The following is a 40,995-nucleotide window of genomic DNA, read 5'->3' on the forward strand; positions in this document are numbered from 1 at the left end:
GGCTCAGTTCCAGCAAGGCCAGTTTCGGTCCACGACCATCGCCCATACCACACCCTAACAACCTGACAATGAATCAACGACTCACGACACTAGGGCTGAGTTTTCTGGATTACTCGGGTCCAACCCTGTAGATGTGGCGAAGACCACTGCATGAGTCGTCGGCAAGCTCGGTGATCCGCCTAGATGCGTCAAGTGCATTTGCGGCGTGACCAGGCAAAACGTGCTTGCTTAGGGTGGACATTATCCACATTGGGGCTGACCTGCCCGTTTGAAGCGCTTCGCCTCGGGGCTTGCGTCTCCGCAGGATCAGGGAGTACAGCCCAGACTCGTTGATCACATACGTCTGCTGTTCACGACCCACGTTGTCGATGACGCCCACAGTACGGGCCTCATCCTCATCCAAGCTGGTCACAGCGTTGCGGGGCTTGGCGATCCCCAGTGCTGCGCATGATCAGCCGGTACAGACCGGGCTCGTTGATCACGGTCAGGTTGGAGTTGGGGCCGCCACTGTCGCGTTTCACGATCGTGGACTGACCAGGCAAAACGTGTTCGCGCACCGCCTCGTTAGGGTTCTTGAACCCCAGTACCTTAGTAACGTCCTTACCGACGAACCACGGCTCGCTGTCGATCGGTGAAACCCTAGGGATTCAGCTGTACATCTGGGTACACAGAGATAGCCATTCCTGGCCCTCAGGCGGCCGTACAGCGACTTTTAGCCGTTTCGGGCAGTTGGGGGGGGACCCCAGAGAAGGGAAGGCCCCCGGTTTCGGCCGGGGGCTGATCAGCGGAAAGGGCTTACCGCTGATTTCTCTCCGCTGCGCAGGAGTGCGGGACGTCTGGGCACTCCGCGTACAACTCGAACACCACGGTTCGGGCGGAACCGAACATCATGTCAGGATCCGGGCAGAAGTCGCCGTCCAGTCGGCGGAAGCACGAGTTGGCCAGGAATCCGATAGCTTCCATCCACAACTCGTCCGTTTCCTGGACTAGCTCGCTGTGGTAAACGACTAGTTGACACCCGTCCGGGCTGACTGCTGCATTGATGAAACACTCGCTATCTACGAGAGTCAGCCAATCTTCCGTGTTCATTTGGTGCTCTCCCCCAGGGCGGCCCGTGCTTCGATGTCTTTATTGTTGTCGTCCAGCGATTCACCCGCGCGCAGTCTGCGCCGGATCTCTTCCCGCTGGGCCTTCTGCTCAGGAGTAGAACGAGGGATCTCGCCTTTGTCGCCGAACGTTGCGCCGTCTCGCTTAAGCTCGGCGACGTGCGCGACTGCCTTAGCCGCTGTATCCGCGTCGAACTGTTTCGGGGTGATCTCAGGGTCGATCAGACCTAGCAACGCTTCCAGGTGCGTAAAGCCGAAAGCGGACTCGGAGTCTGAATTCATCTCGAACCGAACCTTGGCGTTCCGCAGGAACGAGTTACGAGAGTCAGCATCAAGGCCGTTCCAGTGCTCTGAGAACGTCTCTCCGGTCAGTTCCAGCCGATACCCTGCCTGTCGCACCGGCTGAGCTTCCAACTCAGTCCTACGAGCGTCCAGAGCCTCAAGACGGTTAGCGAGCTTTTCCTTGGTCTTACCTCGGAAAGCAGGCGAGGTAATAACATCAGCGATCGAGTTAATCTCAGCCTCGATGCTCGCTAGTTCGTTCGCGTTGTTAGTAGCAGGAACGTACACCCGTTTCTGCATCGGCAGGTCGCCGAAAGAGTCCAGCATGCCGTCTTCGAAAATCGACTCGGCGAGTTCCTTACGAATGGCCTTGTGTCCGCAAGGCTTGCCCTTCTGAGAACTGGCGCACCTGTAGTAGGTACGGGAACCATTCGAAACCGTGTACCGAGGTTCGCCGCACGGGCAGTAGAACACCCGCAGCAACAGATCCGTCTCAGTCTTCCGGCGCTTAGGCGCGGACTTCACCCGCTTACCGAGAGCTTCCTGAAGTTCATCGAACCGAGTACGGGTGATGATTTCCTCGGCACGCTGAACAGGTGCTCCGGTTTCATCCCGCACCACGTACGGCTCACCGAATTTCTTCTTACCCTTGGCATCGCGGATCGGTTTACCGTCCACGCCGAGCACAGGATCACGACGAATCGCGTAGCCGAGCAGGGTCTCAGACTCAAGAATCCGGTTAATCGTCTGGTGAGACCACGCAGCGCCCTTGGATTTATTCCCCGTGTTCAACCGCTGCCGATCACGCGGCGACGGTACACCACGGTCGTTTAGATCGATGATGATTTTCCGGACGGATTCACCATCGATCACACGGCCGACGATTTCAAGGATCACTGCCTTGGCCTCGTGGTCCACCACGTATTCGTTACCATCGGCTTTGTAGCCGTAGGGGGTCATACGACCCGTGTACATGCCTTTGGAGTACGTGTAATCGAATGCGTTGGTGTTCCGTTCCCGGATAGCTTCGAGCTCGCCTGCGGCGACTTCAGCGAGGATGAATGCAACCATCCGGCCAGGACCCGAATTCAGGTCGAAAGTTTCAGACGTCGAGACAATCGACTTGCCGTGTTCCTGGCACCAGGTCATCACCTTGGAGAGATAGATGGACCCCGTAGCTAACCGGTCCAGCTTCCACGTGGCGATGATGTCCCACGAATCGATCAACTCAGGTTCGGTAAACCACGGCTTGAGGTTGTCCGCCACGAACGGGTCAACGGACCGACCAAGGTCCATATCCTCAGCCCAACCAACGATGGTGTGTCCGTTGGCTTCCGCCCAACGCTCGATAGCTAGCCGCTGACGCTCAGGGCTGGTCGTGGTGTCCTCACGCCCCTGAAACCGGCTCAACCGGATACGACCCAGCACCCGTAGCCCCGCGTGAGGGGCTGCCGCCTGCTCAACCCTGCGGTTGGTGGTCCGCCGCGCCACTGTCATGCTCCCTTACCTGCCATGATCAGATCGGTAGCGGCTGGTCATGCGTTACCGTCTGGTCGGTGCGGGCTCACACGGACCGATCGGGCGTGATGGCTTGGGAATCTAGGTTCCCGTGCTGGCCTGGTGACGTCGGGTCGGGGTTATTGCCGCTGGTAACGGGCTGCCCGGTGGTCCGGCGCTGGTCTGTGTGAACTTGGTAAGTAAGAGCGCGAAATCGCCACCTCTCAGGCGTGGCGAGCGGCGATTTCGCGCGAAATCGCCGCAAAGAACAAGTACCCGAAAGGCTCACGTGAAGGCTCGTTGCAGCCCGTCGAAGGCCTGCTCGGCGAGGGGTTCGATCGCCGCCGCGATCTCCTCGTGGTCCGCGCCGTCGAGCGTTCGACGGAAGATCTCCTCCAGCAGCACGCGGTACGCCGTCGTCGCTTGTGCCGCCAGCAGCTTCGCGGTGAACTCGTCGAGCTCCGGCGCCAGCGCATCGGTCAGCGCCCGTTCCCGCTGCTCGTGGATCTCCCGCAGCCGGGCCTGCAGCGTCGGGCTCCCGCTGATCACGCGGACGAACTCCGCTCCGGAGAAACCGATCAGCGCGTCGCGCCGGGCCAGCGCCTCGAAGTAGGCGCGCCGCAGCGCAGCCGGCGCCGACTCGCCCGGCTCACGCTCCAAGACCGTCTGCGCCGGCCCGGCGACCAGTTCCTCGTGCATGTCGAGGAGCAGGTCCTCCTTGCGCGGGAAGTGGTTGGTGACGGTCATCTTCGCCACCCCGGTCGCGGCCGCCACCTGCGCGATCGTCACGTTCTCGAAGCCGTGCTCGATGAACAGCCGCGTCGCGACGTGCGAGATCTCCTGCCTCGTCTGCCGCTTGCGCCGTTCCCGCAGTCCCTCCGTGCTCATGACTGGTCCGCCTCTCCGCGATCCGCAGTGGTGGTCGCGTTCAGCCCGATCTCCCGTTGCGTGGTTTCTCGTGGCTGGTTCGCGTCACGGCCCCCTGGGGTGCGGTTGAGGAGGGCTGTGGTTGACACAGGGCTCATGCGGCCCAGCCTAGTCATCGAGCTAGGTCACACCCAAATAATGTACTTGACCTAATAATTGGGCTCAACCTAAGTTAACCTCCGTTGCTCGATGCGAGGAGGTGCGATGACGGTTGCGAAAGACGCCCCGGCGGCGCGATCGGATGACGAGGTTCCAGCCCAGCTGTGGCGGATGGCCGGAGTCCTGCTGCTCGGCGCGGTGCTGGGCGGGCTGGACGCCACAATCGTCAACGTCGGGATCGACGCGATCGCCGGCGAGCTGCGCAGCCCGCTGAGCACGATCCAGTGGGTGTCGACCGGATACCTGCTGGCCGTGTCGCTGGTGATGCCGATCTCCGGCTGGGCGTCCGAGCGGTTCGGCGCCAAGCGGATGTGGCTGGTCTCCGTGGCCCTGTTCGTCGGCGGGTCCGCGCTCTGCGGCATCGCCTGGTCGGCCCCGGCGCTGGTCGCGTTCCGCGTCCTGCAGGGCATCGGCGGCGGGATGATGCAGCCGATCGGCCAATCGATGGTCGCCCAGGCCGCCGGATCCAAGATCGGCCGCGTGATGGGCGTGACGTCGATCCCGGTGATGCTCGCGCCGGTGGTCGGCCCGATCCTCGGCGGCGCGATCGTGCAGAGCCTGGACTGGCGCTGGATGTTCCTGATCAACCTGCCGATCGGGCTCATCGCGCTGTGGCTCGCGGTGCGGGTGCTGCCGTCCGAGCCGGGCACCGCGAGCGGCAACCGGCTGGACGCCGTCGGCCTGCTGCTGCTCTCGCCCGGGCTGGCCGCCGTGGTGTACGGGTTCACCGCGGCCGGGGCTGCCGGCGGTTTCGGTTCGATGTGGACGGTGGCTTCGCTGGCCGCAGGCGCGGCTTTGCTGATCGGCTACGGTGTGCACGCGCTGCGGGGCCGGGGCACGCCGCTGATCGACCTGCGCCTGTTCGCGCGCCGGGGATTTGCCGCCGCCACCGGCAATTCGTTCCTGCTCGGCGCCTCGCTCTACAGCTCGATGCTGCTGATTCCGCTTTACTACCAACAGGTCCAGCACGTCGGCGCCCGAACCGGCGGCCGCGTTCGGCGACACCTTCTGGTGGGCGTTCGGCATCACCGCGTTGAGCCTGATCCCCGCATTCCTGCTGCCCGCCGCGAAGGAGGAGCCGAAATGACCTTGCGCCTGATGAGCGTGCACGCCCACCCCGACGACGAGTCCAGCAAGGGCGCCGCCACCCTGGCCCGCTACGCGGCCGCAGGTGCGGAAGTGCTGGTCGTGACCTGCACCGGCGGGGAGCGCGGCGACGTGCTGAACAAGCGGCTGGACCGCCCCGAGGTGCGGGCGGACCTGGCCGGGATCCGCCGGCGGGAAATGGCCGCCGCCGCGGAGATCCTCGGCGTGCGGCAGCGGTTCCTCGGGTTCGTCGACTCCGGGCTGCCCGCCGACGGCGAGCCGCTGCCGGACGACTGCTTCGCCGTCCAGCCGCTCGACGTCGCGGCCCGGCCGCTGGTCGCCGCGATCCGCGAGTTCCGGCCGCACGTGGTCATCACCTACGACGAGACCGGCGGCTACCCGCATCCCGATCACATCAAGACCCACGAGGTGACCGCCGCCGCCTTCGAGGCGGCCGCCGACCCGGCGCGCTACCCCGGCGACGGGCGGCCGTGGCAGCCGCTGAAGCTGTACTACCAGGCCGCGCTGTCCCGGGCGTGGTTCGAGGCGCTGGACGAGGCGATGACGGCGCGCGGCCTGGAGTCGCTGTTCGCGCCGGTGCTCGCCGACTGGCCGGACAGCGCGCCGAACCTGGCCGTCACCACCCGGATCCGGTGCGCGGAGCACTTCGAGACCCGGGACCGGGCGGCGCTCGCGCACGCCACGCAGCTGGACCCGGACCACCCGTTCTTCGCGCACCCGCGCGAAGTCGAGCGGGAGGTGTGGCCGACCGAGGACTACCACCTGGCCCGCAGCATGGTCGACACGACGTTCCCGGAGGACGACCTGTTCGCCGGGATCACAGCTGTCCAGGCCAGGTCTCGTGCGCACTTCGGATCGCCATAGCACTCCAAAGTGCGCACGAGCGGTGCGTCCGGGCCGGTCGGGGCCGCAATTTCAATGGAAATCAGAGCTCTGATTTCCATTGAAATTGCGGTGGGTGGACCCGGCGAGGGGATCTTCAGCCGGATTCACCTGCCGTCGGTTGCCGTCAGAGGATGTCGGCGGGGGCGTAGGCCGCCGCATCCGGGTGGCGGGTCGTGATCTTCTCGACCTGGTCGACGATGGCGCCGACCTGGGCCGCCGCCGCTCCCGTGAAGGCGAGGCGGTCCGCCAGGAGGGCGTCCAGCTCCGCCCGGTCCAGCGGGAGGCGGTCATCGGCCGCCAGCCGGTCCAGGAGGTCGTTGCGCTCCGCGCCCTGCTCGCGCATCGCCAGCGCGACCGCCACCGCGTTCTCCTTGATCGCCTCGTGCGCGGTCTCGCGGCCGACACCGGACCGCACCGCCGCCATCAGCACCTTCGTGGTGGCCAGGAACGGCAGGTAGCGGTCGAGCTCGCGGGCGACCACGGCGGGGAACGCGCCGAACTCGTCGAGCACCGTCAGGAACGTCTCCAGCAGGCCGTCGAAGGCGAAGAACGCGTCCGGCAGCGCCACCCGGCGCACCACGGAGCAGGACACGTCGCCCTCGTTCCACTGGTCGCCGGCCAGCTCGCCGACCATCGACACGAAGCCGCGCAGCACCACCGCGAGGCCGTTGACCCGCTCGCAGGACCGGGTGTTCATCTTGTGCGGCATCGCGCTGGAGCCGACCTGGCCCGGCTTGAAGCCCTCGGTCACCAGCTCGTGCCCGGCCATCAGCCGGATCGTGGTCGCCACGTTGGACGGCGCGGCGGCGAGCTGGGCCAGCGCGGTGAGCACCTCGAAGTCCAGCGAGCGCGGGTAGACCTGGCCGACGCTGGTCAGCGTGCTGCCGAAGCCGAGGTGGCCGGCCACCCGGCGCTCCAGCTCGGTGAGCTTCGCCGGGTCGCCGCCGAGCAGGTCGAGCATGTCCTGCGCCGTGCCGACCGGGCCCTTGATGCCGCGCAGCGGGTAGCGCGCGAGCAGCTCCTCCAGCCGGTGGAAGCCGACGAGCAGCTCGTCGGCGGCGGTGGCGAAGCGCTTGCCGAGCGTGGTCGCCTGGGCGGCGACGTTGTGCGAGCGACCGGCCATGACCAGCTCGCCGTACTCGCCGGCGAGCTTGCCGAGCCGCGCCAGGACGGCGACCGAGCGGTCGCGGACCAGCTCCAGGCTGAGCCGGACCTGCAGCTGCTCGACGTTCTCGGTGAGATCCCGGGAGGTCATGCCCTTGTGGATCTGCTCGTGGCCGGCGAGGGCGTTGAACTCCTCGATGCGGGCCTTGACGTCGTGGCGGGTGACGCGCTCGCGGGCGGCGATGGAGTCGAGGTCGACCTGCTCCAGCACCCGCTCGTAGTCGGCGACCGCGTTCTCGGGGACCTCGATGCCGAGGTCGGCCTGGGCGCGCAGCACCGCGAGCCACAGCTTGCGCTCCAGGATGATCTTCTGCTGCGGGGACCACAGCTCGACCAGCTCGGGCGAGGCGTAGCGGGCGGCGAGGACGTTCGGAATGCTGGGCTTGACCGTCACGAACAGCCAGGATACCGGCGACCCACCGCCGTTCGGCCCACCCGGTCACGCCACGCCGGAAGCCGCGCCCGACCGCGACTCGTGGGACTCCTGGGACGAGGCGGAGGGCACCTCAGGGGGCCGCAGTTTCAATTGAAACTGCGGTCCCCTGGCCCCCGGTGCTGGTTTCAATGAGCGTTTTCATCCTGGTCGGCCCGCAGCCGCGGGCCGCAAAGCTGCACGTCGATGGGCTGTCGCATGCGCCGCAAACGCATAACCCATCTACGACACCCGCACCGCCGCGGGTTCTCAGAGGCTTCCTGGCGAGGACAGCCCTGACGCCGTGTCGCCACCCGCACCGCCACGCAAAACGAGGTTGGAAAAACCTCATTGACACTGCGGGCCCTTCGGGCGAGGGGGTCAGTGCAGGGCGAGCTCGGGGTCGGCGGCGAGCACGTCGAGCTGCTCGTAGGGCACCGCGACCTCCGGGCGCTTCGTCGGGTCCTGCTGGTCGTCGATGATCGGGTCGTAGTTGTAGCTGCTGACCATCGTCACGCTGCCGTCGAGCATGTAGTGGTCCGCCGTCGCGACCACGTAGCCGTCGCTCTCCAGGCGCCGGTGCACCAGCACCGAACCGTCTTCGAGCAGCCGGCCTTCGCAGAAGGTCACCGGCGTTCCGCCCGGGTTCTCGCACGACTCCTTCGGCGACTTCTGCACCACGCCCGGCGCGTTGTACTGCATGGTCACCCCGGCGCGGCCGATGGAGTCGCGGAAGACCGTCGTGCCGTGCAGGAACTGCGTGTCGCTGAGCTGCTGAGGCTTCGGCGTCACCGGGTCCACGGCGTGCGGGACGGCCGCCGGGAAGGCCGCCTCCATCCGCTGCTGCAGGGCGGTGGCGTGCTTGTCCATCTCCTCCGGCGGGTAGTTCGGCGGGGTCGTCCCGGCCGGGGGCCACTGGATGTCCGGGACGTCCGCGGCGCCTTCGGCGGTCGCCGACAGCGGCAGCGCCAGCAGCGAGGTGGCGGCCAGGGTGACGGCGGCGGCCACCCGGCCGAGCCGGGAACCGCGGTGAGTCGTGGTGCGCATTCCTGCATTTCCCTTCGTTTTTCGGACAAAATCCAACGGATTGGACATTTCCGCCAAGGACGATTCGAATGGGAAAGGGCTTCGGCGGGCGTCAGCCCTTCAACGCGATTTCCCGATCGGTCGCGATCAGGTCGAGGCGATCCACGTGCAGCTGCCGGTAGGCCCCCAGGCCTGCGGCCTCCGGGCCGGCGGTGTGCGACGCGGTGGCCGAGACAACGGTGCCGTCGGTCCGGAAGTGCCGGACGATGTGCGTCGTCGGCCCGTCCTTACCCAGGGAGGCGAGGCCGGTCGCGCCTTCCAGGACGATCGATCCGTCATCGAGCACGCGCGTGGTGCAGCCGAGCAACACCTGCGTCGGCTCGCCGTCTCCGCACGACTGCGCGAGCTGGACCGGCGCCGCGCCCGGTCCCTGCACCACCACCGTCAGCTGCATCGGCAGTCGGACCTCCTTTCCCTTCGACACCAGCGCGTACTCGAAGCCGGCCCGCACGACGACGGTCGCGGGCGCCTCGGTACCGAGGCCCGGCCCGAGGCCGTGCGGCTGGGTGGTCGTGACGTTGAAGGCCGCGGTGTCGACCACGGGGATGATTTCGGCCAGGTGGCCGCGGATCCGCTCGCCCTCGGCGATCAGCTGCGATTCGGGCAGGCTCATCGGCGCAATGCCCTTCGGCGGCCACTCGATCGGCTTGACCGCACTGACCTGCGGTGCCGCCGGGACGATCGGCGTCGGGCCGGTCATCATGCCCGGCACGGCGGCCGCGCCGGCCAGGACGACGAGGGTCGCCGCCACGGCGCCGATCGTGGCGCGCCGCCTGCGCTGCCGGCGCTTGCCCTCGGCGACCAGGTCGTCCGGCGAGAAGCCCAGCGGCGGCTCGTCGTCGACGGCGGCCCGCATTCCCTCGCGCAGCAGTTCTTCCTGCATCACTCGCTCCTCCTCGCGGCCGTCGAGGCCAGGTCGGGATCGGATGTGGCGATGGCCGCGCGCAGGTTCTCCAGTCCACGCGACGCCTGGCTCTTGACCGTGCCTTCGGAGCACCCGAGGGCCGCGGCGACTTCGGCGATGGGCAGGTCCTCCCAGTAGCGCAGGACGAGCACCGCCCGCTGCTTCGGCGGGACCTCGGACAACGCGCGCAGCAGCAACTCTCTGCTCCACGAGCGCAGTCCCTCTTCAGCCGGATCGACCGTGTCATCACCGGTTTCCGGCAGCGAGCCGTCGCGCCGCTCCGCGCGCCGCCACGGCCGGCGGCTCTCGTCGAGCCACGCCCGGAACAGCACCTTCCGCACATATGCGTCCACTGTGGACATGTCGACCCGTTGCCACGCCCGGTAGAGCTTGAGGAGCGTGTTCTGGGCGAGGTCTTCGGCGAGGTGCCAGTCCCCGCACAGCAGGTACGCCGAGCGGCGCAGCCACAGCGCACGCGCCGCGGCGAACTCGCGGAACTCCTGTTCCCGTTCGGCCCGCATGGAATCGGTCCCCTTTCGCGCTACCGCCGTTGTCTACGGAGCCCGGCCGCGCGGGGTTGCACGAACGCGCAACTCGTTATCGATCCCGAAGATCACCGCCATCCGATCGGTCCAGCACGCGCACGCATTCCGGCAGGTAAATCCCGTGGCGCGGCACGAAATTCGCGATCGATAACCGATCGGTGCATTAATTTGGCCCTAAATGGCCCGGCCCTCGCTGGACGGCGGCAAATCCCGACCATATCGTTGGTGCACCACAGGGTTGATGCGAACAAAGGAACTACGAACGGATGGCCATCGACGTGTTCCGCGATGAGCGGCAGGACGTGTTCTGGATCGTCGGCATGGGCCTCACCCTGAGACACGCCACCACGTTTCGACCCGGCGCGGTGTACGCGGGGCAGTCGATACCGGCCCTGTGCGGCGCCGCGCTGAAGGTTCCGCAGCCCACGCCGAGCGGGCGCGAACCGAACTCGAAACCGGTCACCGACAAATGCCAGGAATGCTCGCGGGAAGCCGCCGAGGGCGATTTCGCGGAAACCACCTGGGACTTCTGACCACCCCGCGGCCCGGCGGAAAATCGGTCGACCGGGACGCATGGTGCGAACTACCGTCGATGTCACCATGGCTTCCAGCGGTTCGAGTGCATCCCGGTTCCTGTGGTCCCTGCTGGCGCAACGGCCGGGACTGCTGACGCTTGCGACCATTTCCGGCGCATTGTGGATGCTGCCGACGGCGCTGATGCCGCTGGTGGTCGGCCGGGCGATCGACGAGGGGATCCGCGACGGCGTCGACGGCGCGCTGCTGGGCTGGGTGCTGGTCGTGGTGGCGCTCGGCCTCACGCTGATGGTCACCGCCGGCACGCTGAACTGGGCCTCGCACACGCTTTGGCTGCACGGCGCGGCGGGATCCCAGCGGCTCGTGCTGGGCCACGTGATCGGGCTCGGCGGCACGCTGACCCGCAAGGTCCGGGCGGGCGAGGTGGTCACGGTCGGCGCGACGGACATCTACCGCATCGGCGGGGTGTTCGAGGTGATCGGGCGGGCCACCGGATCGCTGGTCTCCTTCGCGGTCGCCGCCGCCGCGGTGCTGTGGATCTCGCCGGTGATGGGCGTCATCGTGCTGATCGGCGTGCCGCTGGCGACCGTGGGCATCGGGCCGCTGCTGGCCCCGCTGCGCCGCCGCGAGGAAGCGCAGCGGGAGGAGTTGTCGCAGGTCAGCGCGCAGGCCGCGGACATCGTGTCCGGGCTGCGGATCCTGCGCGGCGTCGGCGGCGAGTCCCGCTTCCACGCGCGGTTCGTCGACGCCTCCCAGCGGGTCCGGGTCGCCGGGGTGGCCGCCGGGCGGATCGAGGCGCTGCTGGCCGCCGCGGAGATCCTGCTGCCCGGCCTGGTCACGGTGCTGGTCACCTGGATCGGCGCGCGGCTGGCGCTGGACGGCGACATCAGCGTCGGCGAGCTCGTCGCGTTCTACGGCGTGTCGGCGTACCTGGTCATCCCCGTTCGCACCGCCACCGAAGCGGCCTACGCGTTCGCGTCCGCGCAGGTCGCGGCCGGTCGGATGGGCTCGCTGCTGCGGCTGGAGCCCGAGCCCGCGCCGCCGGAGCACCCGAGGCCGCTGCCGCCGGGCCCGCTGGACCTGTTCGACGAGGCGAGCGGCCTGCGCATCCCGGCGGGCGAGCTGACCGTGATCGACGCCGGCGAACACGCGGAAGCCCTCGCAGAACGTCTCGCCGGTGCGGCGATCGCCGGCGGCGTGCCGCTGCGCGACGTCGAGCCGGCCGAGGTGCGCCGCCGAATCGTGTTGGCGCACAACCAGGACCAGCTGTTCTCCGGACCGGCCCGCACCGAGATCGACCTGGAGTCCGATGTGGACGTCGAAAGCGCGTTGCACGCGTCCGATGCGCACGACGTGATGTCGGCCCTGCCCGCCGACGGGCTGCTCGACGAGCGCGCCCGCTCGCTCTCCGGCGGTCAGCGGCAGCGCCTGCTGCTCGCCCGCGCGCTGTGCTCGGACGCCGACGTGCTGATCCTGGACGAACCGACCTCGGCGGTCGACGCGCACACCGAGGCGAGGATCGCGGAGCGGGTCGGCGAGTTGCGCCGCGGACGCACCACCGTGGTGCTGAGTCAAAGTCCGTTGTGGATGGCCGTGGCGGATCAGGTGCGGCACGTGGGAGCCGACGCATGAGCACGAAACTGCCGCTGGCGGGCGGAACCGCGGTGCGCCGCTGGATGTGGCGCACGCTCCTGGTGCACCGCCGTCGCTTCGCCGCGATGATGCTGCTGTTCGGCCTGACGACGCTGGTCGGGCTGATCGGGCCGCAGATCCTCGGTTCCCTCGTCGACTCGGTGGTCACCGGCACCACCACCGGATACGTCGACCTGCTCGCCGCGGTGTTCCTCGTGGTGCTGGTGGTGCAGGCGCTGCTGGCTCGTTCGGCCAGGATGCGCGCGACGATGCTCGGCGAGCACCTGCTGGCGGAATCGCGCGAGAGCATGGTCGGCCACGCGCTGCGGCTGCCGCTGGGCACCGTCGAGGCGGCCGGCACCGGCGACCTGCTCAGCCGCGCGACCACGGACGTCGACCGGCTCGACTACACGATCCGCAACGCCGCGCCCGAGATCGCCACGGCTCTGATCACCATCGTGCTGACCGGCACGGCGATGATCATCACCTCGCCGCTGCTCGCCTGCGGGATGCTGGTCGCGGTGCCGCTGATGGTCTTCAGCACCCGCTGGTACTTCCCGCGTTCGCTGCCGAACATCGAGCAGGTCGCGGCGAACTGGTCGGAAGCCCAGTCGAGCACGCACGAATCCGTCGAGGGCGCGCGGGCCATCGCGGCCCTGCGCCTGGGCGCGCGCCGCCGGGCGCACAACGAGCAGGTGCTCGGCCGGGCCGCCGCGGCGGAGAAGCGGCACCGGAACATGCTCACGGTGTGGCTGCCGTTCCTGGAGCTGTCGTACGTGCTGCCGATCGGCGCGATCCTGCTCATCGGCGGCTGGGCGTACCAGGCGGAACTCGTCGAGCTCGGCACCATCATCACCGTCGTGCTCTACGCGCAGGCGATGTCGAACCCGTTCGACGAGCTGTTCATGTGGCTCGAAGAGCTGCAGACCGGGCACACGGCGCTGCAACGCATCCTCGGCGTCCGCGAGGTCCCGGTGGCCGACGACGACGCGTCCCGCCCCGGGGAGGAGCCGGGTCGCGACCTGGTGATCCGCGACGTGCGCTTCTCCTACCGGGAGGACCGGGAGATCCTGCACGGCATCGACCTGGCCGTCCCGGCCGGTCAGCGGCTGGTGATCGTCGGCCCGTCCGGCGCGGGCAAGTCGACGCTCGGCAGGCTGATCGCCGGCATCAGCCGGCCGGACTCCGGATCGGTCGCCTTCGGCAGCACGGAGATCACCGACCTGCCCGCCGCGCGGCTGCGCCGCGAGGTGGTGCTGCTGACCCAGGAGCACCACGTCTTCGCCTGCTCGCTGCGGGAGAACCTCGCGCTGGCCGACGGCGACCCGAACGACGACCAGCTGACCGACGCGCTCAAGGCGGTCGGGCTGCAGGACTGGGTGTCGGCGCTACCGGACGGGCTGGACACGGTCCTCGGTGCGGGCGGGCACCCGGTCCCGGCGGCCCGCGCGCAGCAGCTCGCGCTGGCCCGTGTGCTGCTGGCCGACCCGCACACGGTGGTCCTCGACGAGGCGACATCGCTGCTGGACAACGTCACGTCGCGGGAGCTCGAACGGGCGCTTTCGACGCTGCTGGCGGGGCGCACGGTGATCGCTATCGCGCACCGCCTGCACACCGCGCGCAACGCCGACCAGGTGGCCGTGATGTCCGACGGGCGCATCGTCGAGCTGGGCAGCCACGAGGAGCTGCTCGCCGCCGACGGCTCGTACGCGCGGCTGTACCGGGTGGCTCAGCCGAGCTGAGAGCGCAGCATCCGGCGCGCCGCGCCGCGGGGATCCGGGTCGCTTTCGATCAGCGCGTTCACCACCGCGCCGTCCACCAGCGCGATCAGTTCGAGCAGCCGTTCGCGGCCGACCTCCATGCCGCTGCGGGCGAAGATCTCCGCGAGCAGGTCGTGCAGTTCGGCGCTGAGCTCGCGCATCAGCGGCGCCAGGTAAGGACGGCGCGGCGAGCCGACCAGCCGCTCGTAGCGCAGCAGCACCGGCTCCGCGCCGCCGTCGCGCGATCCGGTGCCCAGCAGGAGGTCCAGCAGCAGCTCGATCACCGCGTCGGTGCCGCGCGGGCGCTCGGCGAGCTCGTCGAGTCGGGCCCGGCCGGTGGCGAGCTCCTGCCGCGACTCGTACTCGACGGCGGCGCTGACCAGATCGTCCAGCGACGAGAAGTAGTAGGTGGTGGAGGCCAGTGGCAAGCCGGCACGCTCGGCGACCGCACGATGCCGCACGGCTTCGAAGCCGCCCTCGGCCAGCAGCTGCGCGGCAGCCACGACCAAGGCCTGCCGCCGCCGCTCGCCCTTCGGAGTACTGGCCGCTGTCATGTCTGCCGATCCTATTCGTCAGCGAGCACGGCGTGGTCACGCGAACGGTCGTGAGCGGCGGTGGCCACCTGGGCGACCACCACCACTCACGACCACCGGCGCGATTCCGCGAGAAATGCCCCGTCCGCGGGTCAGTGGCCGGCGCCCGCGAGGTTCAGGCCGATCACGCCGGCGACGATCAGCACGATCGAGACCAGCTTCAGCGCGGAGACGCCGTCGCCCAGCCAGACCATGCCGATGATCGCCGTCAGCGCGGCGCCGATGCCGGTCCACACCGCGTACGCGGGGCCCGCGGGCAACGTCCGCATCGCGTACGCCAGGCCCGCGAAGCTGATGGCGGCCAGCACGAAGAACGACACCGTCGGGATCAGCCGGCTGAAGCCGTGCGAGAGCTTGAGCGAGATCGCCCAACCCGCCTCGAAGATTCCCGAAACCATCAGAATGATCCAGGCCATCATTGCTGGTCGCCCTTCCCTCGATCCGGCAGCCGGGCCGCTCACCCGCTGTCTGGTACTAACGTACCAATAATCTGGTACGGCAGTACCGTTCTGGTGAGCGATGCCACCACATACCGGACACGAGGGACGCGCGGAGAACCGTTTCCGCAGTTCAGAGCTCGTGAGCGGTTTGGAGTGCCATAGCGATCCAAAGCACTCACGAGCGAAGCGAACCGAACTACCGCGCCGCGGAGATCAGAACTGGTCGGCCAGGCCGCCCGCGATCGACGCGATCCGCGCGCCGTACGGCGCCGCCGGAGAGCCGGCGTCCGGATCGCTGAGCACGACGACCAGCTTGCCGCTGCGGGCCTTGCGCACCGACTGCTCGGTGCCGTCCGGGCGCCGCACGTCGCCGGGCGTCGCCTGCTCCGGCGACACCGCGCCAACCGGGCTCACGATCACCGTGACGCTGCCCGACGAAGACCCGTCGCGCAGCACGAACGAAGCCGTCTTCGCGCCGGACGGGCACGGGTCCGGGGCGACCGGCGCCATCCCGGCGGCCTCCGGCAGCTGCTTGGTCACCGCCGCCGCGAGCTGCGCGTCCGGCCCGCACCGGCCCGAGCGGTCACCCAGGACGACCGGCCCGTCGACGCGCGGGGAGATCGACGCGGTCTCCGGCCGGCTCGCGACGTCGCTGCTCGACGACGACCCGAACATGCCGGTCCCCAAGCCGACGCCGCCCACCAGCACGGCGGCCGCGACCACCGTGCCGCCCAACGCCGCCATCCGGCGGCGCGCCGTGATCCGCCGCGATGCCTGCGCCACGTCGCTCTCGTCGAACGACGCCGGAGGCACGGACTGCACCGAATCGCGGAACAGCTCCTCGAGCTTGCGTTCGTCCACCTACCCGCACCTCCTCACGCCGACCGCAGGTCGCCGAGCTCATCACCCAGCGCTTCCCGCAACGCCGCCAGCCCCCGGGCGGACTGGCTCTTCACGTTGCCTTCGCTGCACTTCATGACTGCCGCCACCCCCGCGACGTCCAATCCCTCCAGGAATCGGAGCACCAACACCGCCCGCTGCTTCGGCGGCACCTTCTGCAAGCCCGCGAGCAGGGTCTGCTTGGTCGCCACCGAGTTGTCCACGTCCGGCGAGTCCACCGGCCGGTCCGGCAGCACCTCCGCGGCGCGCTCCCGCCGCCACGGCCGCCGGGACTCGTCGATCACCGCGCGGGTCAGGGTGCGCCGCACGTACGCGTCCAGTGCGCCCTTGTCGCGGACTTTGCGCCAATGCCGGTGCAACGCGATGAACGCGGTCTGGGCGAGATCGTCCGCGCGGTGCCAATCGCCGCACATCATGTACGCCATTCGACGCACCGCCTCCCGCCGAGCCGCGAAGTACTCCGCGAACTCCTGCTCTTCGCGCTGGTCCACGCGGAACTCTCCGCTCGTTGTGCCTGCACCTGTACGGACGGAATCGCCGACCCCGGCCGTTGCACGGCACCGGCGATCCACCTGTGATTGATACCGCAGCCGCCGCAGCGGTGTCAGCAGGGTTGCTGCCCGAACCCGGTGCCGATGTGGTGTGATCTGTTCGTGACCAACACGGCGCCGATCGACCTCCGTTCCGACACGGTCACGCGTCCCGACGAGCAGATGTCCGCGGCCATGGCCGCGGCCGAAGTCGGCGACGACGTGCTCGACCACGACCCGACGATGCGTGCGCTGGAAGAACGCGTCGCGCAGCTGCTCGGCACCGCTGCCGCCCTGTGGGTGCCCAGCGGCACGATGGGCAACCTGATCGCCCTGATGCTGCACCTGAAACGCGGGGACCGGTTCCTCGCGCCGCGCGGCGCTCACGTGCTGAACCACGAGCTCGGCTCCGCCGCCTGGCTGGCCGGCGGCATGCCGGAGCCGCTGGACTGGAGCGCCGGGCCGGGACGTCCGACGGCCGAGGCGGTGCGGGCCCAGCTGGGCGGCGCAGCCGCCTACGACATGCTGCACACCACGCTGTTGTGCCTGGAGAACACGCACAACGGCGCGGGCGGCTCGGTCATCCCGCCGGACGAGCACGTCAGGCTCGCGGCGGCCGCGCGCGAAGGCGGCCTGAAGGTCCACCTCGACGGCGCCCGGCTCTGGAACGCCTCGGTCGCGCTCGGCGTCCCGCCGGCCGCGCTGACCGTCGGCGTCGACACCGTGCAGGCCTGCCTGAGCAAGGGGCTCGGCGCGCCGGTCGGCTCCGTCGTCGCGGGCAGCGAGGAATTCATCGGCGAGGCCCGCCGGGTGCGCAAGATGCTCGGCGGCGGCGTCCGGCAGGGCGGCGTGCTCGCCGCGGCCGGGCTCGTCGCGCTGGACCGGATCGACGCGCTCGCCGAGGACCACGACAACGCCCGCGCGCTCGCCGATGGGCTCACCGAGCTCGGCTGGGACGTCACCCCACCGCAGACCAACATCGTTCTCGCGGCGGTTCCGGACGTCCAGCTGACCCTGCGACGCTTGCAGGCGATCGGGGTGCGGGCGGTGCCGATGAGCGGGCAGGTCCGGTTCGTGACGCACCGCGACGTGTCCAAGACCGACATCGAGGAAGCGCTCCGCAGGATCGGCGGAGCCCGGCTGTAGGACTCCCGTTGGAGGGTTCGTGGTGCGTTGGATCGTGTTCGACTACGGCGAGGTGATCAGCCGGCGCACGGCTGCGCTGCCCGACATCGCGGCGCTGCTCGGGGTCGATCCGCCAGAGTTCGAACGGGCCTACTTCGCCGAGCGCCTCGCCTACGACTGGGGTCTGTCCGATGTGGAGTACTGGCGGGCGGTCGCGGCGCGGCTGGGCAAGGACGTCGACCCCGAGCTGTCCGCGCGGCTGACCCGCGCCGACGTCGGCGGCTGGCTGGTGACCGCGCCGGAAACCCTGCAGCTGCTGGAAGATCTGCACCGGCAGGGCGTCACGATGGCGGTGCTGTCCAACGCGCCGTCGTCGTTCGGGCGCGCGGCGGAGCAGGAGAGCTGGGCGAGGCTGTTCAAGCACCTGATCTTCTCGGGCGACCTGCGCCTGGCGAAGCCGGACGCGGCGATCTACCGGGTGCTGCTCGAAACGCTCGACGCGCCGGCCGCGGAGTGCCTGTTCTTCGACGACCGGCAGGAGAACGTCGACGGCGCCCGCGAAGCGGGCCTCCACGCGGAGCGCTGGCAGGGCGCGGACGTGGCCCGCACAACCCTCCGGGCCCACGGCATCCTGCCCTGAACGGGCGAAGGGCGCCTTCGTCCAGATCGAAGGCGCCCTCGCTCCCCACCGAGTGGTTCAGGATTTGATCTGCTTGCGGTCGCGGGCCCAGCCGATCGCGGCGGTGGCGACGAACAGCACGCCGCCGATGACGGCGAGCCAGAACAGCCCCTTGATGACGAAGCCCGCCACCGAGATCACCAGCCACAGCAGCAGCAGTCCGCCGATCACTTTCCACAACATCGCACGCACCTCAGCTCGACCGTGCCGTTCCCCGTCCTGCCTCCAGCGTGCCAGATCATCGGCCCGAATCGGCCCGCCGAAGCCGATACCGGGGAAAACTCAGGGGTTCCCGGAGACCGCCGGACCCCCTGCCGGGTCACGACGCCGCAATTTCCATTGAAATTGGACCTTCGATTTCAATGGAAATTGCGGCCCTCCGGACCGGGGTGGCCCTCCGGACCGGGGGGGTGGCCGGCCCGGGCCGGGGGGGTGGTCAGCTGGGGAGCCAGCGGGCCAGGCGGTCCAGGGATTCGGCGATGTCCTCGGTGCTGCCCGCGAAGGACAGCCGCACGAAGCGGTTGCCGAGCACCGGGTCGAAGTCGACGCCCGGCACCACCGCCACCCCGGTCTCGTCCAGCAGCCGCCGGCAGAACCCCGTCGTGTCGTCGGTGAGGTGCCCGATGTCCGCCCAGGCGTAGAACGCGCCGTCGGCCGGGGCGACGCGGGTGATGCCGAGCTCGCCGAGGCCGCTCAGCAGCAGCTCGCGGTTCGTGCGGTAGCGCTCGACGTGCGCGTCGACCTCGGCGTAGGCGTCCGGGGAGAACGCCGCGACCGCGCCGTGCTGGGACAGCGCGGGCGGGCAGAGCGTGAAGTTCCCGGTCAGCGAGTCGACCGCGCGGCGCAGCCGCGGCGGCACCAGCATCCAGCCCAGCCGCCAGCCGGTCATCGACCAGAACTTGGAGAACGAGTTCACCACGATCGCCTCGCGGGAGAACTCCCAGGCCGAGTGCAGCGGGTCCCCGTAGCTGAGGCCGTGGTAGATCTCGTCGCTGATCAGCTGCACGCCGTTGGTCCCGCACCACCGCGCCAGCCCGGCCAGCTCGTCGCGGGAGAGCACCGTGCCGGTCGGGTTCGCCGGACTCGCCACGATCAGCCCGTTGATCGGCTCGTCGAGCGCGTCCAGCATCTCCACGGTCGGCTGGAAGCGGGTCGTCTCGTCGCACGGCAGCTCGACGACCTCGCAGCCCAGCGCCGCCAGGATGTTCCGGTAGGCCGGGTAGCCGGGGCGGGCCAGCGCGACGCGGTCCCCGGCGTCGAAGGCGCTGAGGAACGCGAGCAGGAAGGCGCCGGAGGCGCCGGTGGTCACCACGACGTCGTCGGCCTGCACCACGAGCCCGTAGGCGCGGTCGTAGTGCCCGGCGATCGATTCGCGCAGCTCGGGGAGGCCGAGCTGCTCGGTGTAGCCGAGCGCGTGGTGGTGCAGGGCCTGCGCGGCGGCGTCGCGCACGGCCTTCGGCGCGGGCGTGGCGGGCTGGCCGGCGGCCAGCGAGACCACGTCGCCCTTCGTCCGCTGCCGCGCGGCAGCCGCCGACAGGACCTCCATGACCTGGAACGGCTCAACGGCCGCCCGCGCGGCGACCCGAAGTGCAGTGGCGCTATCGAACATGCCAACAGCCTGCCAGGCGCCTGGTCGATGCAGAACACCTGGCCACCACTCGCCGGCACGTCTCAGACGCCGCGTTCCTGCAGGTATGGGGCGCAGGAACTCAGTAGCCCTGGTAGCCACCGCCGCCGGCCATGGACTTCAGGCCCGGATGCCCCTCGAAGCCGCCGTAGCGGTCGAAGGTGTAGCGAACTGTCCACCGGGTTGTAGATGTCGTTGTCAACCTGCCGGCCGAGAGTCTGCGTGAACGGCTGCTCGCCCGCCTTCGGCAACGAGGAGAGTGCGCCGGTCAGCCCCGCCCCCGCACCGCGCAACTTGCCCAGAGCGGCTCCAAGCTTCGCGTCCGCGTCGTCGATCTTGCCCTCGGCGTCCTGGGCGTACTCCTTCATGGCCCGGGTGATGGCGTTCGCGCCGACGCGCAGAACCCGTGCGATCGAGCATGCGCTCAGCGAGCCAGGCCGCGTCCGACCTAGACCTGGTAGCCCTGTTCAGCGTGGCGAGTGCGGATCAACGCACTCCGCCTGGACGAGTTCATAACGATCGTGGGACAGCACGATCAGGCTCTTCGGCCCCGGCTCCGCCGGCCCCCTGGGGTCTGCGATGACGCCTTCCAACTCTGCTGGAATTGCCTCCGGGCTACCGTCGTAGAACGACACGATCTGGTCGTTGTCGACGTCCAACGGCGCTTGCGCAACAGTCCCCTGGCTGTAGAACCGATAACGCAGCGAAAGCCTGGTGCATTCGGATTCGATTTGCTGCGCGTTGGTGAACTTCGACGCCATCGGCACATCTGGAATCGCATACTCGGTCACCGTGACGTCGGAGAATCCGTCCGCACCCGTACCCGGCACCGGCGGCCAAGAGCAGGAACCGAACTTTTTCTCGACGACACCAGGCGCGATCTCTCGATCACGGACGTACGGCGCGGCGTACTTATGCTGGCATTTCTGCACGTGCTCGGCTGGGCTACTCGGTTCCGCCAACTGAGCGACCGCCACCACAGCACTGATGGCCGCGACCAGCAAACCGGCCAACCCGATCACCGCGTTGGAACGGTCACGTTTCGGCTTTTCAGCTCGGGCGGCACGATTCCATCCGGCGACCTTAGGCCGACGTCTTACCCCCCGGTCCCCTTGCACGACCAGAAGTTTCGCAACGCAGCGAACGTAGCGGGACCGCCATCCGGACTCGAGCCAATAGCCCTGTCGGCTAACGGTTTACGCGCCTGGGATGGCGATCTCGCCCTCGACCGCGCGGAGCGCGATGTCGGTGCGGTAGTGCGAGCCGGGCAGGTGCACGCCGGCGACCCGGCGGTACGCCGCCTCGCGGGCCGACGCCAGGTCGTCACCGGTGGCCACGACCGACAGCACGCGGCCGCCGGCGGACACCACCGCGCCGTCCTCGCGGCGCCGGGTGCCGGAGTGCAGGATGCCCTGCGCGTCGCCGCCCTGGATCACGTCGTCGACGCGCGGCCGCCCGGGGTAGCCCTCGGCGGCGATCACGACGGTCACCGCGGCGCCGGGCTCCCACTCCAGCGGCGGTTGCTCGGCGAGCTCACCGCGCGCGACGGCGTTGAACAACGACGCCAGCGGGGTGTGCAGCAACGACAGCACGGCCTGGGTCTCGGGGTCGCCGAAGCGGCAGTTGAACTCGATCACCTGCGGGCCGCTGGAGGTCAGCGCCAGCCCCGCGTACAGCAGTCCGGAGAACGGCGTGCCGCGGTTCGCCAGCTCGTCGACCGTGGGCTGCACGATGGTGCGCACCACGTTCTCCACCAGGTCGTCCGGCGCCCACGGCAGCGGCGTGTAGGCGCCCATGCCGCCGGTGTTCGGGCCAGCATCGCCGTCGCCGACGCGCTTGAAGTCCTGCGCGGGCAGCAGCGGGACCACCGTCGTGCCGTCGACCAGGCAGAACAGCGAGGCCTCGGGGCCGTCCAGGAACGACTCCAACAGCACCGGGTGCCCACCGTCGAGCAGCTTGAGCGCGTGTGCGCGCGCCGCGTCGAAGTCGCCGGTCACCAGCACGCCCTTGCCGGCGGCCAGGCCGTCGTCCTTGACCACCCAGGTGGGGCCGAAGTGGGCCAGCGCGGCGTCCAGCTTCGCCGGGTTGTCGACCACTTCGCTGTGCGCGGTCGGCACCCCGGCCGCGAGCATGACGTCCTTGGCGAACGCCTTCGAACCCTCGATGCGCGCGGCCGCCTTCGACGGGCCGAAGCAGGCGATGCCCGCCGCCCGGACGGCGTCGGACGCGCCCGCGACCAGCGGCGTCTCGGGGCCGAACACGACGAGGTCGGCCTTCCACTTGGTGGCCAGCTCGGCCACTTCGGCCGGCTTCGCGACGTCGACGCCGTAGGTCTCGGCGAGCGCAGCGGTGCCGGCGTTGCCCGGCGCGCAGGCCAGCGCGGTCACGGACGGGTCGCGGGACAGCGCCAGCACGATCGCGTGTTCCCGGCCACCGCCACCGATCACGAGGATTCGCACAAGCCGTGAGCGTAGAGCGTGTGGCACGCCACGTCGGCGGTGCCCCCGCCCTTTTTGGCGCGAATGCCTCGCCGGGGGTAGCTCATCCGGTCGATCCCGGTAGTTCACCCGGCCGTTGTCGCGGGGTTGCCCGGTCTTGCGCGAATGGTCGATTGCGGCGGTCAGTGTTTTGCCCGAATGTGCAGCGTTGATCGACATGCTGCGCGAGACACAGGAGGGCACATGACCATCCGGGTACGCCTGACGGCGCTGTCCGTCGCGGGCGCAGCGGCGCTTGGGCTGATCACCGCGCCCGCCATCGCCGCACCGAGCCGGCCGCAGGACACCGACCAGGTGGCGGTCTTCGGGCACCGCGGCGCCTCCGGGTACCGGCCGGAGCACACGCTGGCCTCCTACGAGCTGGCCGCCCGGATGGGCGCCGACTACATCGAGCCCGACCTGGTGTCCACAAAGGACGGCGTGCTGGTCGCGCGGCACGAGAACGAGATCGGCGGCACCACCGACGTCGCCGAGCACCCCGAGTTCGCCGGCCGCAAGACCACCAAGGTCATCGACGGCAGCTCGATCACCGGCTGGTTCACCGAGGACTTCACCCTCGCGGAGCTCAAGACGCTGCGCGCCGAGGAGCGCATCCCGGACGTCCGGCCGAACAACACGATCTACGACGGCCGCTACGAGGTGCCGACGTTCCAGGAGGTCCTGGACCTGCGCGCCCGGCTGTCCCGGGAGCTCCGCCGCGACATCGGCGTCGCCCCGGAGACCAAGCACCCCAGCTACTTCGCCAAGCTCGGCCTGGCGCTGGAGCCCGGCGTCGTCGAGGCGCTGACCCGCGACGGCCTGAACCGGCCGGACGCCAAGGTCGCCGTGCAGTCCTTCGAGGTGGCCAACCTCAAGGAGCTCGACCGGTCGCTGCGGGTGCAGCTCGTGCAGCTGATCAGCAACTCCGGCGCGCCGCAGGACTTCGTCGAGGCCGGCGACCCGCGCACCTACGCCGACCTGGTCAAGCCGGCGGGCCTGCGGGAGATCGCGGCCTACGCCGACGTGATCGGCCCGGACACCAAGGTGATCCTGCCGGTGAACGCCGACGGCTTCCTCACCGCGCCGACCACCGTCGTCGCGGACGCCCACGCGGCCGGCCTCGAGGTGGTGCCCTACACGGTCCGTGCGGAGAACAAATTCCTGCCCGCGGACTTCCGCTCCTCGGCCGACCCGGCCGCCTTCGGCGACGCCTTCGGCTTCTTCCGGGCGCTGTTCGAGCAGGACATCGACGGCATCTTCAGCGACCACCCGGACATCGCGGTCGCCGCCCGCGACGAGTTCGCCGGCCGCTGACGGCCGCTCCGCACGCCCTCGGGGGACCGCAGTTTCAATTGAAACTGCGGTCCCCCTGGTTTCAGGGCCAGTTTCAATTGAAACTGCCGTCGGCACCGCCGCGAGCCGCCGGCCGCGCCGGGCCATTCGGCCGCCTAACCTGTCCATGATGGACGGAGGTGCCCGGTGGCCCAACTGCTGCTCGTGCTGATCGGCGCACTGCTGGTCACCGCGGTCGCGCGCAGCCGCGAGATCGCCGCCCCGCTGCTGCTGGTCCTGGTCGGCCTGGTCGTCTCGCTGATCCCCGGCACCGCGCGGCTGGAGATCGATCCGGAGCTGCTGCTGACCGTGGTGCTCCCGCCGCTGCTGTACGCCGCCGCACTGGAGAGCTCCTACACGAACTTCCGGGCCCGGATCATGCCGATCGTGCACCACGGCGTGCTGCAGGTCGTCGCCACGTCCTTCCTGGTCGGCTGGCTGGCCTTCACGCTGATCCCGGAACTGCCGCTGAAATCGGCGATCGTGCTCGGCGCGGTCATCGCGCCGCCGGACGCGGTCACCGCCGCAGCGATCGGCCGCCAGCTGAAGCTGCCGCGCGGCATGATGACGGTCCTCGGCGGCGAAAGCCTGATCAACGACGCGGCGGCGCTGACCATCTACCGGATGGCGATCGCCGCGGTCGTCGGCACCACGCCGACCCTGGCGCAGGGCGCGCTGGTGTTCGTGCTGGCCGTGGTGGTCGGCGTCGGCCTCGGGCTGGTGTTCGGGATGCTCGCGCAGGTCGCCCGGACCCACGTGCCGGACGTGCAGGTGGCGACCGTGCTGGGCGTGCTCGTGCCGTTCATCGCCTACCTCACCGCCGAGCAGCTGCAGGGCTCCGGCGTGCTCGCGGTGGTCACCGCCGGGCTGTACGTCGGCCACAACCAGCCGCGGGCGCGGGCCGCCGGACGCCTGCAGGAGCACACCGTCTGGGCGTCGATCAACCTGCTGCTGGAAAGCCTGGTGTTCGCCTACATCGGGCTGCAGCTGCAGACCGTCATCACCACCATCGTCACCGCCGGGCGCAACCTCGGCATGGTGTTCGCGTCCGCGCTGATCATCCTGGCCGCGACGATCGCGGTGCGGATCCTGTGGATGTTCGGCTCCAACTACCTGCCGGGCCTGGCGCACCTGCTGGCCACCAGCACCAAGCGCGGCGTCCGGTGGCGGCGCACCGCCGTGCTGTCGTGGGCCGGGATGCGTGGCGTGGTCACGCTCGCGGCCGCGGGCGCGATTCCGCACACCACCAGCACCGGCGAGCCCTTCCCGGCGCGCGGGCTGATCCAGTTCATCGCGTTCGTGATCGCGGTCGGCACCATCCTGCTGCAGGGCACCACGCTGCCGTGGCTGATCCGGAAGCTCGGCATCGCCGACCCGGAGGAGGCCGCGCGCGACGACCAGGCGGAGGCGGAGGCGCGGGTGACCGCGACCAACGCCGCCCTGCGCTACCTGGAGGGGCTCACGCCCGAGGACCTGCACACCAGCCCGGAGCACTTCGACCGGATGATCAGCCGGATGAAGGGCCTGGTGGAGCACCAGGGGATGGCCGCGGCGGAGCAGGTCGGGCGCACGCCCGACGAACGGGCGGACACGGCGAGCAAGGCGTTCTCCGACCTGCGCCGCGACCTGATCGAGGTGCAGCGGTCGGCGATGGCCGACGAGCGGGACGCGGGCAACGTCGACGACGAGGTGCTGCGCCGCGTCCTGCGCGAACTGGACCTCCAGGAAGCCGCCATCGACAGCTCCTGGCGCAACCGCTGACCCGGGTTCCCGCAATTTCAATGGAAATCGGAGGTCCGATTTCCATTGAGCCTTTTTCATCCTGGCCGGCCCGCAGCTGCGGGTCGCAAAGCTGCACGTCGACGAGGTGCCGCATGCGCCGCAGGCGCATAACCCACCTACGACACTCGCACCGCCGCGGGTTCTCAGAGGCTTCCTGGCGAGGACGGCCCCTCCGCCGTGTATTGGACATACATCAGGAGGGGCACCCACAGTCCAGGGAGCCTCTGAGGTTCCGCTACCCGCACCGCCACTCAAAACGAGGTTGGAAAAACCTCATTGAAATTGCGGTTCAACTCACGCCATCGTGTGACGGACGATGGTCTGGTCACGGCCGGGGCCGACGCCGACCGCCGAGATCCGCGCCCCCGCCAGCTCCTCGATCCGCGCGATGTAGGCCTGCGCGTTCGCCGGCAGGTCCTCGAAGCTGCGCGCCCCGCTGATGTCCTCCCACCAGCCCGGCATCTCCTCGTACACCGGCACCGCGTGGTGCACGCCGGTCTGCGTCATCGGCATTTCCTCGACCCGCTCGCCGTCCACGTCGTAGGCCACGCAGATCGGGATCGTCTCCAGCCCGGACAGCACGTCCAGCTTGGTGAGGAAGTAGTCGGTGATCCCGTTGACCCGGGTCGCGTAGCGCGCGATCACCGCGTCGAACCAGCCGGTGCGCCGCGAGCGGCCGGTGGTCACGCCGAACTCGCCGCCCTGCTTGCGCAGGTTCTCGCCCGCCTCGTCGGTCAGCTCCGTCGGGAACGGGCCGGCGCCGACGCGGGTGGTGTAGGCCTTCAGGATGCCGATCACCGCGTTGATCTTCGTCGGGCCGATGCCGGATCCGGCGCTGGCGCCGCCCGCGGTCGGGTTCGACGAGGTGACGAACGGGTAGGTGCCGTGGTCGACGTCCAGCAGGGTGCCCTGCGAGCCCTCCAGCAGCACCGTCTCGCCGCGGTCCAGCGCCTTGTTGATCAGCAGCTTGGTGTCGGCGATCCGGCTCGCGAACTGCTCGCCCTGGGACATCACGGTGTCCACGACCTCGTCGACGTCCAGGGCGCGGCGGTTGTAGACCTTGACCAGGATCTGGTTCTTGATGTCCAGCGCGGCCTCGACCTTCTGCCGCAGGATCTTCTCGTCCAGCAGGTCCTGCACCCGAACGCCCACCCGGGCGATCTTGTCCTGGTAGCAGGGCCCGATGCCGCGACCGGTGGTGCCGATCTGCTTCTTCCCCAGGTACCGCTCGGTGACCCGGTCGATGGCCACGTGGTACGGCATGATCAGGTGCGCGTCGGCGGAGACCAGCAGCCGCGAGGTGTCGACGCCGCGGCCCTCCAGCCCGGCCAGCTCCTCCAGCAGGACGCCCGGATCGACGACGACGCCGTTGCCGATCACGTTGGTCACGCCGGGGGTGAGGATCCCCGACGGGATGAGGTGCAGGGCGAAGTCCTGCCCGTCCGGCAGCACCACGGTGTGACCCGCGTTGTTGCCGCCCTGGTAGCGAACGACCCACTGCGCCTGCTCGCCGAGCAGGTCGGTCGCCTTACCCTTGCCTTCGTCGCCCCACTGGGCGCCGATCAGCACGATCGCCGGCATGTGAAACTCCAACCTGGACTGGGTGGTCGCCAGCGTGACCGCACGCTTCGCCCGCTCCCACCACGGGGTATGCCGGTCGATCAGGGTAAACCAGGAGCGAAACGTGAGTACCACCGCATTGTCCTGCGGAAACGTCGAGCGCGCAGCGCGCCCGTCCGGTGACGGTGTGCAATGGTTCGACGTCCCGGCGGCACCGGCCCGCGCCGACCTGGACCCGCTGCTCGCCGACGCCCGGGAACGGCTGGTGGTGCACGGCACCGACATCGACTTCGCGTCGGTGGTGCTGCGCCTGCTGCGCAAGAGCCGGCTGGCCGACCTGGTCGTCGGCTACGTCCCGGTCGCCGACTCGCCGGCCGCCCGGCTGTGGGGACTCCGCCCCGGCGACTTCGACCGCGCGCTGACCGCCGCGCCGCGACCGGCGGCGCTGATCCGGGACGACTCGGGCGGCGTGCTGCTCGGCGAGGGCTCGATCGAGCCGATCACCGGGCAGGTGTACTGCGACGACGAGCAGGTGCTCAACGGCGCCGCGACCAGCATCACGATCTCGCCGGACCCGGAGGCCGCGCCGTTGCCGGAGCCGACCTCCGATCCGATGAACGCCATGCTCGACCCGGCCGCCGACGGCATCCTCGTCACCACCGTCCGCCGCGGCCTCCTGCGCAGCCGGCGCACCGTCGCGCGGGGGCGCGCGGTGCAGGCGTCGTTCCGGTCGGCGACGGTGCACCACGACGGCGTCGCCCACCCGCGCCCGATGGAGAAGTGGGTCTGGTACCGGCACACCGAGGACCTGCGACTGGCGCGCTGACCGCCCGGGCGGATCCCGACCGAAATACACCCATTCCAGACAAAAGAGATTCCCGTTCTTGCCTGGAATCGGGCGTCCTCGACGCGCCGCGCCATCTCCGCTCGGTGCGAAATTCACCAGTAAGTGCCACGATCGGTGGCGATTTCACGCCAAGTCACCCGTTCGCCACTCTCCGGCATTGTCCCGGCCAACTGCGTGGGCAATGGTCAGCACGGACATCGGCGAGACGCCCATGCGGAGGGAAGCCATGACAGGCCACCGATCGTTGCGCGCCACCCTGACCGCCCTACCCCTGGCTGGAATCCTCGGCCTCGCGCTGGCCGTGCCCGCCGGCGCCGAGCCGCCCGGCATCCCGGATCCCGCGACGGCGAAGTCCGAGCTGTCGAAGCTGACCGTCGCCCCGGAGGGTTCGATGGACGGCTACAGCCGGGAGAAGTTCCCTCACTGGATCGAGGGCCCGGACAACTGCAACACCCGCGAGGCGGTGCTCAAGCGCGACGGCAAGGACGTCCAGACCGGCTCGGACTGCTACCCGACCTCCGGCAGCTGGCTCAGCCCGTACGACGGCGATACCTGGACCCAGCCGTCCGATTTGGACATCGACCACGTCGTGCCGCTGGCCGCCGCGTGGCGTTCCGGCGCGGCGGAGTGGACCCAGGACCAGCGCCAGGCGTTCGCCAACGACCTGGAGGGCCCGCAGCTGATCGCGGTCACCGACAACGTCAACCAGGCGAAGGGTGACCAGACGCCGGACGAGTGGATGCCGCCGCTGGCCGGCTACCACTGCACGTACGCGTCGATGTGGGTCGGCACCAAGAACAAGTACGGCCTGACCGTCACCGACGCGGAGAAGTCGGCGCTGCAGAAGGCCCTCGACGGCTGCTGATCCGCCCGCGGTGCCCCGTGCGGAAGCGGGGCACCGCCGGTTTCGCGTGAAACCGGCCGCCGACCGCGCCGCTCCCGGCGGGACATACTGGGACAGCTCGTGAGGAGGGCCGTTCCATGTCAGACCACGCAGAGCCGGATCGCTCGACCGCACCGGAACCTGCGGTGCGGCGCTCCGAGGTGACCGCGCCGCCGGGCGGGGTGATGACCGATGAGGTCGGGGTCATCACCGGCGACCTGGAGCTGGCCACCGAATGCGCCGACGGCGACGTCACGGTGTGGATCCGCTACGCGGGCGCAGCGGAGTGGTACCGGCTCTCGGCGGCCGACTGCCACCTCCACGACCCGCGCGATCACGAGGCCCTGCACAACGCCCTGATCGCGGTCCTGAACCGCCCCGCGGGCTGACGCTCAGCCGGTCTTCTCCTCCGGGTGCAGGGGCGGCAGGGCGGCGATCGCCTCGGTCCGGCTGAGGCCGGTGGCCTGCAGGAGGTCCACCGCGATCGAGCGGACCTGCAGCACCACCACCTGCATCGAGAAGTCCCCCTCGCCGAGGAGTTCCACTGTGGACTTCTTGGCGACGGATCTGGCCGCCGCGCGGGTCTGCAGCGGATCGACGCCGCTGGCCAGCTCGTCGCGCAGCAGCACCACGGCGCCCGCCAGCTCCTCCAGGAGCCCCGGCAGCGGGCGCGGCACCGGTTCGCCGTCCCGCAACGCAGCGAGCGCCCGGCGCGCGAGCACGCGCGTGTTGCGCAGCGCGCGGTCGATCGGCGTCGCCGCGGTCTCGTAGCGCTCCAGGTCACCGCGCCGCCGCCACCGGATGGGCGCGAACCGGGCGATCTCCTGCCCGGCCTCCAGCGCCGCGCGGAGCTCCTCCACGTCCTGCTGGCTCTTGCGCGCCTTCGCCAGCACGTCGGCGGCGAGCTCGATGTCCTGCCGCGCCACCGCGTTCCCGACGCCGCGGAGCGCGTCGGCGAGGGCGCCGAGCACGAGCCGCCCGTTGCGGTGCGCCACGGCGAGCGGGTTGGCGGGCAGCAGCGCGGCGACGATGAAGCCGACCAGCCCGCCGATCGCGGCGTCGAGCATCCGCGTCAGCCCGCCGGCGGTGGCCGGCGGCAGCAGCGTCGCCACCAGCACCGACGACGACGCGGCCTGCAGCACGATCACGACGCCGCTGTCCAGCAGCACGGCGGTGCTCATGGCCAGCGCGACGACCAGCGCGATCTGCCAGCTCCCCGTGCCGATGAACGAGATCAGGATGTCGCCGACCCCGACGCCGATGCTGACGCCGACGACGAGTTCCAGGGCGCGCCGCATCCGCTGGCCCAGCGAGACGCCGAGCGAGATGACCGCGGCGATCGGCGCGAAGAACGGCGCCGGGTGGCCGAACAGGTGGCGGGCCAGGAACCACGCGAGACCGGCCGCGATCGCGCACTGCGCGATGGGAACTCCGGTGCGCATGAGGCGGCGCAAGCGGCGGACGAGTTCCTCGCGCAGTCGGTGCACGCTCCACATTGTCCGACAGATCGCGGCGCAATCCGAGTGCCGCCGCAGTGATCCTCGCTCGATCTGCGCGACCGGGCGCGAGGCCCGGTCGCGCACGCGGCTCAGGCCAGGCCGGTCGCGTCCAGGGAAGCCGGGTCGCTGTCGGCGAGCAGCTGGCGGCAGCGGTCGAACTCGTCGGCCTCGCCGATCGCCCTCGCGGCCTTCGCCAGCGCCGCGATCGAGCGGAGCACGCCCTGGTTCGGGGCGTGCCGCCACGGCACCGGGCCGAAGCCCTTCCAGCCGGCCTTGCGCAGCGCGTCCAGGCCGCGGTGGTAGCCGGTGCGGGCGTAGGCGTAGGCGGCGATGTGCTCGTCGGCGTCGAGCGCGGCCTCCGCGAGCGCGGCCCACGCGGCGCTGAAGGTGGGGTGGTGCGCGGCGACCTCGGCCGGGTCGGTGCCGGCGGCCAGCTCGCCCTGCGCGGCCTCGTTCTCCGGCAGCAGGGTCTCCGGCGGTTCCAACAGGTTCCTCGTCATGCCCCAATCCTTCCAGGTACGACGACGGCCCGTCCGCCACCAGGCGAACGGGCCGTTCGTTCTCAACACCGCGGGCAACGGCAGCGACCGGGCAGCCCTGACCGCTGGACGTCAGGCAAGCGGCGCAGCGGCTTCCAGCGGTAAACCGCCACCGCGACGCTCAACGCCGCATGTGCCGAAGTCGCCGCAAGCGCCGGAGGCGCTTAGCCCACCTGAGCAACCGGCACCGCCGCGGGTTCTGAGAAGCCTTCTCGCGAGGACAGCCCCGACGCCTCGTATTGGACATACTCAAGTCGGGGATCCCGGAGTCGAGAAGGCTTCTCAGGTTCCGCTACTGGCTCCGCCACGCAAGGTGAGTCTGGAAAACCTCAACCCGCCAGCATGCGGCCCGCGGACTTGAGGTTCTCGCAGGCGTGGGCGACGCGGGCCGCCATCGCCTGCTCGGCGACCTTCAGGTAGCTGCGCGGGTCGTAGGTCTTCTTGTTGCCGACCTCGCCGTCGATCTTCAGCACGCCGTCGTAGTTCTTGAACATGTGGTCCGCGATGGGCCGGGTGAAGGCGTACTGGGTGTCGGTGTCGATGTTCATCTTCACCACGCCGTAGGAGACCGCCTCGTGGATCTCCTCCAGCAGCGAGCCGGAGCCGCCGTGGAAGACCAGGTCGAACGGCTTCGAGCCGGCCGGCAGGCCGAGCTTCTCCGTCACCACGTCCTGACCCTGCTTGAGGATCTCCGGGCGCAGCTTGACGTTGCCCGGCTTGTAGACGCCGTGCACGTTGCCGAACGTGGCGGCCAGCAGGTAGCGGCCCTTCTCGCCGCTGCCGAGGGCGTCCACGGTCTTCTCGTAGTCGCCGGGCGCGGTGTAGAGCTTCTCGTTGATGTCGTTGGCGACGCCGTCCTCCTCGCCGCCGACGACGCCGACCTCCAGCTCCAGGATGATCTTGGCCTTGGCGGCGGCGGCCAGCAGCTCCTGGGCGATCTCCAGGTTCTCGTCCAGGTCGATGGCCGAGCCGTCCCACATGTGCGACTGGAACAGCGGGTTCTCGCCGCGGTCGACCCGCTCCTGGCTGATCTGGATCAGCGGCCGGACGAAGCCGTCCAGCTTGTCCTTCGGGCAGTGGTCGGTGTGCAGCGCGATGTTCACCGGGTACTTCGCGGCCACCACGTGCGCGAACTCGGCCAGCGCCGTCGCGCCGGTGACCATGTCCTTGACCTTGGTGCCGGAGGCGAACTCGGCGCCACCGGTCGAGAACTGGATGATGCCGTCACTCTCGGCCTCGGCGAACCCGCGCAGCGCCGCGTTGAGCGTCTCCGACGAGGTCACGTTGATGGCCGGGTAGGCGAATTCGCCCGCCTTCGCCCGGTCCAGCATCTCCGCGTAGACCTCGGGGGTCGCGATGGGCATCGGTCGTCCTCCTCGGGGGGTGGAGTTTGGTCTTGGTGACGGGAAGTCGCGCAGCATCCTACGAGCTCATGCCCGTTGTCAGCGGGCCCGTTCGGCCCGGTGCCACACTTTCGCGTCACAGTGCCCCAGACGGGGCCGTCTTGGAAAGCCGGTGACAGGATTCAGAACGGGACGAATCCTGTGGACATCCTCACACGCTGCAGGTTCGGCGGCCAGGGAGCCCGCCGATTCGATCTTGGTGGCGGCTAGGCCCAGGCGCCGGTGAGTAGGTTCCACTCGCGGACGGTGGTCTTGGCGATCACGCCGGCCTCCGTGTAGGGGTCCGCGGCGAGGACCCCGCCGAGCTCGTCGGCGTCGGCGGCCTCGTAGATCAGCTGGGCGCCGAGGTTGTCGGTGAACGGGCCGCCGGCCAGCAGCACGCCGCGCTCGGCGAGTTCGCGGCAGTACTCCCGGTGCGCGGGCCGCACCTCGAGGCGGCGCTCCTCGTCCTCGCCGTACACCAGCTCGACCACGAACTTGGCCATGTTCCCGACACCTCCGCTGCAGATCACCGATCGATATCGACGCTACCCGGTCGTGTTATACGCGCCAGTGGCCAGCCGGTAGGTTGTTCGATCATGGCCGGTGATTCGCACAGCACCGCACGGAGCGTGGAGCAGACCCTCGGACACCTGCGCGCGCTGGACAGCGCGGCGGTGGACACCACGGCGCAACCGCTGACCCTGGAAGACCTGTACCGCCAGCAGCGCATGCGGATGGTGCGGCTGGCGATCCTGCTGGTCGACGACCCGGCGACGGCCGAGGACGTGGTGCAGGAGGCGTTCACCGGGCTGTACCGGAACTGGTCCGGGCTGCGCGACGCGCGCGCCGCGATCGGGTACCTGCGCACCGCGGTCGTCAACGGCAGCCGCTCGGTGCTGCGGCGCCGCAAGACGGCCCGCGAGTACCAGCCGCCGCACCAGGCCGACGCCCGTTCCGCCGAATCGCTGGCGATGTTGACGGCCGAGCACCAGGCGGTGGTGGAGTCGCTGGGCAAGCTGCCGCGACGGCAGCGCGAGGTGCTGGTGCTGCGGTACTACGGGAACCTCACGGAAGCGGAGATCGCCGAGGCCACGGGCGTTTCGAAGGGCACCGTGAAGTCGACCGCGAGCCGCGGCCTGGAGGCCCTGCAGAAGCTGATGGGCAACTGATCGACGGGGAAGTCCGCGAAATCCCAGTCGAACGACACACCAGTTTGGTGTAGACCACTGGGTGGCTGGTAGCGGAGGATCGTCGGCGTGACCGCACACGCCATCGCCGTAGACGTCGGCGGTACCGACATGAAGGCCGCTCTGGTGGCCGTCGGCCGCGATACCGCTCGGCAGTTGCGCCATGCGCGCCGCCCGACCCCGCGCGGCTCGGACGGCGAAGCGACCGCCGACCTCGTGGTCGAAGCCGTGGCCGAGCTGGTGTCCGAGTTGCGCTCCGGCGCGGACTCGGTGGACGCCGTCGGCGTCGTGATGCCCGGTGTGGTCGACGAGGCTCGCGGTGTCGGAGTGTTCTCCGCGAACCTCGGTTGGCGGGACGTGCCGCTGCGCGACCGGCTCGCCGCCCGCATCGACCTGCCACTGGCCTTCGGCCACGACGTCCGCGCCGGTGGGCTCGCCGAGGCGCGCCTGGGCGCCGCCCGCGGCATGCGCGACGTGGTCGTGCTGCCGATCGGCACCGGGATCGCCGCAGCGCTGGTGCTCGACGGCCGGCTCTACTCCGGCGGCGGCTTCGCCGGCGAGATCGGGCACATCGACGTCGGGCACGGCGAGCCGTGCGGCTGCGGGAGCAGCGGCTGCGTCGAGGCCGTGGCGTCGTCGGCCGCGGTCGCCCGCCGCTACCGGGCGCGGACGGGACGGGACGTCTCGGGCGCCGACGTCGCCGCCGCGGTGCGGACCGGCGATCCGGACGCCCAGGCGGTTTGGCAGGACGCGATCGATGCACTGGCCAGGGGGTTGCTGGTGCTCATCACGGTCGCAGCGCCCGAGTGCGTCGTGCTCGGCGGCGGGTTCGCGCAGGCCGGCGATTTGCTCGTCGACCCGCTGCGCGCCCGGTTGGACGGCATGCTGGCGGCATACCACCGCCGCCCCCACCTCAAATTGGCCGAGCTCGGTGACACCGCGGGCTGCCTCGGTGCAGCGCTGCTGGCGACGGAAGGGTTGAAAACAACGTGAACACTCCCGAACTGATCCTCGCCGGTGGACAGGTCGTCACCGCCGACGGAGTGCTGGACCGCGGTTGGGTCCGGGTCTCCGGCGGCCAGATCGCCGCGGTCGGCAGCGGCCCCGCGCCGGACGGCCCCGCCGTCGACCTGGCCGGCCGGTGGCTGGTGCCCGGCTTCGTGGACATCCACTGCCACGGCGGTGGCGGCGGCTCCTTCACCGGCATCGAGCTCGACCAGTCGCACGCCGCGATCAACACCCACCGCGCGCACGGCACGACGACGATGCTGGCCAGCCTCGTGTCGGCGCCGCTGCCCGACCTCGCCAAGCAGATCAGCGCGCTCAGCGAGCTGGTCGTCGACGGCGCGCTGGCGGGCATCCACCTGGAGGGGCCGTTCCTGTCGGCGGCGCGCTGCGGCGCGCACGACCCGGCGATCCTCCGCCCGCCGGAGGCCGCCGCCGTCCAGCAGCTGCTGGACGCGGGGCGGGGCGCGGTCCGGATGATCACGCTGGCGCCGGAGCTGCCGGAGTCGTTGAGCGCCATCCGGCGGCTGGTCGACCAGGGCGTGATCGCCGCCGTCGGGCACACCGACGCCGTGCTGGACCAGGTGGTGCCCGCGGTGGAGGCGGGCGCGACGGTCGCCACGCACCTGTTCAACGCGATGCGCCCGCTGCACCACCGGGAACCGGGCCCGATCGGCGTCCTGCTGGAGGACGAGCGGGTGACCGTCGAGCTCATCTGCGACCTGGTGCACCTGCACCCGGCGGTGGTCAAGCTGGCCGCCTCGCACGCGGGCAGCGGGCGGACCGTGCTGGTCACCGACGCGATCAGCGCGACCGAAGCGGGCGACGGCACCTACGAGCTGGGCAAGCTGCCGGTCACGGTGACCGACGGCGAGCCGCGGCTCGCGGACGGCTCGCTGGCGGGCAGCACGCTGACGATGGACGTGGCGTTCCGGAACCTGGTCCGCAGCTGCGGCCTGACGGTGTCGGCGGCGGTGGCGGCGTCGTCGACGAAGCCGGCGCAGCTGCTCGGCCTCGGCGACCGGATCGGCGAGATCCGCCAGGGTCTCGCGGCGGACCTGGTCGTGCTGAACGCCGACCTGGAGCTGGACGCGGTGATGAAGGACGGAACCTGGGTGACCGAACCGAGCTGAGCACCGCGCCGAGGGGTCGGTCCGCAATTTCAATGGAAATCGAAGGTCCGATTTCCATTGAAATTGCGGAAGTTGCCCACATCCCCCGGCGTGTCGTTGTCGGACACGCCGGAGAACCGCAACTTCCATTGAAATTGCGGCTGGTTCGCGAAGCCCCAGCTCCGCCGCACCGCCCATCTTCGTCGCAGCGGCCTGCTTCGCCGCAACGGCCTGCTCCGCCGCACCGCCCGGCTTCGTCGCAACGGCCTGCTCCGCCGGGCCCCTCGCTTACGCTCGGGGGGTGACCCGACCCGACCCAGCACACCTCCTGTCGGCGGCGCTGCGCGCCCAGGCCGGGGGCAGCCCCGGCACGGCTCCGCAGCCTCCGCCCGCTCCGCCGCGCAAGCGCCTCCCGGTGGCCGGCGTGCTGTTGTTCGCGCTGATCGTCGGGCTCCTGGCCGGAGCCATCGCCGGAGCACTCACGCTGTTCCCCCTGGCGATCTGAGCCGATACCCACTTCCGGGTGATCATGGGATTGCCCAGCGTGTTCGGCGGGCTTGCTCGCCCGGGGGTTGGCGCGGGGGCGGTCACGGTACCGTTGGCAAGCGTGACGACCGAATTGCCCGCGATTGTCGACGCCGCCGCGAACACTCCCGCGCTCGCCCTGCTGCCGGACTGGCTCGATCCGGAGCACATCATCCAGTCGATGGGGCCGTTCGCCCTGATCGGCGTGTGCCTGATCATCTTCGCCGAGTGCGGCCTGCTCATCGGGTTCTTCCTGCCCGGTGACTCACTGCTGTTCGTGACGGGCCTGTTCGTCGCCACCGGCGCGATCGACACCCCGATCTGGCTGGTGTGCGTGCTGCTAGCGGTGTGCGCGTTCGTGGGCAACGTGACCGGGTACTGGATCGGCCGCAAGGTCGGGCCGTCGATGTTCAGCAAGCCCGACTCGAAGCTGTTCAAGAAGGAGCACGTGGACAAGACCCACGGGTTCTTCGAGAAGTACGGGGCGCGCGCGATCATCCTGGCCCGGTTCGTGCCGATCGTGCGGACCTTCATCACCGCCGTCGCGGGCGTCGCGCAGATGGACCAGAAGAAGTTCTTCAGCTACTCCGCGATCGGCGGCATCGCGTGGACCGTCAGCATGACGGTGCTCGGCTTCTTCCTCGGCAACATCCCGTGGATCAGGAACAACCTCGAAGCGATGGCCGTCCTGATCGTGCTGGTCTCGGTCGTCCCGATCATCATCGAGTACCTGAAGAGCCGCCGCGAGAAGGCCCGCGGCGCCGCGAGCTGACCAGTCGCCACCTTCGCGCGGATCCGGGCTCCGGATCCGCGCGAACTGCTTTCCGGGCCGGATCAGGCCTCGCCGTAGCGCGCGGCGATGTCCTCGGAGCCGGCCCACCGGCTGTAGGTGGGCTCCTGCGGCCAGCCCTCGGGCGAGTCCTGCCACTCCTCCCGCCGCCCGTACGGCAGCAGGTCGATCAGCGCGAAGGTGTGGCTGAGCTGCTCGCAGCCGCGGCCGCTGGTGTGCCAGGTGCGGTAGATGGTGTCGCCGTCGCGCAGGAACACGTTCACGGCGAATCCCCCGCCGGCCGGTGCGCCGACGTCGGCGCCGAACGGGCTGTTCGCCGTGGAGTACCAGGTCATCTGGTTGCCGACGCGCCGCTTGTAGGCGAGCGCCTCGCCGATCGGGCCCTGGGTGACGATCACGAACCGGGCGTCGTAGTTGTGCAGGAATTCCAGTCGGGTGAACTGCGAGGTGAACCCGGTGCAGCCCGGGCACTGCCATTCCTTGCCGGCGAACCACATGTGGTTGTAGACGATCAGCTGCGACGCGCCGTCGAAGACGTCCGCCAGCCGGATCGGCCCCTCCTCGCCTTCGAGGGTGTAGTCGGGCATCTCGACCATCGGCATGCGGCGGCGCTGCGCGGCGATCGCGTCGAGCTCCCGGGTCGCGGCCTTCTCCCGGGCGCGCAGCTCGTCGAGCTCGCGCTGCCAGGTCTCGGCGTCGACGACGGGCGGTAGGGCGTTGCTGGTCATGGGTTCCCCCAACCGATCAGGTCTGTTCGCGGTACACCGGAACAGACTCCGCCCGGGCGGAGAACTCATCGGCTGATCACCAGGCGTCGGCGAGATCGGCGTGCTGCTCGATCCAGGTGTGCATCACGACGCCCGCCGCGACCCCGGCGTTGATCGAGCGGGTCGACCCGAACTGCGCGATCGACACCACCAGGTCCGCGCCGTGCCGCGAGTCCTCCCGCAGGCCGGGGCCCTCCTGGCCGAACAGCAGCACGCAGCGGCGGGGCAGCGCCGTCCGCTCGATCGGCACCGCGCCCGCGGTGTTGTCCACCGCCACCAGCGCCAGGTCGTGCTCGGTCGCGTAGCCGCGCAGCGACTCCAGGTCCGGGTGGTGGTGGATGTGCTGGTACCGGTCGGTGACCATCGCGCCGCGCCGGTTCCACCGCCGCCGGCCCACGATGTGCACGGCCTTCGCGGCGAAGGCGTTCGCGGTGCGCACCACCGTGCCGATGTTGTGGTCGTGCTGGAAGTTCTCGATGGCCACGTGGAAGTCGTGCCGCCGCAGGTCCAGGTCGGCGACGATCGCCTCGCGCCGCCAGTACCGGTAGTGGTCCACGACGTTGCGCCGGTCGCCGTGCTCCAGCAGCTCCGGGTCGTAGCGCTCGTCCGCCGGCCACGGGCCCGGCCAGGGCCCGACGCCGACGGTGGTGCCCCACTCGGTGGGACCGAGCTCCTCGCTCACGCCAACCCGAGATCGGCCAGGCTCAGCAGCGAGCGGTACGGCAGCCCGGCGGCCTCGATGGCCTCGCGCGCGCCGGTGTCGCGGTCGACCACGGTGGCTACGCCGACGATCTCGGCGTCGGCCGCGCGCAGCGCCTCGACGGCGGTGAGGACGCTGCCGCCGGTGGTGGAGGTGTCCTCGACGGCGAGCACCCGGCGCCCGGTGACGTCGGGGCCCTCGATCAGCCGCTGCATGCCGTGCGTCTTGCTGCTCTTGCGGACGACGAAGGAGTCCAGCCCGGGGCCTTCGGCGTGCATCATCGCGGTGGCGACGGGGTCCGCGCCGAGGGTGAGGCCGCCGACGGCGACGTAGTCCCAGTCGGCGGTGAGCTGGCGCAGCAGCGTGCCGATCAGCGGCGCCGCCTGGTGGTGCAGCGTCGCTCGGCGGAGATCGACGTAGTAGTCGGCTTCCTTGCCGGAGGAGAGGGTGACCCGACCGTGCACGACGGCGAGTTCCCGGACCAGGCGGGCGAGCTCGGTGCGCTGCTGTTCATCCACTTTGACCACGAGTTTTCAGCATACCGGCCGGGTTGCGGGCCACTTCCGCGACGTGTCCGTGAGCGTTTCGGGGCGCTGTCGCACCCCGAAGCGCTCACGGCCCGATGCCCTTCGAATGCTCAGGTGCGGCCCGGGACGGTGCGCTTCACGATCATCCGCTGGAGCTTCTGCGGCACCAGCCGGCCGATGGCGACCAGCGCCTTGTACTGCACGCCCGGCACCGACACGCTCTTGCCCTGGCGCAGGTCGGCCAGCGCCGCGTGCACCACCTGGTCGGCCTGCAGCCAGAACGCCCTGGGCAGGCGGCCCATCTCCAGCCCGGCCCGCTGGTGGAACTCAGTCTGGGTGAAGCCCGGGCACAGCGCCATGACCCGCACCCCGGTGCCGGTCAGCGACACCGACAGGCCCTCGGAGAAGGCGGTCACGTAGGCCTTGGTCGCCCCGTAGGTGGAGCCGGCGACCGGGAAGAAGCCGGCGACGCTGGACACGTTGATCACGTCGCCCTGGCCGCGCTCCCGCATCCCGCGCACGGCGGCATGGGTCAGCGCCAGCACCGCGGCGACGTTGACGTCCAGCTGCCGCTGCAGCTCGGCGGCGGTGGTGTCCCAGAACGCCCCGGCCGTGCCGAACCCGGCGTTGTTGACCAGCAGGTCGACCGGTCGGTCGGGGTCGGCGAGGCGCCGCTCGACCTCGGCGCGCTGCTCGGAGTCGGCGAGGTCCGCCGGGAGCACCTCGACCCGGACGCCGTGCCGGGCCTGCAGGCGATCGGCGAGTTCGGCGAGCCGTCCGGCGTCGCGGGCCACCAGGACCATGTCGTGGCCCTCGGCGGCGAGTCGGCGGGAGAAGGCGCGCCCGATGCCCGCGGTGGCGCCGGTGACGAGTGCGGTAGCCATGGCCCGAACCTACCGAAGAGTTCGCCCGCCGCGACCACCCGCCGGGATCCCCGCAATTTCCATTGAAATCGAACCTTCGATTTCACTGAGGTTTTCCAACCTCGTTCTGCGTGGCGGTGCGGGTGGCGGAACCTCAGAGGCTTCCTGGTCTGTGGGTGCCCTGACTTATGTATGTCCGATACACGGCGTCAGGGCCGTCCTCGCCAGGAAGCCTCTGAGAACCCGCGGCGGTGCGGGTGTCGTAGGTGGGTTATGCGCCTGCGGCGCATGCGACACCTCATCGACGTGTGGCTTTGCGATCCGCGGCTGCGGGCCGACCAGGATGAAAACGCTCAATGGAAATTGCGGACTTCCGGGGTCAGCGCGAGCGTTCCGACGGCTCCGGCTCGGCGTCGACGAGCTCGTCGTCCTCCACCGCGGCGTCCGCGCCGTCGCCCTCGTTCGGGTCGGTGTCGAAGGGGTCGATCAGGTCGGCGAGTTCGCCGAGGTCGCGCAGCAGCCGCTCCAGGCGCGCCGGGTCGGCGTCGTCGGGGTGCAGCGCCGCGAGCACCCAGTCGTTCTCCAGCCACACCACCGTGACGTCGTGGCCGATCTCCTCGGTGGCGTCCACCAGGTCCGGCGTCACCAGCGGCCGGGCCGCCGCCACCTCGGTGACGAACGCGTACCGCGAGCCGACCGGGCCGAGCAGGTCCAGCTCGGAGTCCTGCGGCACCGGGACGTCGGGCAGCCACAGCTCGATGGTGGCCGGGGCGGACCGGCGGCAGCGGATGGCGGCCAGCACCGCGGCCGCCTTGCCGTTGACGTCGAGGTCGAGGACGTACACCTGGCGCCGCCCGTCGGCGGTGAACGTGGACCCGGCCACCACGTCGGTGGCCGTCACGCCGCCGAACTGGGCCAGCACGCCGCGCTCCCACCTGGTCGGCAGGACCTGGTCCACCTCGGCGAACTGCCAGCCGCGCAGCGCGGCCCAACGGCGTCGCTCGCGGTTGTTCGACGCGCGCTGGGATCGGTCGGCGATCAGCAGCACGACGCCCGCACCGATGGCGACGACGGCGATGACGAACCAGAGCCACGCAGGTATGCCCACACAGCGCAGGGTAGTCCGATCATCGCCGAACACGAAGATCACCTGGGCATCCGGTGCGGAACCGCTCCATCGGCTGATATTGACCTGGGAAAACACGTCACGGGGAGGTGGGGGGGGGGGGGGGGGGGGGGGGGGCCCCCCCCCCCCCCCCACGACTGCGCGCTCCCCCCTTTCCCCCCCCCCGACCACCAGAGAGGTCGGGGGGGGGAAAAG

43 protein-coding genes and 1 pseudogene are annotated in these 40,995 nt (G+C 70.0%); 17 read left to right on the forward strand and 27 right to left on the reverse strand.

All coding sequences use genetic code 11. From position 1 onward, the window contains the following. Positions 1-109: 109 nt before the first annotated feature. The 4 genes from AC07FN_RS28335 to AC07FN_RS28350 form a co-directional block, all read right to left on the reverse strand. The gene (locus AC07FN_RS28335; RefSeq protein WP_478398428.1) at positions 110-439 is read right to left on the reverse strand and encodes a BRO-N domain-containing protein; all 330 of its coding nucleotides are present in this window, start codon (positions 437-439) and stop codon (positions 110-112) included. Beyond that, positions 396-647 (reverse strand): BRO-N domain-containing protein, encoded by a 252-nt coding sequence (locus tag AC07FN_RS28340; RefSeq protein ID WP_478398429.1) that lies wholly within the window; start codon positions 645-647, stop codon positions 396-398. The genes AC07FN_RS28335 and AC07FN_RS28340 overlap by 44 nt, the downstream gene beginning before the upstream one ends. A 438-nt stretch (positions 648-1,085) precedes the next feature. Beyond that, positions 1,086-2,879, reverse strand: coding sequence for a recombinase family protein (locus AC07FN_RS28345; RefSeq protein ID WP_478398357.1), 1,794 nt, complete (start codon positions 2,877-2,879; stop codon positions 1,086-1,088). Between the two features lie 291 nt (positions 2,880-3,170). Continuing rightward, entirely contained in the window at positions 3,171-3,773 is a 603-nt protein-coding gene (locus AC07FN_RS28350; protein WP_478398358.1) for a TetR/AcrR family transcriptional regulator, read from the reverse strand. Positions 3,774-4,082: 309 nt separating this feature from the next. On the opposite strand from AC07FN_RS28350, the pseudogene AC07FN_RS28355 reads away from it, so the two are divergent. Both AC07FN_RS28355 and mca read left to right on the forward strand, forming a co-directional pair. Beyond that, positions 4,083-4,943 (forward strand): annotated as a pseudogene (locus AC07FN_RS28355) (DHA2 family efflux MFS transporter permease subunit); the annotation flags it as partial. A 111-nt stretch (positions 4,944-5,054) separates the two neighbouring features. Further along, positions 5,055-5,942: a mycothiol conjugate amidase Mca gene (gene mca / locus AC07FN_RS28360; RefSeq protein ID WP_478398430.1), complete on the forward strand. Its 888-nt coding sequence runs from the start codon at positions 5,055-5,057 to the stop codon at positions 5,940-5,942. A gap of 145 nt (positions 5,943-6,087) precedes the next feature. On the opposite strand, the gene purB is transcribed toward mca, so the two are convergent. The 4 genes from purB to AC07FN_RS28380 all read right to left on the reverse strand — a co-directional run bounded on the left by purB (position 6,088) and on the right by AC07FN_RS28380 (position 10,050). Continuing rightward, positions 6,088-7,521: an adenylosuccinate lyase gene (purB, locus tag AC07FN_RS28365; protein ID WP_478398359.1), complete on the reverse strand. Its 1,434-nt coding sequence runs from the start codon at positions 7,519-7,521 to the stop codon at positions 6,088-6,090. Between the two features lie 399 nt (positions 7,522-7,920). Continuing rightward, positions 7,921-8,586, reverse strand: a complete 666-nt coding sequence (locus tag AC07FN_RS28370) for a hypothetical protein (RefSeq protein WP_478398360.1) — start codon at positions 8,584-8,586, stop codon at positions 7,921-7,923. A 91-nt stretch (positions 8,587-8,677) separates the two neighbouring features. After that, complete coding sequence (locus AC07FN_RS28375; RefSeq protein ID WP_478398361.1) at positions 8,678-9,511, reverse strand: hypothetical protein; 834 nt, start codon at positions 9,509-9,511, stop codon at positions 8,678-8,680. Then, the gene (locus AC07FN_RS28380; RefSeq protein ID WP_478398362.1) at positions 9,508-10,050 is read right to left on the reverse strand and encodes an RNA polymerase sigma factor; all 543 of its coding nucleotides are present in this window, start codon (positions 10,048-10,050) and stop codon (positions 9,508-9,510) included. Before AC07FN_RS28380 ends, AC07FN_RS28375 begins: the two co-directional genes overlap by 4 nt. Before the next feature lie 290 nt (positions 10,051-10,340). Between AC07FN_RS28380 and AC07FN_RS28385 the strand changes: the two genes are divergently transcribed. The 3 genes from AC07FN_RS28385 (at position 10,341) to AC07FN_RS28395 (ending at position 13,982) form a co-directional block, all read left to right on the forward strand. Continuing rightward, on the forward strand, positions 10,341-10,607 hold the full coding sequence (locus AC07FN_RS28385; RefSeq protein WP_452615176.1) for a hypothetical protein: 267 nt from the start codon (positions 10,341-10,343) through the stop codon (positions 10,605-10,607). Positions 10,608-10,674: 67 nt separating this feature from the next. Further along, positions 10,675-12,240 (forward strand): ABC transporter transmembrane domain-containing protein, encoded by a 1,566-nt coding sequence (locus AC07FN_RS28390; RefSeq protein ID WP_478398363.1) that lies wholly within the window; start codon positions 10,675-10,677, stop codon positions 12,238-12,240. Beyond that, positions 12,237-13,982: an ABC transporter ATP-binding protein gene (locus tag AC07FN_RS28395; RefSeq protein WP_478398364.1), complete on the forward strand. Its 1,746-nt coding sequence runs from the start codon at positions 12,237-12,239 to the stop codon at positions 13,980-13,982. Before AC07FN_RS28390 ends, AC07FN_RS28395 begins: the two co-directional genes overlap by 4 nt. On the opposite strand, the gene AC07FN_RS28400 is transcribed toward AC07FN_RS28395, so the two are convergent. The 4 genes from AC07FN_RS28400 to AC07FN_RS28415 all read right to left on the reverse strand — a co-directional run bounded on the left by AC07FN_RS28400 (position 13,970) and on the right by AC07FN_RS28415 (position 16,424). Next, positions 13,970-14,554 carry a TetR/AcrR family transcriptional regulator gene (locus AC07FN_RS28400; RefSeq protein ID WP_358580795.1) on the reverse strand — a complete coding sequence of 195 codons (585 nt, stop codon included), beginning with the start codon at positions 14,552-14,554 and terminating at the stop codon, positions 13,970-13,972. The two genes, AC07FN_RS28395 and AC07FN_RS28400, sit on opposite strands and share 13 nt — an antisense overlap. A 131-nt stretch (positions 14,555-14,685) precedes the next feature. After that, positions 14,686-15,009 (reverse strand): DMT family transporter, encoded by a 324-nt coding sequence (locus AC07FN_RS28405; RefSeq protein ID WP_452615173.1) that lies wholly within the window; start codon positions 15,007-15,009, stop codon positions 14,686-14,688. Positions 15,010-15,246: 237 nt separating this feature from the next. After that, on the reverse strand, positions 15,247-15,894 hold the full coding sequence (locus AC07FN_RS28410; protein ID WP_478398365.1) for a hypothetical protein: 648 nt from the start codon (positions 15,892-15,894) through the stop codon (positions 15,247-15,249). Between the two features lie 14 nt (positions 15,895-15,908). Further along, positions 15,909-16,424, reverse strand: coding sequence for a SigE family RNA polymerase sigma factor (locus AC07FN_RS28415; protein ID WP_132482104.1), 516 nt, complete (start codon positions 16,422-16,424; stop codon positions 15,909-15,911). Between the two features lie 162 nt (positions 16,425-16,586). Here AC07FN_RS28415 and AC07FN_RS28420 point away from each other — a divergent pair, with 162 nt between their 5' ends. Both AC07FN_RS28420 and AC07FN_RS28425 read left to right on the forward strand, forming a co-directional pair. Next, positions 16,587-17,609 (forward strand): threonine aldolase family protein, encoded by a 1,023-nt coding sequence (locus tag AC07FN_RS28420; RefSeq protein ID WP_478398366.1) that lies wholly within the window; start codon positions 16,587-16,589, stop codon positions 17,607-17,609. Positions 17,610-17,628: 19 nt separating this feature from the next. Further along, positions 17,629-18,228, forward strand: a complete 600-nt coding sequence (locus tag AC07FN_RS28425) for an HAD family hydrolase (protein WP_478398367.1) — start codon at positions 17,629-17,631, stop codon at positions 18,226-18,228. Positions 18,229-18,285: 57 nt separating this feature from the next. Here the strand turns inward: AC07FN_RS28425 and AC07FN_RS28430 are convergent, their stop codons facing one another. The 5 genes from AC07FN_RS28430 to purD form a co-directional block, all read right to left on the reverse strand. Next, complete coding sequence (locus AC07FN_RS28430; RefSeq protein ID WP_358580785.1) at positions 18,286-18,450, reverse strand: hypothetical protein; 165 nt, start codon at positions 18,448-18,450, stop codon at positions 18,286-18,288. Positions 18,451-18,703: 253 nt separating this feature from the next. Then, a complete protein-coding gene (locus AC07FN_RS28435; RefSeq protein ID WP_478398368.1) occupies positions 18,704-19,876 on the reverse strand; it encodes a pyridoxal phosphate-dependent aminotransferase in 1,173 nt (390 codons plus the stop codon). A 62-nt stretch (positions 19,877-19,938) separates the two neighbouring features. Then, entirely contained in the window at positions 19,939-20,262 is a 324-nt protein-coding gene (locus AC07FN_RS28440) for a hypothetical protein (protein ID WP_478398431.1), read from the reverse strand. 99 nt (positions 20,263-20,361) lie between these two features. Then, positions 20,362-20,907 carry a hypothetical protein gene (locus AC07FN_RS28445; RefSeq protein WP_478398369.1) on the reverse strand — a complete coding sequence of 182 codons (546 nt, stop codon included), beginning with the start codon at positions 20,905-20,907 and terminating at the stop codon, positions 20,362-20,364. Between the two features lie 183 nt (positions 20,908-21,090). Continuing rightward, positions 21,091-22,353, reverse strand: coding sequence for a phosphoribosylamine--glycine ligase (gene purD, locus AC07FN_RS28450; protein WP_478398370.1), 1,263 nt, complete (start codon positions 22,351-22,353; stop codon positions 21,091-21,093). 222 nt (positions 22,354-22,575) lie between these two features. Here purD and AC07FN_RS28455 point away from each other — a divergent pair, with 222 nt between their 5' ends. Both AC07FN_RS28455 and AC07FN_RS28460 read left to right on the forward strand, forming a co-directional pair. Continuing rightward, positions 22,576-23,685 (forward strand): glycerophosphodiester phosphodiesterase, encoded by a 1,110-nt coding sequence (locus AC07FN_RS28455; RefSeq protein ID WP_478398371.1) that lies wholly within the window; start codon positions 22,576-22,578, stop codon positions 23,683-23,685. Positions 23,686-23,850: 165 nt separating this feature from the next. Further along, on the forward strand, positions 23,851-25,464 hold the full coding sequence (locus tag AC07FN_RS28460; RefSeq protein WP_478398372.1) for a Na+/H+ antiporter: 1,614 nt from the start codon (positions 23,851-23,853) through the stop codon (positions 25,462-25,464). A gap of 315 nt (positions 25,465-25,779) precedes the next feature. Here AC07FN_RS28460 and AC07FN_RS28465 read toward each other — a convergent pair whose 3' ends face one another. Further along, positions 25,780-27,066, reverse strand: a complete 1,287-nt coding sequence (locus AC07FN_RS28465) for an adenylosuccinate synthase (protein WP_478398373.1) — start codon at positions 27,064-27,066, stop codon at positions 25,780-25,782. A gap of 103 nt (positions 27,067-27,169) precedes the next feature. Here AC07FN_RS28465 and AC07FN_RS28470 point away from each other — a divergent pair, with 103 nt between their 5' ends. From AC07FN_RS28470 to AC07FN_RS28480, 3 genes are all read left to right on the forward strand, one after another. Then, entirely contained in the window at positions 27,170-27,871 is a 702-nt protein-coding gene (locus AC07FN_RS28470) for a hypothetical protein (RefSeq protein ID WP_478398374.1), read from the forward strand. 247 nt (positions 27,872-28,118) lie between these two features. Continuing rightward, a complete protein-coding gene (locus AC07FN_RS28475) occupies positions 28,119-28,757 on the forward strand; it encodes an HNH endonuclease family protein (RefSeq protein ID WP_478398375.1) in 639 nt (212 codons plus the stop codon). Between the two features lie 116 nt (positions 28,758-28,873). After that, the gene (locus AC07FN_RS28480) at positions 28,874-29,164 is read left to right on the forward strand and encodes a hypothetical protein (RefSeq protein WP_452615160.1); all 291 of its coding nucleotides are present in this window, start codon (positions 28,874-28,876) and stop codon (positions 29,162-29,164) included. Between the two features lie 3 nt (positions 29,165-29,167). On the opposite strand, the gene AC07FN_RS28485 is transcribed toward AC07FN_RS28480, so the two are convergent. The 4 genes from AC07FN_RS28485 to AC07FN_RS28500 all read right to left on the reverse strand — a co-directional run bounded on the left by AC07FN_RS28485 (position 29,168) and on the right by AC07FN_RS28500 (position 32,701). After that, entirely contained in the window at positions 29,168-30,271 is a 1,104-nt protein-coding gene (locus AC07FN_RS28485) for an FUSC family protein (RefSeq protein ID WP_478398376.1), read from the reverse strand. Between the two features lie 92 nt (positions 30,272-30,363). Next, positions 30,364-30,774, reverse strand: a complete 411-nt coding sequence (locus AC07FN_RS28490; protein WP_132482068.1) for a DUF3151 domain-containing protein — start codon at positions 30,772-30,774, stop codon at positions 30,364-30,366. 368 nt (positions 30,775-31,142) lie between these two features. After that, positions 31,143-32,177, reverse strand: coding sequence for a class II fructose-bisphosphate aldolase (gene fbaA, locus AC07FN_RS28495; RefSeq protein WP_478398377.1), 1,035 nt, complete (start codon positions 32,175-32,177; stop codon positions 31,143-31,145). Positions 32,178-32,422: 245 nt separating this feature from the next. Next, positions 32,423-32,701: a YciI family protein gene (locus AC07FN_RS28500; RefSeq protein ID WP_478398378.1), complete on the reverse strand. Its 279-nt coding sequence runs from the start codon at positions 32,699-32,701 to the stop codon at positions 32,423-32,425. 93 nt (positions 32,702-32,794) lie between these two features. Between AC07FN_RS28500 and AC07FN_RS28505 the strand changes: the two genes are divergently transcribed. The 5 genes from AC07FN_RS28505 (at position 32,795) to AC07FN_RS28525 (ending at position 36,799) form a co-directional block, all read left to right on the forward strand. Beyond that, positions 32,795-33,367: a SigE family RNA polymerase sigma factor gene (locus AC07FN_RS28505; protein WP_452615157.1), complete on the forward strand. Its 573-nt coding sequence runs from the start codon at positions 32,795-32,797 to the stop codon at positions 33,365-33,367. 87 nt (positions 33,368-33,454) lie between these two features. Next, a complete protein-coding gene (locus AC07FN_RS28510) occupies positions 33,455-34,378 on the forward strand; it encodes an ROK family protein (protein ID WP_452615156.1) in 924 nt (307 codons plus the stop codon). After that, complete coding sequence (gene nagA, locus AC07FN_RS28515) at positions 34,375-35,523, forward strand: N-acetylglucosamine-6-phosphate deacetylase (protein ID WP_478398379.1); 1,149 nt, start codon at positions 34,375-34,377, stop codon at positions 35,521-35,523. Before AC07FN_RS28510 ends, nagA begins: the two co-directional genes overlap by 4 nt. A 280-nt stretch (positions 35,524-35,803) precedes the next feature. Then, a complete protein-coding gene (locus AC07FN_RS28520; RefSeq protein WP_478398380.1) occupies positions 35,804-36,007 on the forward strand; it encodes a hypothetical protein in 204 nt (67 codons plus the stop codon). Positions 36,008-36,109: 102 nt separating this feature from the next. Then, on the forward strand, positions 36,110-36,799 hold the full coding sequence (locus AC07FN_RS28525; RefSeq protein WP_478398381.1) for a DedA family protein: 690 nt from the start codon (positions 36,110-36,112) through the stop codon (positions 36,797-36,799). A 62-nt stretch (positions 36,800-36,861) separates the two neighbouring features. Here AC07FN_RS28525 and AC07FN_RS28530 read toward each other — a convergent pair whose 3' ends face one another. The 5 genes from AC07FN_RS28530 to AC07FN_RS28550 all read right to left on the reverse strand — a co-directional run bounded on the left by AC07FN_RS28530 (position 36,862) and on the right by AC07FN_RS28550 (position 40,782). Then, the gene (locus tag AC07FN_RS28530; protein WP_478398382.1) at positions 36,862-37,545 is read right to left on the reverse strand and encodes a DUF899 domain-containing protein; all 684 of its coding nucleotides are present in this window, start codon (positions 37,543-37,545) and stop codon (positions 36,862-36,864) included. A 76-nt stretch (positions 37,546-37,621) separates the two neighbouring features. After that, the gene (locus AC07FN_RS28535) at positions 37,622-38,266 is read right to left on the reverse strand and encodes a TrmH family RNA methyltransferase (RefSeq protein WP_478398383.1); all 645 of its coding nucleotides are present in this window, start codon (positions 38,264-38,266) and stop codon (positions 37,622-37,624) included. Continuing rightward, positions 38,263-38,811 (reverse strand): orotate phosphoribosyltransferase, encoded by a 549-nt coding sequence (pyrE, locus tag AC07FN_RS28540; protein ID WP_358580738.1) that lies wholly within the window; start codon positions 38,809-38,811, stop codon positions 38,263-38,265. The genes AC07FN_RS28535 and pyrE overlap by 4 nt, the downstream gene beginning before the upstream one ends. A 110-nt stretch (positions 38,812-38,921) precedes the next feature. Next, entirely contained in the window at positions 38,922-39,695 is a 774-nt protein-coding gene (locus tag AC07FN_RS28545; protein ID WP_478398384.1) for an SDR family NAD(P)-dependent oxidoreductase, read from the reverse strand. A gap of 358 nt (positions 39,696-40,053) precedes the next feature. Further along, positions 40,054-40,782: a hypothetical protein gene (locus tag AC07FN_RS28550; protein WP_478398385.1), complete on the reverse strand. Its 729-nt coding sequence runs from the start codon at positions 40,780-40,782 to the stop codon at positions 40,054-40,056. Positions 40,783-40,995: the final 213 nt, after the last annotated feature.

The organism is Saccharopolyspora sp. NPDC045941, from assembly GCF_056431445.1.

What these genes read in the sequence shown, in the direction of transcription:
- AC07FN_RS28465 (WP_478398373.1), bottom strand. Translation starts at nt 27,066, where the DNA reads ATGCCGGCGATCGTGCTGATCGGCGCCCAGTGGGGCGACGAAGGCAAG.
- AC07FN_RS28485 (WP_478398376.1), bottom strand. Translation starts at nt 30,271, where the DNA reads ATGTGGAGCGTGCACCGACTGCGCGAGGAACTCGTCCGCCGCTTGCGC.
- mca (WP_478398430.1), top strand. Translation starts at nt 5,055, where the DNA reads ATGACCTTGCGCCTGATGAGCGTGCACGCCCACCCCGACGACGAGTCC.
- AC07FN_RS28405 (WP_452615173.1), bottom strand. Translation starts at nt 15,009, where the DNA reads ATGGCCTGGATCATTCTGATGGTTTCGGGAATCTTCGAGGCGGGTTGG.
- AC07FN_RS28400 (WP_358580795.1), bottom strand. Translation starts at nt 14,554, where the DNA reads ATGACAGCGGCCAGTACTCCGAAGGGCGAGCGGCGGCGGCAGGCCTTG.
- fbaA (WP_478398377.1), bottom strand. Translation starts at nt 32,177, where the DNA reads ATGCCCATCGCGACCCCCGAGGTCTACGCGGAGATGCTGGACCGGGCG.
- AC07FN_RS28505 (WP_452615157.1), top strand. Translation starts at nt 32,795, where the DNA reads ATGGCCGGTGATTCGCACAGCACCGCACGGAGCGTGGAGCAGACCCTC.
- AC07FN_RS28490 (WP_132482068.1), bottom strand. Translation starts at nt 30,774, where the DNA reads ATGACGAGGAACCTGTTGGAACCGCCGGAGACCCTGCTGCCGGAGAAC.
- AC07FN_RS28475 (WP_478398375.1), top strand. Translation starts at nt 28,119, where the DNA reads ATGACAGGCCACCGATCGTTGCGCGCCACCCTGACCGCCCTACCCCTG.
- AC07FN_RS28545 (WP_478398384.1), bottom strand. Translation starts at nt 39,695, where the DNA reads ATGGCTACCGCACTCGTCACCGGCGCCACCGCGGGCATCGGGCGCGCC.
- AC07FN_RS28390 (WP_478398363.1), top strand. Translation starts at nt 10,675, where the DNA reads ATGGCTTCCAGCGGTTCGAGTGCATCCCGGTTCCTGTGGTCCCTGCTG.
- AC07FN_RS28440 (WP_478398431.1), bottom strand. Translation starts at nt 20,262, where the DNA reads ATGAAGGAGTACGCCCAGGACGCCGAGGGCAAGATCGACGACGCGGAC.
- AC07FN_RS28455 (WP_478398371.1), top strand. Translation starts at nt 22,576, where the DNA reads ATGACCATCCGGGTACGCCTGACGGCGCTGTCCGTCGCGGGCGCAGCG.
- AC07FN_RS28500 (WP_478398378.1), bottom strand. Translation starts at nt 32,701, where the DNA reads ATGGCCAAGTTCGTGGTCGAGCTGGTGTACGGCGAGGACGAGGAGCGC.
- AC07FN_RS28370 (WP_478398360.1), bottom strand. Translation starts at nt 8,586, where the DNA reads ATGCGCACCACGACTCACCGCGGTTCCCGGCTCGGCCGGGTGGCCGCC.
- AC07FN_RS28380 (WP_478398362.1), bottom strand. Translation starts at nt 10,050, where the DNA reads ATGCGGGCCGAACGGGAACAGGAGTTCCGCGAGTTCGCCGCGGCGCGT.
- AC07FN_RS28350 (WP_478398358.1), bottom strand. Translation starts at nt 3,773, where the DNA reads ATGAGCACGGAGGGACTGCGGGAACGGCGCAAGCGGCAGACGAGGCAG.
- AC07FN_RS28395 (WP_478398364.1), top strand. Translation starts at nt 12,237, where the DNA reads ATGAGCACGAAACTGCCGCTGGCGGGCGGAACCGCGGTGCGCCGCTGG.
- AC07FN_RS28530 (WP_478398382.1), bottom strand. Translation starts at nt 37,545, where the DNA reads ATGACCAGCAACGCCCTACCGCCCGTCGTCGACGCCGAGACCTGGCAG.
- AC07FN_RS28430 (WP_358580785.1), bottom strand. Translation starts at nt 18,450, where the DNA reads ATGTTGTGGAAAGTGATCGGCGGACTGCTGCTGCTGTGGCTGGTGATC.
- AC07FN_RS28480 (WP_452615160.1), top strand. Translation starts at nt 28,874, where the DNA reads ATGTCAGACCACGCAGAGCCGGATCGCTCGACCGCACCGGAACCTGCG.
- AC07FN_RS28385 (WP_452615176.1), top strand. Translation starts at nt 10,341, where the DNA reads ATGGCCATCGACGTGTTCCGCGATGAGCGGCAGGACGTGTTCTGGATC.
- AC07FN_RS28435 (WP_478398368.1), bottom strand. Translation starts at nt 19,876, where the DNA reads ATGTTCGATAGCGCCACTGCACTTCGGGTCGCCGCGCGGGCGGCCGTT.